This is a genomic window from Neisseria sp. P0001.S007 (assembly GCF_051963655.1).
Lineage (GTDB): Bacteria > Pseudomonadota > Gammaproteobacteria > Burkholderiales > Neisseriaceae > Neisseria > Neisseria subflava_A.
Genome location: NZ_JBQCUB010000003.1, coordinates 56,967 through 113,965, shown reverse-complemented (window position 1 = coordinate 113,965; position 56,999 = coordinate 56,967). Strand labels below are relative to the sequence as shown.

At 49.4% G+C, this 56,999-nt stretch carries 55 protein-coding genes and 4 tRNA genes (2 of these 59 cut by a window edge); 15 read left to right on the top strand and 44 right to left on the bottom strand.

Annotated elements, in window-relative coordinates; all coding sequences use genetic code 11:
- The 14 genes from ACTHRE_RS04635 to ACTHRE_RS04570 all read right to left on the bottom strand — a co-directional run.
- Positions 1–944, bottom strand: partial view of a polysaccharide biosynthesis protein gene (locus ACTHRE_RS04635; protein WP_107792221.1) — the beginning only. The gene continues 958 nt to the left of window position 1, outside the view; 944 of the gene's 1,902 nt are visible here — the first part of the coding sequence; it begins with the start codon at positions 942–944; its stop codon lies beyond the left edge, outside the window.
- Between the two features lie 108 nt (positions 945–1,052).
- Entirely contained in the window at positions 1,053–2,228 is a 1,176-nt protein-coding gene (locus ACTHRE_RS04630) for a DegT/DnrJ/EryC1/StrS family aminotransferase (RefSeq protein ID WP_070460472.1), read from the bottom strand.
- Positions 2,221–3,000, bottom strand: a complete 780-nt coding sequence (locus ACTHRE_RS04625) for a methionyl-tRNA formyltransferase (protein WP_070713705.1) — start codon at positions 2,998–3,000, stop codon at positions 2,221–2,223. The genes ACTHRE_RS04630 and ACTHRE_RS04625 overlap by 8 nt, the downstream gene beginning before the upstream one ends.
- A 13-nt stretch (positions 3,001–3,013) precedes the next feature.
- Entirely contained in the window at positions 3,014–3,706 is a 693-nt protein-coding gene (locus ACTHRE_RS04620) for an HAD family hydrolase (protein ID WP_377073676.1), read from the bottom strand.
- Positions 3,699–4,673 (bottom strand): ATP-grasp domain-containing protein, encoded by a 975-nt coding sequence (locus ACTHRE_RS04615; protein WP_377073675.1) that lies wholly within the window; start codon positions 4,671–4,673, stop codon positions 3,699–3,701. Before ACTHRE_RS04615 ends, ACTHRE_RS04620 begins: the two co-directional genes overlap by 8 nt.
- Positions 4,660–5,277 (bottom strand): sugar transferase, encoded by a 618-nt coding sequence (locus tag ACTHRE_RS04610; RefSeq protein WP_049333552.1) that lies wholly within the window; start codon positions 5,275–5,277, stop codon positions 4,660–4,662. The genes ACTHRE_RS04615 and ACTHRE_RS04610 overlap by 14 nt, the downstream gene beginning before the upstream one ends.
- Positions 5,270–6,442 carry a glycosyltransferase gene (locus ACTHRE_RS04605; RefSeq protein ID WP_377073674.1) on the bottom strand — a complete coding sequence of 391 codons (1,173 nt, stop codon included), beginning with the start codon at positions 6,440–6,442 and terminating at the stop codon, positions 5,270–5,272. The genes ACTHRE_RS04610 and ACTHRE_RS04605 overlap by 8 nt, the downstream gene beginning before the upstream one ends.
- Positions 6,443–6,455: 13 nt before the next feature.
- A complete protein-coding gene (locus tag ACTHRE_RS04600; protein ID WP_377073673.1) occupies positions 6,456–7,526 on the bottom strand; it encodes a glycosyltransferase family 4 protein in 1,071 nt (356 codons plus the stop codon).
- Positions 7,523–8,833: an O-antigen ligase family protein gene (locus ACTHRE_RS04595; RefSeq protein ID WP_377073672.1), complete on the bottom strand. Its 1,311-nt coding sequence runs from the start codon at positions 8,831–8,833 to the stop codon at positions 7,523–7,525. The genes ACTHRE_RS04600 and ACTHRE_RS04595 overlap by 4 nt, the downstream gene beginning before the upstream one ends.
- Before the next feature lie 42 nt (positions 8,834–8,875).
- Positions 8,876–10,303: an oligosaccharide flippase family protein gene (locus tag ACTHRE_RS04590; protein WP_377073671.1), complete on the bottom strand. Its 1,428-nt coding sequence runs from the start codon at positions 10,301–10,303 to the stop codon at positions 8,876–8,878.
- A gap of 169 nt (positions 10,304–10,472) precedes the next feature.
- Positions 10,473–11,780: a nucleotide sugar dehydrogenase gene (locus ACTHRE_RS04585; RefSeq protein ID WP_070460459.1), complete on the bottom strand. Its 1,308-nt coding sequence runs from the start codon at positions 11,778–11,780 to the stop codon at positions 10,473–10,475.
- A 573-nt stretch (positions 11,781–12,353) separates the two neighbouring features.
- Entirely contained in the window at positions 12,354–13,457 is a 1,104-nt protein-coding gene (gene ribD / locus ACTHRE_RS04580) for a bifunctional diaminohydroxyphosphoribosylaminopyrimidine deaminase/5-amino-6-(5-phosphoribosylamino)uracil reductase RibD (protein WP_377073729.1), read from the bottom strand.
- A gap of 14 nt (positions 13,458–13,471) precedes the next feature.
- Positions 13,472–13,924, bottom strand: coding sequence for a transcriptional regulator NrdR (gene nrdR, locus ACTHRE_RS04575; RefSeq protein ID WP_440344865.1), 453 nt, complete (start codon positions 13,922–13,924; stop codon positions 13,472–13,474).
- Between the two features lie 199 nt (positions 13,925–14,123).
- Positions 14,124–14,966, bottom strand: coding sequence for a class II glutamine amidotransferase (locus ACTHRE_RS04570; RefSeq protein WP_070584708.1), 843 nt, complete (start codon positions 14,964–14,966; stop codon positions 14,124–14,126).
- Positions 14,967–15,250: 284 nt separating this feature from the next.
- Between ACTHRE_RS04570 and ACTHRE_RS04565 the strand changes: the two genes are divergently transcribed.
- Together ACTHRE_RS04565 and ACTHRE_RS04560 are read left to right on the top strand one after the other, a co-directional pair.
- Entirely contained in the window at positions 15,251–15,991 is a 741-nt protein-coding gene (locus ACTHRE_RS04565) for a Slam-dependent surface lipoprotein (RefSeq protein ID WP_377073670.1), read from the top strand.
- 106 nt (positions 15,992–16,097) lie between these two features.
- On the top strand, positions 16,098–17,537 hold the full coding sequence (locus tag ACTHRE_RS04560; protein WP_070645316.1) for a surface lipoprotein assembly modifier: 1,440 nt from the start codon (positions 16,098–16,100) through the stop codon (positions 17,535–17,537).
- A 166-nt stretch (positions 17,538–17,703) separates the two neighbouring features.
- Here ACTHRE_RS04560 and ACTHRE_RS04555 read toward each other — a convergent pair whose 3' ends face one another.
- Together ACTHRE_RS04555 and ACTHRE_RS04550 are read right to left on the bottom strand one after the other, a co-directional pair.
- Positions 17,704–18,540 (bottom strand): PHP domain-containing protein, encoded by an 837-nt coding sequence (locus ACTHRE_RS04555; protein WP_070645314.1) that lies wholly within the window; start codon positions 18,538–18,540, stop codon positions 17,704–17,706.
- Positions 18,541–18,600: 60 nt separating this feature from the next.
- Positions 18,601–20,988 carry a penicillin-binding protein 1A gene (locus ACTHRE_RS04550; RefSeq protein WP_440344866.1) on the bottom strand — a complete coding sequence of 796 codons (2,388 nt, stop codon included), beginning with the start codon at positions 20,986–20,988 and terminating at the stop codon, positions 18,601–18,603.
- A 153-nt stretch (positions 20,989–21,141) separates the two neighbouring features.
- Between ACTHRE_RS04550 and pilM the strand changes: the two genes are divergently transcribed.
- The 7 genes from pilM to aroB all read left to right on the top strand — a co-directional run bounded on the left by pilM (position 21,142) and on the right by aroB (position 27,988).
- Positions 21,142–22,233, top strand: a complete 1,092-nt coding sequence (gene pilM, locus ACTHRE_RS04545; RefSeq protein ID WP_039862505.1) for a type IV pilus assembly protein PilM — start codon at positions 21,142–21,144, stop codon at positions 22,231–22,233.
- A gap of 4 nt (positions 22,234–22,237) precedes the next feature.
- A complete protein-coding gene (locus tag ACTHRE_RS04540) occupies positions 22,238–22,861 on the top strand; it encodes a PilN domain-containing protein (RefSeq protein WP_107867828.1) in 624 nt (207 codons plus the stop codon).
- Positions 22,861–23,532 carry a type 4a pilus biogenesis protein PilO gene (locus ACTHRE_RS04535; protein WP_107867827.1) on the top strand — a complete coding sequence of 224 codons (672 nt, stop codon included), beginning with the start codon at positions 22,861–22,863 and terminating at the stop codon, positions 23,530–23,532. Before ACTHRE_RS04540 ends, ACTHRE_RS04535 begins: the two co-directional genes overlap by 1 nt.
- Positions 23,533–23,547: 15 nt before the next feature.
- The gene (locus ACTHRE_RS04530; RefSeq protein WP_107867826.1) at positions 23,548–24,090 is read left to right on the top strand and encodes a pilus assembly protein PilP; all 543 of its coding nucleotides are present in this window, start codon (positions 23,548–23,550) and stop codon (positions 24,088–24,090) included.
- A gap of 20 nt (positions 24,091–24,110) precedes the next feature.
- A complete protein-coding gene (gene pilQ / locus ACTHRE_RS04525) occupies positions 24,111–26,243 on the top strand; it encodes a type IV pilus secretin PilQ (RefSeq protein WP_440344867.1) in 2,133 nt (710 codons plus the stop codon).
- 121 nt (positions 26,244–26,364) lie between these two features.
- Positions 26,365–26,886 carry a shikimate kinase gene (locus ACTHRE_RS04520; RefSeq protein ID WP_377073728.1) on the top strand — a complete coding sequence of 174 codons (522 nt, stop codon included), beginning with the start codon at positions 26,365–26,367 and terminating at the stop codon, positions 26,884–26,886.
- A gap of 22 nt (positions 26,887–26,908) precedes the next feature.
- A complete protein-coding gene (gene aroB, locus ACTHRE_RS04515) occupies positions 26,909–27,988 on the top strand; it encodes a 3-dehydroquinate synthase (RefSeq protein WP_377073665.1) in 1,080 nt (359 codons plus the stop codon).
- Between the two features lie 126 nt (positions 27,989–28,114).
- On the opposite strand, the gene ACTHRE_RS04510 is transcribed toward aroB, so the two are convergent.
- The 3 genes from ACTHRE_RS04510 to ACTHRE_RS04500 form a co-directional block, all read right to left on the bottom strand.
- Entirely contained in the window at positions 28,115–29,425 is a 1,311-nt protein-coding gene (locus ACTHRE_RS04510) for an ATP-binding protein (protein WP_377073664.1), read from the bottom strand.
- 29 nt (positions 29,426–29,454) lie between these two features.
- A complete protein-coding gene (locus ACTHRE_RS04505; RefSeq protein WP_070584727.1) occupies positions 29,455–30,132 on the bottom strand; it encodes a response regulator in 678 nt (225 codons plus the stop codon).
- A gap of 145 nt (positions 30,133–30,277) precedes the next feature.
- Positions 30,278–30,844 carry an NADPH-dependent FMN reductase gene (locus ACTHRE_RS04500; protein WP_377073663.1) on the bottom strand — a complete coding sequence of 189 codons (567 nt, stop codon included), beginning with the start codon at positions 30,842–30,844 and terminating at the stop codon, positions 30,278–30,280.
- A gap of 136 nt (positions 30,845–30,980) precedes the next feature.
- On the opposite strand from ACTHRE_RS04500, the gene ACTHRE_RS04495 reads away from it, so the two are divergent.
- Complete coding sequence (locus ACTHRE_RS04495) at positions 30,981–32,408, top strand: MFS transporter (protein WP_377073662.1); 1,428 nt, start codon at positions 30,981–30,983, stop codon at positions 32,406–32,408.
- A 70-nt stretch (positions 32,409–32,478) separates the two neighbouring features.
- Positions 32,479–33,891: a D-alanyl-D-alanine carboxypeptidase/D-alanyl-D-alanine endopeptidase gene (dacB, locus tag ACTHRE_RS04490; RefSeq protein ID WP_377073661.1), complete on the top strand. Its 1,413-nt coding sequence runs from the start codon at positions 32,479–32,481 to the stop codon at positions 33,889–33,891.
- A gap of 290 nt (positions 33,892–34,181) precedes the next feature.
- Here the strand turns inward: dacB and ACTHRE_RS04485 are convergent.
- The 16 genes from ACTHRE_RS04485 to ACTHRE_RS04410 all read right to left on the bottom strand — a co-directional run bounded on the left by ACTHRE_RS04485 (position 34,182) and on the right by ACTHRE_RS04410 (position 45,911).
- Positions 34,182–34,258: transfer RNA gene (locus tag ACTHRE_RS04485), tRNA-Asp, on the bottom strand.
- Positions 34,259–34,290: 32 nt separating this feature from the next.
- Positions 34,291–34,366: transfer RNA gene (locus ACTHRE_RS04480), tRNA-Val, on the bottom strand.
- 39 nt (positions 34,367–34,405) lie between these two features.
- Positions 34,406–34,482 (bottom strand) — tRNA-Asp (locus ACTHRE_RS04475).
- 33 nt (positions 34,483–34,515) lie between these two features.
- Positions 34,516–34,591, bottom strand: a tRNA-Val gene (locus tag ACTHRE_RS04470).
- Positions 34,592–34,660: 69 nt separating this feature from the next.
- Positions 34,661–36,643: a monovalent cation:proton antiporter family protein gene (locus tag ACTHRE_RS04465; RefSeq protein WP_003684484.1), complete on the bottom strand. Its 1,983-nt coding sequence runs from the start codon at positions 36,641–36,643 to the stop codon at positions 34,661–34,663.
- Positions 36,644–36,911: 268 nt separating this feature from the next.
- Entirely contained in the window at positions 36,912–37,658 is a 747-nt protein-coding gene (gene fabG, locus ACTHRE_RS04460; RefSeq protein ID WP_101755799.1) for a 3-oxoacyl-ACP reductase FabG, read from the bottom strand.
- Positions 37,659–37,702: 44 nt separating this feature from the next.
- Positions 37,703–38,740, bottom strand: coding sequence for a glycosyltransferase family 8 protein (locus tag ACTHRE_RS04455; RefSeq protein WP_101755800.1), 1,038 nt, complete (start codon positions 38,738–38,740; stop codon positions 37,703–37,705).
- The gene (locus tag ACTHRE_RS04450; RefSeq protein WP_101755940.1) at positions 38,733–39,803 is read right to left on the bottom strand and encodes a hypothetical protein; all 1,071 of its coding nucleotides are present in this window, start codon (positions 39,801–39,803) and stop codon (positions 38,733–38,735) included. Before ACTHRE_RS04450 ends, ACTHRE_RS04455 begins: the two co-directional genes overlap by 8 nt.
- Positions 39,804–39,858: 55 nt before the next feature.
- Positions 39,859–40,860 (bottom strand): hypothetical protein, encoded by a 1,002-nt coding sequence (locus tag ACTHRE_RS04445; RefSeq protein ID WP_107697149.1) that lies wholly within the window; start codon positions 40,858–40,860, stop codon positions 39,859–39,861.
- 74 nt (positions 40,861–40,934) lie between these two features.
- Positions 40,935–41,861 carry an ACP S-malonyltransferase gene (gene fabD / locus ACTHRE_RS04440; RefSeq protein WP_440344868.1) on the bottom strand — a complete coding sequence of 309 codons (927 nt, stop codon included), beginning with the start codon at positions 41,859–41,861 and terminating at the stop codon, positions 40,935–40,937.
- Positions 41,862–41,870: 9 nt separating this feature from the next.
- Positions 41,871–42,218, bottom strand: coding sequence for a DUF1294 domain-containing protein (locus ACTHRE_RS04435; RefSeq protein WP_377073658.1), 348 nt, complete (start codon positions 42,216–42,218; stop codon positions 41,871–41,873).
- Positions 42,219–42,269: 51 nt separating this feature from the next.
- Complete coding sequence (locus tag ACTHRE_RS04430) at positions 42,270–43,232, bottom strand: beta-ketoacyl-ACP synthase III (RefSeq protein ID WP_377073657.1); 963 nt, start codon at positions 43,230–43,232, stop codon at positions 42,270–42,272.
- 152 nt (positions 43,233–43,384) lie between these two features.
- Positions 43,385–44,455, bottom strand: coding sequence for a phosphate acyltransferase PlsX (gene plsX / locus ACTHRE_RS04425; RefSeq protein ID WP_070646608.1), 1,071 nt, complete (start codon positions 44,453–44,455; stop codon positions 43,385–43,387).
- A 122-nt stretch (positions 44,456–44,577) separates the two neighbouring features.
- Positions 44,578–45,102, bottom strand: a complete 525-nt coding sequence (locus ACTHRE_RS04420) for a phosphoribosyltransferase (protein WP_070825891.1) — start codon at positions 45,100–45,102, stop codon at positions 44,578–44,580.
- A 92-nt stretch (positions 45,103–45,194) separates the two neighbouring features.
- Entirely contained in the window at positions 45,195–45,374 is a 180-nt protein-coding gene (gene rpmF / locus ACTHRE_RS04415) for a 50S ribosomal protein L32 (protein WP_002240035.1), read from the bottom strand.
- Between the two features lie 33 nt (positions 45,375–45,407).
- Positions 45,408–45,911: a YceD family protein gene (locus tag ACTHRE_RS04410; protein ID WP_070646609.1), complete on the bottom strand. Its 504-nt coding sequence runs from the start codon at positions 45,909–45,911 to the stop codon at positions 45,408–45,410.
- 55 nt (positions 45,912–45,966) lie between these two features.
- Between ACTHRE_RS04410 and ACTHRE_RS04405 the strand changes: the two genes are divergently transcribed.
- Entirely contained in the window at positions 45,967–46,557 is a 591-nt protein-coding gene (locus tag ACTHRE_RS04405) for a Maf family protein (RefSeq protein WP_070646680.1), read from the top strand.
- Between the two features lie 54 nt (positions 46,558–46,611).
- Entirely contained in the window at positions 46,612–47,322 is a 711-nt protein-coding gene (locus ACTHRE_RS04400; protein ID WP_377073655.1) for an SAM-dependent methyltransferase, read from the top strand.
- 91 nt (positions 47,323–47,413) lie between these two features.
- On the opposite strand, the gene yidC is transcribed toward ACTHRE_RS04400, so the two are convergent.
- The 4 genes from yidC to rpmH form a co-directional block, all read right to left on the bottom strand.
- Positions 47,414–49,060: a membrane protein insertase YidC gene (yidC, locus tag ACTHRE_RS04395; RefSeq protein WP_377073654.1), complete on the bottom strand. Its 1,647-nt coding sequence runs from the start codon at positions 49,058–49,060 to the stop codon at positions 47,414–47,416.
- Between the two features lie 118 nt (positions 49,061–49,178).
- Positions 49,179–49,400 carry a membrane protein insertion efficiency factor YidD gene (yidD, locus tag ACTHRE_RS04390; protein ID WP_377073653.1) on the bottom strand — a complete coding sequence of 74 codons (222 nt, stop codon included), beginning with the start codon at positions 49,398–49,400 and terminating at the stop codon, positions 49,179–49,181.
- Positions 49,397–49,738, bottom strand: a complete 342-nt coding sequence (gene rnpA, locus ACTHRE_RS04385) for a ribonuclease P protein component (protein ID WP_377073652.1) — start codon at positions 49,736–49,738, stop codon at positions 49,397–49,399. Before rnpA ends, yidD begins: the two co-directional genes overlap by 4 nt.
- Positions 49,739–49,740: 2 nt before the next feature.
- Positions 49,741–49,875: a 50S ribosomal protein L34 gene (rpmH, locus tag ACTHRE_RS04380; protein WP_002214728.1), complete on the bottom strand. Its 135-nt coding sequence runs from the start codon at positions 49,873–49,875 to the stop codon at positions 49,741–49,743.
- A 319-nt stretch (positions 49,876–50,194) separates the two neighbouring features.
- On the opposite strand from rpmH, the gene dnaA reads away from it, so the two are divergent.
- Both dnaA and dnaN read left to right on the top strand, forming a co-directional pair.
- Positions 50,195–51,763 carry a chromosomal replication initiator protein DnaA gene (gene dnaA, locus ACTHRE_RS04375; RefSeq protein WP_107867806.1) on the top strand — a complete coding sequence of 523 codons (1,569 nt, stop codon included), beginning with the start codon at positions 50,195–50,197 and terminating at the stop codon, positions 51,761–51,763.
- A gap of 106 nt (positions 51,764–51,869) precedes the next feature.
- On the top strand, positions 51,870–52,973 hold the full coding sequence (dnaN, locus tag ACTHRE_RS04370; protein ID WP_004520410.1) for a DNA polymerase III subunit beta: 1,104 nt from the start codon (positions 51,870–51,872) through the stop codon (positions 52,971–52,973).
- A 140-nt stretch (positions 52,974–53,113) separates the two neighbouring features.
- Here the strand turns inward: dnaN and ACTHRE_RS04365 are convergent, their stop codons facing one another.
- The 5 genes from ACTHRE_RS04365 to queD form a co-directional block, all read right to left on the bottom strand.
- Entirely contained in the window at positions 53,114–53,476 is a 363-nt protein-coding gene (locus tag ACTHRE_RS04365; RefSeq protein ID WP_070460395.1) for an ACP-like domain-containing protein, read from the bottom strand.
- Between the two features lie 297 nt (positions 53,477–53,773).
- The gene (locus ACTHRE_RS04360) at positions 53,774–55,360 is read right to left on the bottom strand and encodes an L-lactate permease (protein WP_070713597.1); all 1,587 of its coding nucleotides are present in this window, start codon (positions 55,358–55,360) and stop codon (positions 53,774–53,776) included.
- A 332-nt stretch (positions 55,361–55,692) separates the two neighbouring features.
- Complete coding sequence (locus ACTHRE_RS04355; RefSeq protein WP_070646615.1) at positions 55,693–56,328, bottom strand: 7-carboxy-7-deazaguanine synthase QueE; 636 nt, start codon at positions 56,326–56,328, stop codon at positions 55,693–55,695.
- 106 nt (positions 56,329–56,434) lie between these two features.
- On the bottom strand, positions 56,435–56,806 hold the full coding sequence (locus ACTHRE_RS04350; RefSeq protein WP_070584755.1) for a DUF1304 domain-containing protein: 372 nt from the start codon (positions 56,804–56,806) through the stop codon (positions 56,435–56,437).
- A 73-nt stretch (positions 56,807–56,879) separates the two neighbouring features.
- Positions 56,880–56,999: the 3' end of a 6-carboxytetrahydropterin synthase QueD gene (gene queD, locus ACTHRE_RS04345; protein WP_377073651.1), read on the bottom strand. It continues 303 nt past the right edge of the window; only the last 120 of its 423 coding nucleotides appear in the window; its start codon lies beyond the right edge, outside the window; its stop codon occupies positions 56,880–56,882.

The following is a 56,999-nucleotide window of genomic DNA, read 5'->3' as shown; positions in this document are numbered from 1 at the left end:
AATTCGGACAATTCAAACAACAGCAGTTTGGTCGGACGGCAGTTGAGAATCTGACGGCAAAGTTCGGAGCCGATAGAGCCGCCTGCGCCGGTCACCATCACGACTTTGTCGCTGATGTCGGCGCTCATTAATTCAGGGCGCGGTGCCACAGGTGCGCGGCCGAGCAAATCGACCACAGAGATTTTTTTCAATGAGCTGACGTTGATTTTACCGTCGACCAAATCTTTCATGCCCGGAATGGTCAGGACTTCGCATTTGTATGCTTCGAGGCGGCGGATGATGTCTTTGCGTTCTTCAGGCGTAGAACTTGGAATCGCCAGCAGAATTTTGCGGACGCCGTAGCGGCTGATCAGCATCGGGATTTCGTTGGGGTTGTAGACGGCAAGGTCATAGATGACGGTACGTTGGATTTTCGGGTTGTCATCGACAAAGGCGATGGCCGAGTATTCGTTAACCTGTTTGATGGCTTCCAGTAATTGGCGGCCGGATTGGCCTGCGCCGTAGATGATGACGGGGGTCATTTGTTTGCGGTGATGATCGGTCAGAATCGCACGCAGGATCATGCGCGAGCTGGTAACGCCAACCACCAAGACCAAGAAATAGACGATGGGCAGGGCAAGGTGTAGTTTTTGTTCAAAAATCAGGGTGGTCAGGCAGAACAAGACCGCTGAAATGATGCTGCCGAATGCGGCGGCGGTCAGGACGCGGATGCTGACAAAGCGCGTGACGGCGCGATAGAGGCCGATACGGATGAAAAGGATAATGGTCAGCACAGCGGTGCTGCCGAAAGCCAGCCAGTTGGCGATACTCAACCATTCGTCGGAATATTGCACTTTGAGGCTTTGGGCAAACCAAAACGCCACGAATATCATCAAGATATCGTGGATGACGAAGAAGGTTTTTTTAAGGTTGCGCGGCAGAGCCAGCAGGGTTTCCAAGTTCATTTTATATTTCTTGTGTCTGAGTGTTGTAATGTGGCTTGGTACGGATTGTTTGAAGCAGGCTGTTTTATTTTTTCAGACGGCCTGAAGTTGCAGGCCGTCTGAAAATGATTATGCCGTGGCTTCAGTCAATACGGCTTCGATGTTTTCTTTGCAGAACGCAATTTCTTCATCGGTCAGGGTTGGGTGCACCAAGAACATCAGGCTGGTGTCGCCCAACTCGACAGCGTTTTTCAAACGCTCTTTCGGACGCCAAGGCGTGTCATCGAAGGCTTTTTCTAAATACACCTCTGAGCAGCTGCCTTGATAGCATGGGACTTTGCGCGCGGTCAGTTCGTTGACGATGCGGTCGCGTGTCCAGCCGTCTTTCATGTGTTCAGGTTTGACGAAAACGTAGAACTTGTATTGCGCGTGTTCGATGTAGTCGGCCACTTCGACCAAACGGATGCTGGCAAATTTGCCCAAGCTTTCAGCCAGTTTGGCGGCGTGCGCTTGACGGCGGGCAGTCCATTCGGGCATACGTTTGAGCTGGATGCGGCCGATGACAGCCTGCATTTCCATCATGCGCCAGTTGGTGCCGAAGCTTTCGTGCAACCAGCGGAAACCGGGTGCGTGTTCGCGGTTGTACACGGCATCGTAGCTTTTGCCGTGGTCTTTGTACGACCACATTTTGCTCCACAGCTCTTTGTCGTTGGTGGTGACCATGCCGCCTTCGCCGCCGGTGGTCATAATTTTGTCTTGGCAGAACGACCAAGCACCGACGTGGCCGATAGAGCCGACGGATTTGCCTTTGTATTTCGCACCGTGCGCTTGGGCGCAGTCTTCGATAACCCACAAGTTATGTTCTTTTGCCAACGCCATAATGTCGTCCATTTCGGCCGGCATACCGGCAAGGTGAACCACGATGATGGCTTTGGTGTTTGGCGTCAAAGCGGCTTTGATGGTTTCGGCGCTGATGTTTTGGCTGTTCAAATCGACATCGGCGAACACAGGATTTGCACCGGCGGTCACGATGCAGGATGCGGAAGCCAAGAAAGTGCGCGAAGTGACAATCACATCATCGCCTTGGCCTATGCCCATTGCTTTGAAGGCTACGTCCAAAGCCAACGTACCGTTGGAAAGGGCGACGGCGTATTGTGTGCCGACAAAAGCAGCAAATTCTTTTTCAAATTCGCGACATTCCATACCTGTCCAGTAGTTGACTTTGTTGGACAGCAGGACTTTGGAAACGGCATCGGCTTCTTCTTGAGTAAAGCTTGGCCATGGGGAGAGTGATATATTAAGCATTTGTTTTTCCTGCGAAAAGACTGGTTGAGCCTTTGGGGGCGATTTCTTCCAGCAGTTGGCGGTTGATCAGGGTGTATTTCTGACCTTTGATTTCGACGTATGCGCCGTCGTAAGGCGGGAACCAAAACGCACGGATTTTTTTCTCCACATCGTCGCCGTCGCGGATTTGCTTCATGGCTTCCATCTCATCACGGCTGACGTAGCGGCCACCGATGTTTGGCGTAGTCGGCAATTTGGTTTTTGACTCGATGGCGCGGGTGATGATGCGTCGCGCGAAATCTTCCAATGCCTGCATGGTTTTGCGTTCGAGCGATTGGGCGGTTTCTGTTTCAGCTTCGATAGGGAAACGATCCACTTCGATGATTTCGCCGGTATCGATGGAAGCATCGACGTAGTGGGCGGTATTGCCCCATTCGTTCAGCTCGTCCATGATGGCTAGGTTGTAGCCGCCTGTGCCTTTGTATTCGGGCAACAGCGCAGGGTGGAAGTTGATCGTGCCTAAAGTCGGAATGCTCAGGAATTCATCACGCAGCTTGCGCCAGTAAAGGACAGACAAGCCCAAATCGTATTTCAGACGGCCTTCTCGCATTGCTTCCAAAGCCGTATCGAAGGTGTACAGGGGTAAGCCCAATTCCTGCGCGGCAGCCGTGGTCGGCGAGCCTTGCAGATGGCTGTCGGTCAAGACACCGACGATTTCGATATGGTCTTGTTTGGTCAAAAAACGAAGCAGGTTGGCGGAAACCTGTTTACGACCCATAAATAAGATTTTCATGGAGAAATGTCCCTTATGCATTTGCTTTTTCGGTGGCGGAAGTTGTCAGTGTAGCCAATTCTTCCAGGGTGTTTATCCAAAGGGTGGGCTGGTATTCACGACCGTATTGCTCGGGATCGGCTTGATGAATATTGTGCGGCTTAGGCATGATGCCTATGGAGAGCCAACCCAGTTTGTTGGGTGCGACAAAATCTTTTTTGATGTTGTCGCCGATGTAGATGAAACGTTTTGCAGCTGGATATTTGTTTTGCAGGAAGACAAAACGCTTATCGTCGGGTTTTTCCGATTGCATGGCTTCTGAAATCAAAACGTTGTCAAACAAATCGGTCAAACCCAAGGCCTGTATTTTCAAACGCTGTGTCAGACTGCGGCCGTCTGTAATCAGGGCGCGTGCGGCAAAAGGGCGCATCAGCTTCTGTAAAAAAGACGGTTCGACATAGGGTCGGATAACAGGCCTGTGTAGTCGATATTGCCACAAAAGTGATTGTTTCTCTAGTTCGTTTAATTTGCAATGATGACACAAATTTTCGAGCCAGTCTTTACTTTTATTGTCTGCAATTTCATTTAGTACGTCGGCATCGTATTGTGGGTAAAGCGACGTAATTGTCCCTACAACTGCCTGTATTCCGGAGCATTTGTAGTCGTACTCAGAGTAAAGCGTATCGTCAAGATCGAAGACGATGACGGATTCTTCCGGTTTAATCATGTTCTCTTACCAAAATCTTAGCATCATAACGAAGCATGATTAAATTGTTTTCCCAGTCGTCGGAGAAAGGGATGTCTTGGCCGCCGATGTATTCTTGAATCAGCCAGCCCGGATAGTTGCCGCCTGCGGCGTAAGTCAGCGGGAAACCGCCGCCGAAACGAGGGTTGATTTCCACGCCGTAGGTCGTGCTGTCGGTTTTGCTGACGAAGAATTGCGCGGTAATGCAGCCGCGTGCGCCTTCCAATACGGCCATTTTTTCAACCAGCTCTTTATACAGGGCATTGCGTCGGGTTGCGCCTTTGCTGACTTCGCCGGTGCGCACTTCCAAACGTTCACGAGGAATGGCGCATTTCAGACGGCCTTGACGGTCGTAATACATATCGACGGTAAATTCGGAAAAAGTATTCTCGATATCGATGTATTGGGTGAACATCATTTTCGGGTCTTCGGTAATGTCGACAGTCAAATCAGCCGGTGTGTTGATTTTTTTCGCACCGATGGCGCGGCTGCCGTCATAAGGCTTGGTAAAACATGGGAAAACCAGGCGGTCCCGTTCGTAAATTTCAGGCGAACGGATGCTGTATTGTGCAAACAGGCCTGAGGTCAGGCGCTTGTCGCGGCACAGGGTAATCAGTTTTGCATCGGAAATGACAATATGTATTCCTTCAGCTTCAAAACGGTCACGTGCTTCGGCCAGTTTGAGCAGCTCGGTATCGATGGTTGGCACAATCAGACCGATGTCGTGTTGTTTGGCCAACTCGAAAATGCTGTCAATGTATTCGGCTGCATCGATACGCGGCACGCTGAAAGTGCGGTCGGCAACATGGCAGGCAGAAGACATGTGGGGGTTGAGGTCAGTGGCAAAAACGCCGATACCGTCTGAAAAACGTGCGGCTTCGGTTTGAAAGTCCTGCACCAATTCGACACGGCGACCTGCCGACAGAATCAGTATATTATTTTTTTTCATCAGTTTTGTTACCCGTGAAATAAGGCATTGTGGCTTCCCCTTCGGCTGAGATGCCTTCTTTGACGAAGACTTTTTTAACTGTCAGGAACAAAATTTTGATATCCAGCCAAAAGCTAAAGTTGTCGATGTACCAAACATCGTGGGCGAATTTTTCATCCCATGAAATGGCGTTGCGGCCATTGACTTGAGCCCAACCGGTCACGCCCGGTTTCATTTCGTGGCGGCGGTTTTGAAAGTCGTTGTACAACGGCAGATAGTGCATCAGCAGCGGACGAGGGCCAACTAGACTCATCTCACCTTTTAAGACATTCCATAATTCAGGAAGTTCGTCCAAACTGGTGGCACGTAATTTTTTGCCGAAATCGGTCAGGCGTTCGCTGTCCGGCAGTGGGTTGCCGTCTTTGTCGATTGCATCGCGCATGGAGCGGAATTTAATCATTTTAAAAGGCTTGCCATCTTTGCCCGGCCGCTCTTGGATGAAGAACACGGGCGAGCCTAGGTTTTTACGGATGAGGTACACCAAAATCAAAAACACAGGCGACAGGATAATCAGTCCTGAAGCGGAGGCGACAATGTCAAACAGGCGTTTGAAAAATTTATTCATGAGCTAATCTTTCAATCAGGTTGACGATTTTTTGATAGGCAACGTCGCGCTTGAAACGGCGGACGATTTCTTCGGACTGAACAGGATCGTTTTTGCGCTTCAAAATATCTTTGGCGGCTTGAACGAAACCGTCCACATCGCCGGAACGGTAGTTCGCATGCGGCAGCAGGGTAAGGACTTTGGCAACTTCGTCGTTGACCTGGCTGTTCAGAATCGGTTTTTGCAAAGCCATATAGTCGGAGAGTTTGTTGGTAATCGATGCCATTGAATAGGACTGGATGGCGTTGATGGCAATGTCGCAGCCCTTGGCAACCGACATCATTTCGGCATAGGGAATGTAGCCGTAAAACTTGATGTCGTCGCAGGCGTATTGTTTGAGCCTGTCCAAATCAGGGCCGCCGCCCATGATGTGCAACTCGACGTTTTCGCCGGCGTCCAACAGCTTGAGAACGCCTTTGCACACGGTTTCCACATCATAGCTGTAACTGAGCGTACCCAAGTAGAAAAAGCGGGTTTTGTCGTCACCAAAATCTTTGGCAGGCGCGGCATCGAGTTTCGGAAAGTCGGCACCGATATAGACGACTTCGCCGGGTACGTTCGGATTGGCTTCTTTGGCGCGGTCGAGATAAGTCTGTGATACGGCAACCAGCGCGTCGGCGTAGCGGTAGGCTTGGTTGGCGCGTGAAGCAAAGGGCAGCAGGTTGTGTGGTACTTTTTTCAAAAAAGGTACGACCGAGGAGAAAGACTCCGGCCATACGTCCTGCACATCGACAATCAGTTTGTAGCCCAAACGCGCTTTGTGTTTGCCCAACAGCAGGTTGGTGGCAATCAGCGGATAGGCGGAAAAGACGACGTCTTGTTCGCCCGGACGGCAGTTTTCCAACCATTTTTCAAAATGTTTGACGAAGTGGTGATGGCTGGCCAAGCGTCCTAAAGACACGTTTTTGCTGTATCCGCTTTCTTCCAACAGCATGACTTTCAGACGGCCTTGTGAGGCGGCCTTGGCATCTTCGGGCCGTCTGAAAGATTTGTCGTAGTGCTTGAAGTTGCTGGTAATCAGCAACACGTTATGCGACTGCGACAACAGCTCGGCAAGATACCAGAAGCGGTTGAAATGCGGTTCGGACGGCAGTGAGCAATAAGGGGCGACGATGGTAATGTTCATGTTTCAGACAGCCTTACATTTCGTACGCAGCCATGGTGGTGCGGTAGATTTCGTCGTCGGAGCATAAGGTTTCGACGTGTTTGTGCAGGGCTTTACCCATTTGACCGCGCAACTCTGGATGCTTGATGAGTGTATCGACGGCTTCGATAAATGCTTCGTCATCGCCGAAAGGAATGCAGTAGCCGGTTTGGCCGGTAATGACCATTTCCGCAATGCCCGCCATGTTGTAGGTTACGACAGGCGTGTCGTAAAGGCCGGCTTCCAAAATATTGTTGCCGACACCTGCGCCGTGGTCGCCCACGCAATGCGGTGTGTTCACCAAAATATCGACTTCTTTGAAGTAGCCGGTCAAGTCGCGGACGCCGCCGAGGAAGGTGACTTTATCTTCAATGCCCAAACGTTTGGCTTGGGCTTTGAGGTTGTCCATTTCTTCGCCGATACCTGCAACATTGAGGCGTACAGGCATACCGCGGTCAACCATTTTCTTCAAAATATCCAACATCAGATGTACAGCGCGGACGGTGTCCAAACGGGAAAGCGTGCCCAGTTGGACATAGTCTTTGACTGTTTTTTCAGGAATGAAATCTACTTTGTGCAGGGCATTGTAGGTGTAGGTGATGCGGTTGGCAGGGAAACCGTAACGGATGAGTTTTTCACGTTCGTGTTTGCAGTTGCCGATGATGTACACGCCCAGCTTGTCGAAAAGCTTGGCAATTTTCGGATAAGTTTCCGGATCAAGGCCGCGCGCGTGGTAGAACACTTTGGTTTTCGGCGAGGCAAACTTGGCCGCAATGGCGCAGGCCGGAACGATACGTGCCATTTGGCAGTGAATCACATCGGGCTTCTCTTTTTTCAGCAGTTTCATATAGGCAAACATGCCTTTGACGTAACCCAAAAGACCACCTTGGTAAAAATCAATCGGCTGCCAACGGATGCCCAATGCTTGCGCTTCCTGAATCAAAGGGCCGTCTGAAGAGGCCAATACGATATCGTGTCCGCGTTGTTTGAGCAGGCGACCAAGGCGGAAAGTGGCGTTTTCAGTGCCACCGAGGCCAGACATGGAGGTAGTCAGGGTGATTTTCATGATATTCCCTTTGTTTTAGATGGGGTATAGCTATATGTGTAAGCGGCCTGATTTTGTAATTTGGATGCGACAAATGCGCTGTAAATGTAAATCAGCAGGCAAGGTAGCCAGATGAAGGGCATACGCAAAATGGTGGACGGAATAAAACCTGCCAACAAGAAAATGCCCAAAGTTACCCAAGCCAGTACGCGTGATTTGTTGGTTAGTGCACGGCTTGAGGCAGTGTAGAGGAAATAAAACGCTACAAATGCAATAAAACCGAGCAGGGAAATTATGCCGAAACCCAAATACAGTTCGATGATGAAACTGTGCGGATTTTCAAAACCTAGGCTGTTACTCAAGTGGCCGCCAAAATAGTCGCGAAAATTTTTTGGTCCGTAGCCGGTTAGCAACAGGGGCGGATTATTCCAAAAATAGTTGTAAATCTCCTGACGGTAGGACACAGAGTTGTCGCTGTCTAAATCGAATAGAAAAAGGTACACGCGGCTGGAAAAACGTTCAAGAAAAGGGTTGCCGTTAAGTGACAGCAAAAATTCCGCGATGACACGGGATGGAATCATCGATAATATTAACGCGAGCAGTCCTGTGGCAATAACGGTAATAAAACCATTTTTACGATAAGCTATATAAATGAGTGAAATCAAAAGGTAGCAGGCAATAGCTGTGCGTGATACGCAAACAAAAATGGCCATACCTAGTAGTAAATATAATCCCCAGCCCAGTAGTTTCTCTTTGTGTTTGCGTCCTTGCAGTTGAAAGAAAAATAGGATGGCGGGTGCGAGGCAAACCGCAGTGGCAGCAAGGTTGTTGGGGTTGAAAAACAGCCCTTTGAGCGAGCCTTCTTTAATGGCCAGTTCATCACTGGCACTGACAAACTGAATGCCGGTAATCAATTCCACAAATGGTGGAATGGCAACATAAAGGGCAAAGACCAATAAAAACTTCTGAATAACGCCCAATGGATCTTCAGCGCGCATAAGCACTTGGTAAAACAAGTAGAAAAAAACCGGCACCGCCATAAAAAACAAGATGTCCATGTATTGAGTCGGTATCAGCGATGTAATGCCCATGTGGATGGCCGGCCAAATACACATGGCGGCCAGGGCGCAGAGCATGACAAAAATTTTGCGCGGAATATGCTTGCCCTCCAAAAAGAATACGGCAAGGCCAATCAATACGAACAACAACGATAAAGGATTATCGATGCGCGGTACGCCGATTTTAAAAGACAGCGCGGGCCCCAGCATATAAGCTGTAAACATGATGTATAGGATGTAAGTGTATAAATTTAGACGTTTTATTTTCATAGTCGTTCTGTTGTTATCGTAGAGACATGAATCTCAGGTTGGCTATTTTGCCGAACGGTTTAATTTGGCTTTGATTTTTTCGGTCGCGGCAAATAGTGCGTGTTTGTATTTTAGGAACAGGAAACCCAGTCCGACTGCCCATGCCAGCGCAAACCAGATGTAGTTGTCGCGCGTACCCAGCCAAGTATAGGCAAGGCAGATTATCAGGCAGAGCGTTGAGTTGGTATAAATCTTCAGGCGCGGCAAAGGCTGCCACAGGCGTGAAGAGAATTCGGTTTTAAAGATGAAAAACAGCCAAAAAGCCGTTGCGCTGGCCATAGCCGCACCTTTTGCACCGAATTTCGGTACCAGCAGATAGAGCAGGGCGGTATTGGCGATAAAGGCAACGATGTTGATGACGGTAATCAGCCAAGTCGAGCGGACAACGTTCAAACCGATGCCGCTGACTTCGGTCAGCGTGTAAAACAGGGGGAAGAGCATACACGAGAGCAGGATAAATTGAACCTGCGTGTATTTTTCCGGCAGTATCCAAGTCACCATCGGCGAGAAAATCCCAATGAGGCAAATCATTGCGCTGATGAGGACGGTCATGGAAAGCGTGATATCGCCGATTTTGTCCAGATTGGTTTTTTCTTCTACCCATTTGAACACCAAAGGCGCCCAAATGGTGGAAAACACACTTTGGAAAATCAGGGCGACGGCACCAAAGCTGACTGCCATCGAATAAATGCCCAATTCGTCCAAACCCGAGATGTCTTTGAGGACAAAGCGGTCAATCGAAGTCAGGCCCCAATAGGCCAAGTTACCGAATGCCAGCGGCAGGCCGTAGCGCAGTCCGTCCCGATGCAGCTCGGACGACCATTTCGCATGGGAAACGGCTTGCAGGTCTTGGCGCAGCTGATATATCAACAGTACAACGGTCAGCACTTGGGCTGCGGTGTAGGTAAAAACCAGCGAAGTAGTATTGGTAGGCAAGCCGGAAGCAATCACGGCAAAAACCAACACCAAAATCAAGAATTTCGGCGCAAGCTGACTGACGGAAAAAGCCAATGCTTGCTCTTTCATCCGCAAAATCAAGGCTAAAAAACGGGTAATCAGCGTAGTGGCCAAGAAAATCAGAAAGAGAATCCCCAAATTTGCACTGGGGATGTCAAAAATGATTTCAGACGGCCATGATGCGTTTATCAGTAACACTAAAACCACAACCGCCACAGTCAGAATCAATGGCGATAAAAAAACGGATTTGAACAGCGCGGCCTTGTCTTTAACGGCGTAATAGTCGCGAATATAGGATTGGTCCAGCCCCAAGCCCAGCAACAGGATGCTCAGTCCGGCAATGGTCTGCAAGAGTACGATACGGCCGATGTCTTCCGCAGGGAAGTACCATGAGATGAGCGGCAGGGAAAGCAGGCCGAAAGCGGCGCTTCCTATCGGGCCCAATGCGTAGCCGAGGATTTTTTTCGCGTTCATATTATTTGTTTTCAGACGGCCAGAAGTTCGAGCTGAGCGTTTTTCGTAAGAGATGCGTTATTACCGTTGCCGGTTTCCCAAGGCCGTCTGAAAAAACAAATGGCCTTGGGAAACCGGCCGCCGTCCTAGTCGGGGAAACCGGAGGCAGCCGGATGCGTCTGAAGCAAGATTATGCTTTGATGACTTTAGGATTTTTCACTGGGAATTTGCCGCGTGTATCGACAATCAGCTTGGCATGTTCGGTGATCATGTCATAGTCGAATTTGTCGTGATCGGTGGTCAGAACCACGCAATCGTATTGGGCGACAGTTTCAGGAGTCAGCGCTTCGCTCTTCAGGTCGAAGTAGTGGTGGCCGGGGATGTGCGGAAACTCTGGAACGTGCGGGTCAGAGTAGGAAACCACTGCGCCCAGTTTGTGCAGGCGGTCCATAACTTCCACAGATGGGCTTTCACGCATATCGTCCACGTTTTTCTTGTAGGCGATACCCAATACCAAGATTTTGCTGTCTTTGATAGAACGGTTGTGGTCATTCAAAGCCAGGCCGACTTTTTCGATAACGTAGTCGGGCATATGGGAGTTTACTTCACCGGCCAGCTCGATGAAGCGGGTGTTTACGCCGTATTCGCGTGCTTTCCAAGTCAGGTAGAACGGGTCGATAGGGATACAGTGGCCGCCCAAACCAGGACCCGGGTAATAAGCAACGAAGCCGAAAGGTTTGGTTGCAGCGGCATTGATGACTTCGTGAATGTCGATGCCCATTTTGTCGGCAACGATTTTCATCTCATTCACCAAACCGATGTTTACGGCGCGGTGGATGTTTTCCAAAAGTTTGGTCAGCTCGGCCGCTTTGGTGGAGCTTACTGGAACAACTTTATCGATGGCAGGTTGGTACAGCGCAAGACCGACTTCCAAACAGGCAGGGGTATGGCCGCCGATGACTTTTGGAATAGTACGGGTTTCAAAGTTAGGGTTACCCGGGTCTTCACGCTCAGGAGAGTAAACCAAGAACACGTCTTGACCGACTTTCAAGCCGCCTTCTTCCATGCGTGGCAGCAATTCTTCTTCGGTAGTACCGGGGTAGGTGGTGGATTCTAAAGACAGCACTTGACCGGCGCGCAGGTAAGGTTTTACCGCATCGGTAGTGTCAATCACAAAGCTCATGTCCGGCTCACGGTATTTGTTCAGCGGAGTCGGTACGCACAAAATGACGGCTTCTACTTCGCCAATGCGGGAGAAGTCGGTCGTTGCTTCAAACAAGCTGTTGGAAGCAGCGGCAATTTTGTCGGAAGGGATATGCTCAATGTAGCTTTCGCCTTTGTTGAGCTTGTCGACTTTGTTGGTGTCAATGTCGAAACCCAAAACTTGGTAACCGATATCCACATAGCGCAACATCAGTGGTAAACCGACGTAGCCTAAGCCAACGATGCCGATTTTTGCGGTCTTATCGGCAAATTTTTGTATCGTAACGTTTTTCATGATGTCTTTCGTTTAATGAATGAGTAAATCGGGAGTGTTTTCCCGATGCCTGAGTTGTTTGCTGCAACCGCATAGCCATAGCCGGCTGCCGTATCGTGTGAAGCCTTAAAACCATACTTATAATTACATTAGACGGAATCATAAGCACTTATCTGATTCGTCTCAATCAAAAAAGTTTAACGGTCGTTCAGACGGCCTGTAAGGTATGAAAAAGGTATTTTTGAATATTGAACTTTTAGAAGTTACACTCAACTAAATGTTTTAATTTTAAATATTGCTTTGTCAAATGCATGGTTCATGAAATTAAACCACCGTTTATTTCGTTTAAAACCCTTCTAGAATAAAAACTTTTAATAAATTTTCATGGCTTAACTTATCTTAATAATTCATACTTTCGTAATTAAAAAAAGGAAAATTTGTCGACAATCAGCTTAAGGATAGTTAACACAAGTCAAAGTTTTAAGTTGGAATACGTTGTAGTCATTATAATATTTCGATGAAAAAACACATTTATTGCTATGTAAATGATAGATATATTCTATTTGCAATGGTTTAATTATTAAATTAAGGCAATTAGACGGATTTTTTTCGGAGAACCCATTTAATGTCCTGCCCGATGATTTCTACTGATTGACTTTGCCAAGGGCCGTCTGAAAGTAGGACGTCCGGATTTTCAGGAAGGGAAAAAAGAGGTTTGCCTGCGCCTAACAGTTTCGGCGCTTGGTAGAGGACGATTTCATCCACCAAGTCATTCTTCAGGAAGGCTGAAGCAAGTGTTGAGCCGGCTTCTACCAGAACTTCGCCAAAGCCAAGTTCTGCCAGTTGCGGCATGAGTGAAAGAAGATTGATGCGGCCGTTGATGTGTTCAGACGGCCTGATGATACGGATATGTTCAAATGCACTTAGAGCCTGCAAACGTTGTTCGTCTGAGGAAAGGGTAACGATAACGGTCGGGCTTTCGGTATCGGTAACGAGGTGGCAGTCCAAAGGGATTTGCAGTCGGCTGTCCAAGACGATACGCGCAGGTTGGCGCAGGGTGGGAAAGCTGCGGACATTGAGTTTCGGGTTGTCGGCAAGTACGGTACCGATACCGGTCAAAACGGCGCAACTTTCGGCACGGAGAATTTGTACGTCTTCGCGCGCCGCTTCGCCGGTAATCCAAAAGCTGCGGCCGTCTGAAAGGGCGGTTTTGCCGTCTAAACTGGCGGCACACTTGAGGCGGACAAACGGTCTGCCGCGTTCGATACGCGACAGGAAACCGCGGTTGAGCTCGCGCGCCTGAGCTTCCAACAAACCGCTTTCTGTACGGATTCCGGCGGCTTCCAGCATAGACAAGCCTTTGCCTGCGACCAACGGATTAGGGTCGGTCATGGCGGCGACTACGCGCGTTACGCCGGAATGAACCAGCGCTTCGGCGCACGGTGGTGTACGGCCGTAATGGCTGCAAGGTTCCAGCGTGACATAGGCTGTTGCGCCTTTTGCCGCCGCTCCGGCCTGCCTTAACGCGTGAACTTCAGCGTGCGGCTCGCCTGCTTTGACGTGGAAACCTTGTCCGATGATTTGGGCGCCGTGTGCAATCACGCAACCGACGCGGGGATTGGGGGAAGTAGAAAACCGCCCAAGCTTGGCCAGCTCGAGGGCGGTTTGCATCATTTGGGTATCAAGTGCGGAAAACATGGTTTCAGACGGCCTTATTTGGCTTTGCATTCGGCGATGACTTGGGTGAATTCGGAAACGTCTTTAAAGCTTTTATAGACGGACGCGAAGCGGACATAGGCAACTTGGTCGATTTTTGCCAGCTCTTCCATCGCCATTTCGCCGACGATGCGCGAAGCGACTTCTTTTTTGCCCAAACGGTAGACGCGCTGCTCGATAAGGGCAACGGTTTCATCGATTTGTTCTTGTGTGACAGGGCGTTTGTGCAGCGCGCGCTCAAGGCTGGTTTGCAGTTTGTGCGGATTGAAGGGAACCCGTGTGCCGTTGGATTTGATGACTTGCGGCATCCGCATTTCAACGGTTTCAAAGGTGCTGAAGCGTTGTCCGCATTCCAAGCATTTGCGACGGCGACGGATGCTGTTGGTGTCTTCCAGCCATCGCGAGTCGGCTACTTGTGTATTGGGGTGTTGGCAAAACGGGCACTTCATCGGGTTTCCTTGTCATACGCTCGGCAAGGTCGCTAAGCAATTGAATTCATTGTTTGTGACCTATTATTGTAGCGGATTGCGCTATTTTCGTATAGTAAACGCTTTGACTATGGATTAAGTATAAAAAGGCCGTCTGAAAGGGCAACTTGAGCGAAGTTGAGCCTTTCAGACGGCCTTATGTTTTTCAGTCAATCAAACGTCAAACCGATACGCCGACGGCACGGGCGATTTCCAAACCTTCTTCCGCGCTCATGTAAACCGGATTGTCGGGGCGGTCGCTGAGGACAATGTCGCCGTCTTGAAACATCACCAATTCATTGACTGCCAATTGCGACCAGGTTTCATCTCGTGTCAGGGGCAGGGTAGCGATGACAGAAACTTTATCGTTCGGGGTGGTCACTTCTGAAAAATCGACCATGACATCATCGTCCAGCAAACGCGCTTTACCAAACGGGGCTTTGCGCACGATGTAGTGCAGCAAGGTGCTGGCGTGGGCAAACAGGCAGTCGCCGTTGGACATGACGAAGTTGAACAAGCCATAGCGGCGGATTTCATGAGTCAGGCCGGCAATGGCGTCAAACAAAACTTCAGGTTCGGGCTTGGTGGCAAAGCGGCTGCGCAGGCGGTTGAGGATAAAGCAGAACGCGCGTTCGGAATCGGTTGAGCCGACGGCATGGTAGTACTCTTCCTGCTCAGGAAAAAAATCAATCAAATGGCCGTTGTGTGCAAACAGCCAATATTCGCCCCACATCTCGCGCATGAAGGGATGAGTGTTCGCCAACGAGGTCTGGCCTTGTGAGGCCTTGCGGATATGGGCGATAACGTTTTCAGATTTGATCTGATAGGCGCGCACCAAGTCGGCAACAGGCGAGTTGGCGCTGGGTTTGTCGTCGTGAAACAAGCGCACGCCTTTGCCTTCGAAAAAGCCGATACCGAAGCCGTCGGCGTGGTGATCGGTAATGCCGCCACGGCGGCGGAAGCCTTCAAAAGAAAACATGATGTCTGTGGGAGTGTTGCAATTCATGCCGAGCAGTTGGCACATGGCGTTAACCTTTTTTCCGAGTATTTATAGGGTTATTATGGTGTATCGGGCAGGCAGTTTCAATATATTCTTTGCCGTTTTGGGGCAGGTGATACAGGTTGTATCGAATTAAAAATAAAGAATTTCGCTTTGTAGGGGGATTGTTAGGACATTTACTAATTCTGTGCTAACACTTCCCCTATAAAATGCTTTGCAGAACAAAAAGACCTCCTCACATAACGATATGTTCTACTCACAACGAAACATAATTTTCCCCACCATCGTTTTACCTCAAGGAGTGTTCAATGAAACTGAATCTGCAAAAAACCACCGCTGCTGTTTTGGCTGTTGTATTCAGCGCAGGCGCATTTGCTGCCAACAATTACTACAACCCATTTGATTATGGTTACCAAAACTACAAATATGGCAAAAAATGGGGCAAGCCTGCATCTGAAGCCGAAGGTGAAAAAGTGATGAAACACGCCGCTTACCGTTCAGGCGTGTACTACACCAACGTAAACCGTATGCCCGGCAATGCAGACCGCAATGGCGTGAAAACCGTACAGGTTAACGACACATACACCCGTCAAAACCTCGGCCGCTATTCGTTCAACACCATTAAGAGCGGTGACTCTGAAGTATACTACGGCGAGTGGGTCGGCAAAGAATACGCCAAAGGCTCTAACCGCGGCGTTTTCTACTCCGGCGACAAACGTGCTACCTCTATGCCTGTATCCGGTGTAGCCAACTACGCAGTTAAAGGTATCAATAACTACACCGGCAACAACCCGATGGTTGGTACTTTGCGCGCAGACTTCGGTCAACGCGTCTTGACCGGTTCTATGAAAAATAACGCTGTACAGATGGACATCCATTCCCGCATCAAGCCATCCAGCGCATCATTTGAAGGCTACGCCCGCGCCAACGGCCACTTCGGTAAAACCGAAGGCCACTTCTTCGGCAACGGTGCAAGCGCGTTGGCCGGTGTTGCCAAATTTAAGACCGACCGCAATCTGGATACGGCATACGGCGGCGTAAAACGCTAAAATCTGTCTTTAAGTAAAATAAAGCCTGCCATCCGCAGGCTTTTTTAAACACTTGCTTCCAAATTTCTCAAGGTCGTCTGAAACTTGCGACCGGAAAGCCGATCCCATGTACAAACCGTCTGCCTGCCTGATTCTGCTTCTTTCTGCTCCCGTCCTTGCCGCGCCGCGTTCTGATTTTTCAGACGACCGCACCGCGCAACGCCTGTGGCAGGATACCCGCCAAACCATGCAGGAGCAGGAACAAAAAGTGCGCGAATATCATCTCGATATTTCTGCTCCGCATACCGGGAAGACAGCCGAGAGCGACTCCGAAGCCGACCAAGGCGAGGCACTGTTTAATGCTGTCAACCGCAGCGATTGGCAAACCGTTCGCCCTCTGCTGGAGCGTTATACCCAGCAAACCGAATACGATCCCGATATCGCTTCGTTTGCCCGTGCTTCTCTTGCACGAGGCGAAGGTAAGTGGAAAGCCGCCAAACAAGAATACGAAACCCTGTTGCAACGTCATCCCGATTTTACACGCGGACGGCTTGATTACGCACGCCTGCTTTTTGAAGGCCGTCTGAACCGCGAAGCATCTTCTGAATTTGTACACCTTCAAAACGAAGACTTGCCTGAAGCCGTCAAAGAAAACATCGCCCATTTCCAAGATGCCTTGAACCAGCGTCAAAGCTGGAAAGGCAGCCTCTCCGTCGGCGCCGTCCACAATAGCAACATCAACGAAGCCAGCGGCAAAGTGTGGTGTAAAACCGAAATCGACGGCGAATGTTGGGAAGAATTTTCAGGCGACAAACCCATTTCCGCCAACGGCATCAAATACGAAGCCGCCGCCGTCCGCCGCTGGCAGGTTAAAGGACACCACGGCATTGCCGCTCGCGCGCTCGGCTATGGCCGCTTCTACCGCGACCATAAAGATTTCAACGAACACACGCTCAACCTCAGTGCAGGCTATCAGTTTGAAAACCAGCGCCACACTTTCGCCTTCGCACCACTTGTCGAATGGAATGGCAGCGGCAGCAAAACCCTCAACCGCGCCTACGGCGTGCGCAGCGAGTGGAATCTCGACAAAGGCAGCTGGACGTGGAACACCGAAGCCGAGTGGAAACACCTTTCTTATGCAGACAAAACCCGTTTGCTCGACGGCAGCCTCCTCTCCGTTTACAACACCTTGTCTTATTTCCCGCGCAACGACCTCATGCTCTACGGCGGCATAGACTGGCAACAACGCAAAACGAAAGACCCTGTGGACAGCTATCGCCAAATTTCCGCACGGCTGGGTGCGGCAAAAATGTTTGAAGCCGGTTTCGATGCCTCGATTTCTGCGACTTTCGGTATCCGCAGCCATAGGGAAGAGAATGCCATCCTCGAACAACGCCGCCGCGACAAAGAACAAACCTACCGCCTCAGCATAGGCGCGGACCGCTGGAAATTCGCCGACCTTAAGCCCGTCCTCAGCTATAAACACCGCCGTGTCAACGGTAACACCGACTGGCTATACAGCTACAAACAAAACGAAGTCGGTTTGTCACTGGTGAGGTCGTTTTAATTTGCGGTAAAGAGAAATAAAAATGAAAAGGCCGTCTGAAAGTATTTTTCAGACGGCCTGATTGATGATGGAAACGCTGATTTTAAGAATATTGAACTTTGATTCAATGGAAACAGGTTGCTTAAAAACTAGGAGCTGTATTTTCGTTTTGGAAATTTAGAAAAATTCAGACGGCCTTAAAGTGTTTCCAGACAGGGCGGCATTGTTCGGGTAGGTCGGGACAGGCGCCGAGTATGCCGCCGCTGAAGTCGTTGGGGCGGTGGAAGTCGCTGCCTGCGCTGGCGAGAAAGTCGAAACGGTCGGCAAGCAGGGCATAGTTGAGGCGGTCGTTTTTGCAGCAGTTGCCGCTGTGCACTTCAATTCCTGCGCCGCCGAGATTTTTAAATTCTTGAAAGAGGTTTCGTTTGGCGGTGGCGGATAATTCATAGCGCATCGGGTGGGCGATAATGGCCATGCCGCCCGCGCCTGTAATCGCGACTACGCAGTCTTCCAGTGTGGCCCATTCATGTCTGACGGAACAGGATTTGCCGTCGCCCAGATATTTGGTAAATGCCTGCTGTTTGTTTTTAACATGGCCTTCGCGAATGAGGAATTCGGCAATGTGGGTACGGCTGGCCATTTCTTTGTTGGCGGCCAATGCCAGCGCGCCTTCATACGAGCCTGTTATGCCTTTTTTCTCCAGTTTGGCCGCGATGGCTTCCAATCGTTTTAGACGGCCTTTGCGGACTTCGGCAAGCAGGTTTTGCAGGGCTTCGTTGTGTTCGTCAAAGTCCAAACCGACAATGTGGATGGTGCGGCCGCGCCAAGTGACGGATATTTCCACGCCGTTGACGAAGGGGAGGCCGAGGGTATCGGCTTCGGCACGTGCTTCGGCAAGTCCGCCGGTATGGTCGTGGTCGGTCAGGGCGAGCAGGGTGCAACCGTTTTGAAGGGCGAGTCGGACGACTTCGGTTGGGGAAAGCATGCCGTCTGAAACGGTTGAATGGCAGTGTAAATCAATCATGGTTTTGCTTTGAATTTTCTCAAAAAAGGCCGTCTGAACGTTTCAGACGGCCTTGATTTGTTAGAACAGAGAGTCCAGTTGTTGTCTGTTATTGTTGCCGGTATTGCTTGGCAGAACTGGGGTTTCGTCTAATTCTTCACGGGCTGGCGCATTGCCGCTCTCGGTATGGCGGCGGTTTTCATTCGGAACGGCACGATGGGCAGGACGCGGAGCAACGCCGCTGTTGTCCAAGGCCAGGTCGGAGCTGGTGGTCATGCGTTCGCGCATATACACTTCGCCGCCGTTTGTAACCACGCCTTCAGGTGCTTTCATCGGTTTGACGCTGGTGCCTTTCAGGGCGAAGCGCATGTATTCTACCCAAACCGGTACGGCGATTGTACCACCGTAACCTGCACGACCCATGCTGCGCGGTTTGTCAAAGCCGATATAGACGGCAGTCACAACGCTAGGGTTGAAGCCGACAAACCATGCGTCTTTGTTGTCGTTGGTGGTACCGGTTTTACCGGCGATGTCGGCGCGGCCGAGTGCGGCTGCACCGCGTGCGGTACCGACACGGACAACGTCTTGCATGATTTTGTACATGATGTAGGCGTTGCGCGGGTCAATGGCTTGAGGTGCGTTTTCACCGGCTACCAAAGGTTGCATTTGCGCTCTCAGACGGCCTTGGCTGTCATAGATTTTGTCGATGACGTGGGCAGATACTTTGTAACCGCCGTTGGCAAAGACACTGTAACCTTCTGCGATACGCAACGGCGTGGTTTCGCCTGTACCCAAAGCCATAGACAGGCTGGCAGGGATTTCAGACGGCTTGAAGCCGAAGCGTTGGATGTATTGTTGCGCGTAGCCAATGCCGATAGACATCAGGATGCGGATAGACACCATGTTTTTTGAAGCGGTCAAAGCCTGGCGCAGCGTGATGTAACCGGAATAGCGGCCGTCTGAATTTTTCGGGTTCCACACTTTGCCGTTTGCACCTTTGCCCGGCAGGGAAATCGGCGCATCGTTAATCATGGTGGAAGCAGTCATGCCTTTTGCCAAAGCGGCGGAATAAACGAACGGTTTGAACGTAGAGCCGGGTTGGCGCATGGCTTGAGTTGCGCGGTTGAAGGTTTTGCTGTGGTAGTCGTAGCCGCCGACCAATGCGCGGACTGCACCGGTTTTCGCATCTAAAGACACCAATGCGCCTTGCAACAAAGGCTCTTGAACAACGGTAAAGGTATCGCCGCTGCCTTTAACGCGAATGACGGAGCCGCGACGGATGCGGTCATCCCCCATTTTTTCGTTGTTGACGGCACGGGCGGCAAAGCCTAAAGCGTGGCTGTTCAGCGTCACTTTACGGCCGCTTGGCAACTGAATCTGTACACCTTTACGGGAGGCTTCCAATACAACTGCCGGAATCATTTTATCGACGGTGTAAAGCGTAGAAAGGTATTGGCTGACAGTTTCTTCTACGTTGTCGCTTTTGCTCAGGTCGATGTAGTTTTCTGCACCGCGGTAGCTGCTGCCGCGGTCAAAGTTGCGCAGAACTTTGCGCAGGGCTTCGGTAGCCACGCGCTGGTGTGCAGTGTCGACAGTGGTATATACCTTAAAGCCTTGAGTGTAGGCATCTTCGCCGTATTTCTCAAACAGCTCTTGACGTACCATTTCGGCAACGTACAGGGCGCTTTGATCGATGTTTTGTACAAAACGCTCGTAATGCAACTCTTCTTTCAAAGCCTGATCGCGTTGCTGCAGGGTGATCATGCCTTCTTCCAGCATATTGTTCAGAATATAAGTCTGACGCAGTTTGGCACGCTCAGGGTTCACAATCGGGTTGTAGGCAGAAGGGGCTTTGGGCAAGCCGGCCAGCATGGCGGCTTCGGCCAATGTTAATTCATTAACATTTTTATTGAAATAAATTTGGGCGGCGGAGGCGAAACCATAAGCACGTTGACCCAAATAGATTTGGTTGAAGTACAGCTCCAAAATCTTGTCTTTGCTCAAAGACTGTTCGATTTTGTAGGCCAGCAGGGCTTCGTTGAACTTACGGGTGAACGAACGCTCGCTGCTCAGGTAGAAGTTTTTGGCAACCTGTTGCGTAATCGTACTGGCACCGGATTGAACGCCGCCGGCCATGACGTTGCCGATTGCAGCGCGTGCCACACCCCAAACGTCCACGCCCCAGTGGTCGTAGAAGCGTTTGTCTTCGGCGGCAATCACGGCGTCTTTCAAAATTTTCGGGAAGTCGCCGATTTTGGTAAATTCACGCCGTTGTTCGCCGTAAACGCCAATGACTTGGCCGTCTGAAGAATAAATCGTCAGCGGCATTTTTGGTTTGTAGTGTTGTAAAGAGTCCAAAGACGGCAGTTTTGGATAGGTTACCAAAATTGCAATTGCAATCAGACCTACACCAAAAAGAGCCAGTCCTAATAAGAGACCCATGCAGGTCGTTATAATCTTTTTAATCATGACTAGGTAATAATTTTGCCATTAATGGCGATAAATAAAGTAAAATGGGAAACGATTTCTATCAGCCACAGTCAATACTGTGTAAAGAATAAGAAGTCCTTTACGGATAACGAAACAGTTACTCACTCCTAAATGATACAGGGAAGTCAAATCATGCGCTTATTTAAAAGCACGAAAGATACCAAAACAGGCAAGGCTTCTAGCGGATTGAACAACCGCTCTGCCATCGGCGTCGACATCAGTCAACATGCCATTAAGATGGTACAACTGACAGGCCGTAGTTTAAACCAAATTCAGCTGGAAAAATACGTTATTACCAAATTGCCTAAAAATATTGTCAAAGGCAACAAAATTCAAGACTACGATCAGCTTGCTACTTACATCCAGCATACTTACACACAATTACGCAGTTCTTGCAAAAATATTGTTGCTGCCGTGCCACAAAATTTGGCAACAGTCGAGCAAATTATTTACAACCCGCGTGATACCGATTTGGACTTGGAAGAGTTTATCGAGGCGGAAGTCGGCCAATTTGCGCCTATTGAAGAAATGAACTACGACTTTCAAGCTGAAGAAGTCGGTTCGGGTCAGCATGTTTTAGCTGTTGCCGCCAAAAAAGACGATGTCGAGCCACGCATTGAAATGTTTGAAAATGCGGGCTTGCCTTTGTCTGCTTTGGACTTGGACTTGCTGGCGCAACGCAATGCCTTCGTCTATTGGATGAATACGCATGCTCCCGAAATGGCAGAGGAAAAAGTTGCCGTGTTCGGCATTCATGCGACTCAAATGTATGCCCTGATTCTGCAAAACGGCCGTATTCTCTACAAGCAGGAAACGCCGGTCAGTACAGAGCAGCTCAATCAGCTGATTCAGCGTACTTATCAGGTAACGGAAGAAAAAGCCGCTCAAATGATGGCTTCCCAAAACAAGCCTTCCGACTACCAGTCTCAGATCGCCGACCGTTTTAATGTGCAGGTTGCACAAGAAGTTCAGCGTGTTCTGCAATTTTACTATACCACACAAGCTACTGATTCTTTTCACAATATCAAACACATACTGCTGACCGGCTTTACCGCGCAGCAGGCAGGTTTGGCAGAAAGTATTTTCTCGCAAACCAATACGCCAACAGAATATCTGCATCCGATTTCATATGTGGAACGCAGTGCAAAAGTAGAATTGCCGCAGTTTCAAATTGATGCGCCGTCACTGACTTTGGCGTTCGGATTGGCATTAAGGGGACTTTGAGAACATGATCGAATTAACCAGAATCAACCTTCTTCCATATCGGGAAGAGATTAAACAGCGCAAGCAGCAGCAATTCAAAATATTGATGCTTGGTGCTTTTGCAGTAGGTTTGGGCTTGGCGGCCGCTACCTATCTCGGTATTGACAGCGCCATCAGTAATCAAGAAGGCCGCAACAACTTCCTGCAAACCGAAATCGACAGACTCGATAGAGAATTGGGCGAAATCGATAAACTTCAGCAAGAAAAAGAAGCCTTCTTGGCTAAAAAGCTGAAAGTGGAAGAATTGCAGGAAAAACGCTATCAAGCGGCCTATATCCTTGATTCTTTGAATGCGCTTACGCCCGATAATACTTATTTGACCGCGTTGGAAGCAGAAAGCCCGACCAGCTATAAAATCAGCGGTCATGCCATCAGCGACAATAAAATCGCTGTTATGATGCGCTCCCTGCCAAGTACAGGTATTTTCTTGCAGCCTGAATTGTTGAGCATTAAAAAAGTAGATAACTACCAAGAATTTACTTTGAAATCTTCAATCAACCAAGTGAATACGCCGGCTCCTGCACCAACTGCCCAAAGTAGCGGTGAAATGGCCGAACCTGTGGCAGAACCTGCTCCGGAGGCTCAATAATGGCATCTAAAAACCTGAAACAATTGGACGTACAAAACCTGTACCTGCTCAATATGCCTTCAAAACTTTTGCTGGCAGGTTTATTGATTGTCGGTATGTTGGCTTTGGGCTATGTCGGCGTATTTAAAGATCAGATTGAAACCTTGAATACGCAGGAAGCTAAAGAGGAAGAGCTGAAGGAAACCTTTACGCGTAAAAGCATTCAGGCGGCAAGCTTGAACAATCTAAAGGCTGAATTGGCTTCAATCCGTTCTGCATTTGATGTTTTGTTGAAACAACTGCCGACCGACGCGGAAATTCCGAACCTGATTCAAGAGCTGCATCAGGCAGGTTCAACCAACGGATTACGTTTGGACAGCGTTGCACCGCTCCAACCTGAAAACGATGGTCCGATTCAAAAACTGCCGTATCAGATTTCCATTACAGGCAAATACTCACAGATCAGCCAATTTACCCGTGATGTAGGCGATTTATCGCGCATTATTACTTTAGATTCTTTGAAACTCGTGAACGCAGGCGAGGATAAAGAAGGCAAAGGTACTAAAGGCGAGTTGACATTGAGCGCGATTGCGACGACTTACAAAGCGCGTCCGGCCGAAGAGATTGCTGCTGAATTGGCTGCGCAACAGGCACAAGAAGAAGGCAAACCTGCCGAGAATGAGCAAAAATAAAAGAATAGGGAAATCATGAAAAAAATCATCTTACTCTTAAGTCTTCTTCCCTTGGCAGCCTGTACGCAAAGCTATGAAGATTTGACTCAATGGATGACGCAAACCCGTCAGGAAGCAAAATCTAAGATTATTCCGTTTGAAGAGCCGACGGTTATATTGCCTAAGCCGTATAGCCCTCCGAATTTTAAAGGCTTAAATGCGTTTGATTCACGCCGTTTGGACACTGCCCCTAAAGGCGGCAATGCGCCGGATGTGAACCGTCCGAAAGAAACATTGGAAGCCTTCAGTTTGGAAAACATGGCCTTTGTCGGAACGCTGCAAAGCGGCGGCAAGGTTTCCGGATTTATCAAGGTCAAGGACCATGTTTATACCGTTTATCCCGGAAACTACATCGGTCAGAATTACGGCAGAATCCAAAGTATTACCGAAGACAAAATTATCTTGACCGAGCAAGTTGAAGACAGCTACGGCAACTGGGTGTACCGGAAGGCCGAATTGCCATTGAGCAGTAAAGAGGCAGATTCTTCCAATAGCTCAGATAGTTCGAATTCAAATTAATTTAGGGGTCTCACTCGATTATGAAAACCAAGCACATGACAAAATTATTTGCCGGCTTCAGCGTTGCCCTCGCTGTTCAGACGGCCTTTGCAGGCAATATTACCGATATCAACGTTTCCACTTTGCCTGACAACCAAAAAATCATCAAAATCCGTTTCGACAAAGACGTCACCACACCTCATGGTTTTGTAACATCTACTCCGGCGCGTATCGCATTGGATTTTGCCAATACCAATATCCGTTTACCTCAGCCTGTTTTGGAATATGCGGACCCATTGCTGCATCAAATTACTGCGGCGCAAAACAATGACCGCGCACGCGTGGTTTTGGGTTTGAACAAAATCAGCCAATACAATACTGAGATTCGTGGCAACGAAGTTTGGGTGTTTGTAAACGAATCTACTGACCAAACCAATGCAGCCGTTGCAAATGAACGTGTGGCTACGCCATCTACCGCGCGCTCTGCTCAGACTTATCAAGCCGTTTCAGCAGCCAATATCGATTTCCGCAAAGGCGCACGCAATTCCGGCATTATTGAATTGTCCGCCCCAGGTTTCAGCGGGCAGCCGGATATTAAACAGCAGCGCGACCGCGTGGTTGTTACCTTGAAAAACCATACTTTGCCGACACAAGCGCAACGCAGTTTGGATGTGGCTGACTTCAATACGCCTGTACAAAACGTTACGCTCAAGCGTATCGGCAATTCTACCCAGCTCATTATCCGCAACAATAATGCGAATTGGGACATCAATACCAAAGCTTCTTCAGGCCGTTTTGTATTTGAAGTATCGCCTAAAGCCGCCAATACCGAATCCGGCGGCTTGAACCAAAATGCGAACAAATCGTTCAAAGGCCGTAAAATTTCTTTGGACTTCCAAGATGTAGAAGTTCGTACCATCTTGCAGATTTTGGCGAAAGAATCTGGCGTGAATATTGTTGCCAGCGATACCGTCAAAGGCACCATGACTTTGTCCCTGAAAGATGTACCTTGGGATCAGGCTTTGGATTTGGTCATGCAGGCGCGTAATTTGGATATGCGCCGTCAAGGCAACATCATCAATATTGCACCTCGCGATGAATTGTTGGCAAAAGACAAAGCTTTCTTGCAGGCTGAAAAAGAGATTGCTGAATTGGGTCCGCTGTATTCTCAAACCTTCCAGTTGAAATACAAAAACGTGGAAGAATTCCGCAAAATTCTGCGTTTGGAAGAATACGACAGCAATAATTCCAATACCCGCAACACTCTGTTGAGCAACCGAGGCAGCGCCTTAATCGATCCGGCCACCAATACGCTGATCGTGACCGACAACCGCGGCGTGATTGAGAAATTCCGCAAACTGATTGATGAATTGGACGTTCCAACCCGTCAAGTGATGGTGGAAGCGCGCATTGTGGAAGCAGAAGATACCTTCTTCCGCAACTTGGGCGTTAAATTCGGTTCCGGTGGTGCAAGTGGCCGTAATGCATGGGGCAGCAACTGGAGCAATGCGCAAACCAATTACAATACCAATGCCTCGTTTAACCGTGGCGACGTAGGCTACCGCACATGGACTTTGGATCCGAACGTCAGTCTGCCGACCGCAGCCGCAGTCAACAGCATTGCACTGGTGCGTGCGTTCTCGTCCGGCGCATTGGGTTTGGAAATCAGCGCGTCTGAAGAGCAAGGTAAGAGCAAAACCATTTCCAACCCGCGCGTGCTGACACAAGACCGCAAAGAAGCCAAAATTGAATCCGGTACGGAAATTCCTTACCAAGAGGCTTCTTCCAGCGGTGCGACTTCGATTACCTTCAAGAAAGCCGTTTTGGGCTTGACCGTAACGCCGAACATTACGCCTGACGGTCAAATCATCATGACTGTGAAGATTAATCGCGATACCCCGATCGACTGTACCGTGGATTCTCTGACAACCAAGTGTATCAACACCAAACACTTGAATACCCAAGCCATGGTTGAAGATGGCGGCACGCTGATTGTCGGCGGTATTTACGAAGAAGAAAGCACCAATGCAGTGAACAAAGTCCCTGTTTTGGGCGATATTCCTGTTGTTGGCAATCTGTTCAAATCACGCGGCAAGCGTGAAAACCGCCGTGAGCTGTTGATTTTCATCACGCCGCGCATTATGGACAATGTGGGTAACAATCTGCGTTATTGATTTTAGAATGACAAACAGGCATATCTGCAAAGGTATGCCTGTTTTCGTTTTCAGACGGCCTTTCGTTTCAGGCCGTCTGAAAAACGACGAACTTTTCCACGAAACCACCATATCGTATAAAATGACCCACATGGAAAAAATCAACGGTAATTTAATTTTAATCGGGCTGATGGGCGCGGGGAAAACCACTTTGGGCAAGCAGCTTGCCCAAATGTTTGAATGCCCGTTTTACGACAGCGACTACGAAATCTGCACTTCTTCAGGCGTATCCATTCCGACCATTTTTGAGATGGAAGGGGAGGAAGGCTTCCGCAACCGCGAAACCAATATGCTGAAGAAGCTCGCTTCCCGGCGCAACATCGTTTTATCGACCGGTGGCGGCTCCGTATTGCGCAGTGAAAACAGACAGATTTTGCGCCAAAACGGCACGGTTGTTTATCTGCATGCCAGCCCCGAAACCTTGCTGGAGCGTACCCGTTACGACAGTAACCGGCCGCTGTTGCAAGTTGCCAATCCTTTGGGCAAACTGCAAGAGCTGTATGACCAACGCGATACGCTGTACCGTCAAACCGCCCATCTTGTCATTGAATCCGACAGCTGTCACAAAACGCTCAAACGCCTGATACAGGCTTTAGGCGAATAAACACGCTTTGCAAAGGAATACTATGCGCACACTGACTGTCCAAACCCCGTCCCATCAATACCCTATCTTTATCGGACATAAACTGATTGAGCAGGCCGATATGCTACTTCAGCCCTATTTAGGCAAAAAAGCAGCCATCATTACCAACGAAACCGTTGCGCCGCTTTATCTCAAACAGCTTCAGACGGCCTTAGACAGATTGGGCGTGCCGCATTTCAGCATCATCCTTCCCGACGGCGAAGAATATAAAAACTGGCAGACGCTCAACCTGATTTACGATGGCCTGATGCAAAACCGTGCCGAACGCAAAACCACTTTAATCGCTTTGGGCGGCGGCGTGATAGGCGACATGGTCGGTTTCGCCGCAGCAACTTATCAGCGTGGCGCACCTTTTATCCAAGTGCCGACCACTTTGCTCAGCCAGGTTGATTCCTCGGTCGGCGGTAAAACCGCCATCAACCATCCGCTCGGTAAAAACATGATTGGCGCGTTCTACCAGCCGCAAGCCGTGCTGGCCGATTTGACCGACCTGCAAACGTTGCCGCAGCGCGAACTTTCCGCAGGCATGGCCGAAGTTATCAAATATGGCGCATTGGGCGATGCTGAATTTTTTGCTTGGTTGGAAGAAAATATGGCCGACCTGATGGCGCAACATCAAGAAAAAATGGCAGAAGCCGTTTACCATTGCTGCAAAATGAAGGCCGATATTGTTGCCCAAGACGAAACCGAGCAGGGCATCCGCGCATGGCTTAATCTCGGCCACACTTTCGGCCATGCCATCGAAGCCGAAATGGGCTACGGCGTATGGCTGCACGGCGAAGCCGTTGCCGCCGGTTGCGTCCTCGCTTCTCGTTTGTCGCAAATTTTGGGCAAAACCCAACAAGCCGATACCGACCGCATTGCCGCTTTAATGGAAGCCGCCTCCCTCCCGTCCGCACCGCCTGTTTTCTCATTTGAAAAATGGATTGAATACATGAGCCACGACAAAAAAGTCAGCAGCGGCATCATGCGTTTTGTCGGCTTGGAATACTTGGGCAAAGCCAATATCACCGAAATTACCGATATGGAAATCCTCCGCCAAACCTTGCAGCCGTATTTGTGAAGAATGAATGAGGTTTGCTTTAAAATATAAAAAGGCCGTCTGAAAGTCATTTTCAGACGGCCTTTGGTTTTAGAGTTTTGATTCATCGGCTTAAAGCTAGATAAATCATTTGGTTGAGTCGATTATTTAAAGCGTCTTTTTATCTAACTCGGCAATAATCAGCAAGCCGCTGTCAAAGCGTCGGCTGTCGGCCAGTTTCAGACGGCCTTGATGGCGTTTGACAATGGTGTTTGCGATGGAAAGCCCCAAGCCGGTGCCTTGTTGCTCGGTACCGAGAATGCGGTAGAAGGGGTCGATAACGCGTTGGCATTCGCTTGGGGGAATGCCGGGGCCGTCGTCTTCCACCCAGATGTTGAGGTATTCTGCGGTTTCATCAAAGCCTAAATCGATGCGGCCGCCTTTAGGGGTATAGCGGATGGCGTTGTCGGTAAAGGTTTTGATAAGGGTGTAGATTTCAGTGTCGTCGGCGTGGATTTGGCAGTCGTTTTCAACGGCAACACCGATGTCTTGACCTTTGGCCAGCGCCAGCGGCATGAGTTCCTGCAAGACGCGGCGGAACTGGTTTTGCAGGCTGATCAGGGTTTTAGGGCGTTGAGTTTCGGGTGCTTGGGCGCGTGCGAGGGAAAGGAGTTGCTCGAGCAGGTGGCGGTTGCGCTGTATGCTTTGTTGCAACAGGGCGGACTGCTCGCGCGCTTCGGCGGACAGCTGCATATTGTTGAGCCGCTCTGCCTGAAGGGAAAGGGCGGTCATGGGGCTGCGCAATTCGTGTGCGGCATCGGCGATAAAGCGTTGCTGTTGGCGGACATTTTCGTCGGTACGCTGCAACAGGTTGTTAATGGCAACGACAAAGCCTTGGATTTCGCTGGGAATGTTTTGGGTGTCCATCGGCGAGAGGTCGTTGATTTGGCGCTGTTCCAAATCGTTGGACAGGGTTTTGACGGAACGCATGGCGCGGTGGGTAATCCAGACGGTGAGCAGGATAATCAGGGGCAGGGCGAGGAGCATGGGGAGGATGCTCTGTACGGCGGCCATTTCGGCCAGCTCTTCGCGGTAGTCGCTTTCCTGCATGACGGCGATGCGGCCTTGCTTGGTGTTGCGGGTATAAACGCGGTAGTAATCGTCGTCGTCGGCCTGAATGGTGTGCAGGCCGTCTGAAATCTTCTCAGGCAGGCTGACAATGGGGTTGGGCGTATTGGGAAATTGAACGGAAATCTTGTTGTCGTTATCGAGCGAGTGATTCTCGTCATCGGCATCGCTCGGGTCGAGATAGTTCGCGACTTGGCGCAACAGGTCGTCTTGAACCTCTTGGGTCTCGTGATAAGTATCGTAATATGAAAATATGCCTGCAAGGATGGATAGAGGCAGGAGCATACAGATCAGGGCGAGGCTGATCTTGACTTGCAGGGATTGTTTGATGGTGTGGATAAGGCGTTGCATGGTTTGTGTGTTGGTGTTGTTGTGGTTTTTCAGACAGCCTGGTTGTTTTGTGCAACCAGCCAGCCGACCCCGCGGACGTTTTGAATCGCTTCTTTGCCGAGTTTTTTGCGTAAGGCGTGAATCAGGAAGTCAACGGCGTTGCTTTCGACTTCTTCACCCCAGCCGTAAATTTTGTCTTCCAAATCACTGCGTGACAGAATCATGCCCGGACGCAGCAGCAGGGCTTGGAGGACGGCAAATTCTTTGTTGCTGAGCATGATGGCCTGTTCCTGCCCGACCACTTCCGCCTGATGGGTGGAAGGATTGAGTGTGATGATGCCGTTGGTCAGCAGCGTTTGCGCCTGTCCGCCGTGTCGGCGCAATACGGCGCGCATACGGGCTTGCAGTTCCGCCATGTCGAAGGGTTTGACGATGTAGTCGTCTGCGCCGCCGTCTAGGCCGTTGAGCCGGCTGTGCAAATCGTCGCGCGCGGTCACGATTAAGACGGGAATGGTACAGCCGCCGTTGCGGATTTGCGCCAATACGTCCAAACCGTCTTTGCCGGGCAAACCCAAATCCAAGAGCAGCAAATCGTATGCTTGCGCCGCCACTGCTGCGGCAACTTCCGAACCGCGGCTGACCCAATCGACAGCGTAGCCGGTGTCTTTCAGGTTGGCACTGACGGCTTGGGCAATCATGGCATCGTCTTCAACCAATAATACGCGCATGGAAGTTCTCCGGAGGATGGGTGGATAGTGATTATACCTGCACTCAATTAGTAAAAATTTAGGAAGGGTTGAAAAACTGATTTTTTGCAAAAGGTGAGGCCGTCTGAAATTCGTTTTTCAGACGGCCTGTATGCTTCAATTCCGATTATTTAGGGTTTTTCTCAATCAAGGCAACCAATTGGTCGATATAGCCTTGAACAAAGCCGCGCGCGGATTCGATGAGCTGGCCGTTGTCGTCAAACAGGGTAGGCGAGTTGCCGAGGAACACTTCCGGTTGGCCGGTCAATGGCATATCGAAATACGAAAGGGCAAGGCGCAGATTTTTTTGCGCGCTATAACCGCCCATTTTGCCGACGGAATGGCTGATGATGCCGGCAGGTGTTTTTTTCCAGGCAACATCGGCATTGGGTTTGGAACCGATGTCGATGGCGTTTTTCAGGCAGGCGGGGATGGTACGGTTGTTTTCGGAAGTCACGAACAATACGCCGGCAGAGGCTTTGATGGTTTCACGGAACTCGGTATAGCTGGATGGAGTGGGGAAGTCGGTAACGGTAGGATCGTCGTAGTCGAAGTTGTATAAAGGCAAATGGCCGATTTCGACGATTTGCGCTTCGTAGCCTTCGGGGAACATGGAAATGACGTTTTGTGCAACTTTTCGTGCGAACGAGCCTTTACGCAGGCTGCCGACCAAGATGCTGACTTTCTTTGACATGTTTTTCTCCTGTTTAATAATAAAAATGAAAACAATTCTAAATTTTAGTATTATCTGGGGAAGCGGTCAAGGTTTCAGACGGCCTGTCAAAATGGTTTATGCTAAAATAACGGTTTCGCTGATATTTCAAATTATTATGCACGCTTCTGATTCGCAAGAGGACGCAACGGCACACGAATACTATGCCGACAATCCCGACTTTCCAGCTAAAACCATTGTCGCCACCTTATTCATCGGCGCATTTTTCGGCTATCTCAACGACACGCTGCTGAATGTCGCGCTTACGCCGATTATGAAAGATTTTGGTGTCGATAAGACCACGGTTCAATGGCTGACAACGGGCTTTTTGCTGGTCATGGGGGCATTTACGCCGATTACGGCCGGCGTGATTCAATGGTTTGAAACGCGCAAAATGGTGCTGTTTACGCAGGCAACGTTTTTAGCAGGATCGCTGATTTGCGTGTTTGCACCTACTTTCGGAATTTTGGTTGTGGGGCGTATGGTGCAGGCGGTGTCTGCCGCGTTTTTTGTCCCGCTTCTGTTTAACGGCGTGTTGTCGATTTTCCCGCCCAACAAACGAGGAACGGCGATGGGCGTGATTACCATGATGTTTACCGCCGCGCCTGCAATGGGGCCGACGCTGTCGGGCATCATCATCGACCATACGCATTGGCGTGTGCTGTTCGGCTTTACCGCGCCGTTTATGTTGGCGGCGATGGTGCTGGTGGGCAAATATTTGACGGTCAATTTGAGTAACATCAGCCGTCCGAAAATTGATATGTTGTCGGCAGTTTTGTCGATTGCGGGCTTCGGCGGGCTGGTTTATGCGAGCAGTAATTTTGCCCATATGCCGCTGGTGGAATTTATCCTGCTCTTTGCCGCTTCCGTTGTGCTGGTGGGTTGGTTTGCGCACCGTCAGTTCCGTTTGGCTACGCCGTTGTTGAACCTTCGTGCGTTTGAATACAAACAGTTCAGATATTGCGTTGTGATTTTGGCCGGTGCGATATTCCTGTTCTTGGGCTTGGAGCTGATGGTGCCGATGTACACGCAGCAAGTGCTGATGCTGACCGGTACGGCAACCGGCCTGATACTGATGCCTGCGAGTATTGCCCAAGCAGTTGCCGCGCCTTTGTTCGGCAAATTGTTGGACAAAAAGGGCGGACGTTTTGTCGTCTTGCCTGCAACAGTGATGCTGGTGGTGTCGCTGGCGGTATTGTGGCTGTTTTTACGGATTGATACACAAGTGGTGATGTTGACAGCGATGTTTACGTTGTTGGCGCTTTCCGTGTCTGCTTGTGTAACCGGCGAAACCCATGGTCTGAACGCGTTGCCGAAAACGCTCAATCCGCACGGTGCGGCGATTCTGACCACCATCAACCCGATTGCCGGTGCCATCGGCGCGGCGTTTTTCGTCGGTGCGACCAATATCGGCGAGAAACTTTCCAGCGCAGATATGCCGCAACAGGCAATGCTGGACGGTATCCATTTGGCGATGGGTTGCGCTTTGGGTGTTGGTGTTGTGGTCGTCATGTTTGCTTTGCGTTTGAAAGCGCATCAGAAATAAATAAAAGGCCGTCTGAAACGTGCAGACGGCCTAAGTACCTTGTAAGAATTTATAAGATTTTTGTAACACAATGAAGTTGAAAAGTATTTTATCAATCAGCCTGATGATGGCGGTTTGTCCGTCATGGGCTTTGGATTTCGGGCGTATTCCTGAAAATGAGATTTCTGTTTATGTGCAGGAATTGGACAGCGGCAAAGTGATTGCCGAACACCGTGCCGATGAATTGCGCAATCCTGCTTCGACCATGAAGCTGGTAACGGCGTTTACCGCGTTTCGTATGCTGGGCGGCGATTATCGTTGGAAAACGGAGTTTAAAACCAACGGCTCAATCAAAGGCGATACGTTGAAAGGCAACGTGTATTGGGTGGGGAGCGGCGATCCTGTGTTTGATCAGCATGGTTTGGTGCAAATGCAGCAACAGATGCGCGATAAGGGCATACGCCATATTGACGGACATCTGATACTCGACCGCAGCCTGTGGGGCGATGTGAAGAATCCGGATGATTTTGCTTCCGATTCTGCCGAAAGCTTTATGACGCCGCCCGATCCTAATATGTTGGCGTATAAAACCGTTGAACTTCGTGCTGAAAAAGAAGAAGACGGAAGCTTGGTCATCCGTACCAATCCGCCGCTGCCGAATTTGAACATTCAAAACAAATTGACGCTTGAAGATAAGGAAGGGAAGTGCAGCGTTTTAAAGAACCACATGAAAACTTCCTATAAAAACAATACGCTGACCGTATTGGGCAAGCTGCCGGAAAGCTGCTTGGGCAAAGAGCTGTATCTGAATATGTATAGCATGAAAGAATTTGTCGGCAAAAGTTTTGTCAACCAATGGCGCCAACAAGACGGCACGATTTCAGACGGCCTGACGACAGGTGCTGCGCTTCATGACGCGCATGTGTTGGCGAGTCATCAATCCAAACCGCTTGCCGATATCCTCACCGATATGAACAAGCATTCCAATAATCTGATTGCCCGTTCGGTTTTCCTTAAATTTGCCGGACATATATCTGATTACAAGCAGGCGCAGGCCAAGGCCGCGTCTATCGTAAAAAGCGAGTTGGCGGTTGCCGGTATCAATACGGAAGGGCTGGTGTTGGAAAACGGCTCAGGCCTGTCCCGCGTAGAACGGCTCAATGCGCGAATGATGGCGCAAATGTTGGAAAAAGCCTACTTCAGCCCGTTTAAAAACGAGTTTATCAGTACGCTGCCGATTGCCGGTAAAGACGGCACGCTTAAAACACGCTTGAAACAGCCCGGTGAAAACTTACGCCTTAAAACCGGTACGCTTAAAGATGTCCGTGCATTGGCAGGATATTGGTTGGGTGAAAAGCCGTTGCTGGTTGTCGTCATTATCAATAGCCAAAAATCAACCGATTATTTACGCGACTTGGATAAGCTGGTGTCTAAAATTGTTCAGCCAGGTGGCGAACATTGGATTGATGCTAAGGCCTCTTGCATGATTAGGTATCAGGCTTGATAAGCTAAAAAGGGCCGTCTGAAAATGTATTGACGTTTTCAGATGGCCTTTGTGTAAGAGGGGAAGGCAAGTATTTATGTCTATTTTGAATAGATGATATAGGGATTTGATGAATAAGCGTTTGGTGTGAATCCGCTTGAGATGGATGGTCTTTCAGGATTTAAACCATATGTCTGCTTTATTGTGTTGTCCTGTTTATACTATTTAAATAGCTGGATTTTTTATAAAAAGACATAGGATACAGACGAAAAAATACCGGTAAAAACCGGTATTTCTTATTTTTAACTTGATGGCGCGGCGGACGGGGCTCGAACCCGCGACCCCCGGCGTGACAGGCCGGTACTCTAACCAACTGAGCTACCACCGCGCATCCATTGTCAGGGACAATGAAAAGGAAAGTGGTGGGTGATGACGGAGTCGAACCGCCGACATTCTGCTTGTAAGGCAGACGCTCTACCAACTGAGCTAATCACCCGAAAAAGGGAGATACTGAGGAATCAGTATTTCTAAATAATGGCGCGGCGGACGGGGCTCGAACCCGCGACCCCCGGCGTGACAGGCCGGTACTCTAACCAACTGAGCTACCACCGCGCATCCACTGTCATAGACAATGAAAAAGAAACTTGGTGGGTGATGACGGAGTCGAACCGCCGACATTCTGCTTGTAAGGCAGACGCTCTACCAACTGAGCTAATCACCCATGCGCAAAATTGCGAAGACGCTATTAAACCAAAAAATCCTGATGCGCGCAAGATTTATTTGTCGATAATTAGATATCTCCCTGCAAGCACCAGTTTTCAAAGGAAATAATTTCTTCCTGCTTGCCTGCGACAACCAAAATGTCGCCGTTTTCCAGAACAAAATCAGGGTCAAGGTCTTGGATTTTTCCGGTATTGCGGCGGATAAACAATAGTTTCAGATAATGCGCTGCCAATGGCAATTCACGGATGGTTTTGCCGATGGCGTGTGCCTCGCCTTGCAAGGGGAAGGCATGGCGGCAGACGGCCTTGCTGTCTTCGTCGGAGAAACTGTCATCATCACTGCCGACAAACAAGTCTTGCAAAGATGCATAGCGGCTGTGACGGATATGGGTTATGGTTTGATAAACGTGGTTGTAGGAGAGACCGTGACCCAACATGGCATAGCTTGCCAGCACCAGGCTGGTTTCTTTGGTATCGGAAACGGTTTCTTCTGCACCCATTTCGGTAAAGGTTTTGACGTAATCGTCATTCGTGGCGCGAACATAAACCGGCATGCTCGGATGCATGGACATGATGTTGCCAAGAACATGTTGGGTCTCATGCATATTGTTCAGCGTGATGACCACCATTTTGGCGCGTCCCAAGCCGGCGGCTTCCAAGACTTCGCGGCGTTTGGCATCGCCAAAGGAAACCGGCTCGCCTGCGTTGCGTGCCACTTGTACGCGGGCAATGTCCAAGTCAAGGGCAAAGTAGGGGATGCCTTCTTGCGCCAATACACGGGCAACTGATTGACCGCCGCGTCCGAAACCGATAATCAGGACGTGTTCGGATTTGCTCATGGTTTCCACCAACATGGAGTGTAAGTCCAAGGCTTTCATGTCCCAGTCGGATTTGACGAAGCGGCTGACGATGGCATCGCTGCTGCCCAAAATGAATGGTGCGGCAATCATGGAGAGCAAGACGGCTGCAGTGGCTGCTTGTTCCAATTCGGGCGAAACCATATTGATTTTGCTGGAAATAGCCAGCATCACGAAGCCGAACTCGCCGCCTTGCGCCAAATAAAGCGCACTCTTGAGGCTGTCTCCCACAGGGTTTTTCATGCGCAAAGCGATGATGAAGACGACCAGTGCTTTCAAGACCAACAGGATTGCCAACAAAATCAGGATTTGCTGCCAGTTGCCGATCAGCGCCTGAATATCGAGCTTCATACCGACGGTAATGAAGAAGAAGCCCAGCAGGATGTCGCGGAATGGACGGATGTCGTCTTCCACCTGAATACGGTATTCGGTTTCGGAAAGCAGCATACCGGCAACGAATGCGCCCAATGCCATAGACAGGCCTTCAAGCTCTGTCAGATAGGCCACGCCTAAAGTAACCAGCAAAACGTTGATCATAAAGAGTTCGGACGATTTGCGTTTGGCAACCAGTCTGAACCAGCGTGACATCACACGGCTGCCGATAACGAACAAAATGCCCAAGGTCAGCAACATTTTCAAGCCGGCCAAGCCCAGCTCTACCCACAAGTTGCCTTCGCTGCCGCCGGCAAGCGCCGGAATCAGAATCATCAGCGGTACCACGGCAATATCTTGCATCAGCAAAACGCCCATGGCCATTTGACCATGCGGCTGACCCAGCTCGGTTTTCTCCGACAGAATGCGACTGACGATGGCGGTGGACGACATGGTCAGTGCGCCTGCAGTAGCAAACGCCCAGTTAAACGGCGTGCCCATTGCCATCAAAATGCCCATAATTGAGAGCATGGTAATGATGACTTGCAAACCGCCCAAACCGAATACGAGGCGGCGCATGGCTTTGAGCTTGGGCAGGGAGAATTCGAGACCGATGCTGAACATCAAGAACACAATGCCGATTTCGCCCAAATAGTCGGTGGCGTGGCTTTGCGGAATCAGTTTGAACATACCCGGACCGGCAATAAAACCGACCAAAAGATAACCGAGCATGGAAGGAATGTTGAACTTGCGACAGCAGATAACCGTAATGACGGAAACCAACAGGACAATGACAATGGGACCGAGGGAGAATTCGTGCATAGAGTGGGCGGCCTTTCGTTAAAAGTAGCTATTGTTATATAGGCCGTCTGAAACACGTCGAAAACCGACAGCAAACCCAAATAAAAACGCACAGAATGAACTTCATTTCTGCGATTTGATTTCCCGTATCATGCTTATTTGGACTTACTGTTTCGAGCGTTATCTAACGGATTGTTAAGATTATATCAAGATAGAATGTAAAGTAGTGTTTTGATTGACAAAAAGGGCCGTCTGAAATATTCAGACGGCCTTTAAATAAACAAACGGTTTACGGCATCAACATGCCGCCGTTGACATGAAGTGTCTGACCGGTAATGTATTTTGCCTGATCAGAAGCCAAGAACAAAACTGCATCGGCAATATCTTGCGCTTCACCGAATTTGCCCAAAGAAGTTTGCGCTTCAAAGGTTTTGCGGGTTTCTTCCGGCAGGGCGCGGGTCATATCGGTGTCGATAAAGCCGGGGGCAACGCAGTTGACGGTAATGCCGCGGCTGCCGACTTCACGCGCCATAGATTTGGAGAAGCCGATTAAGCCTGCTTTTGCGGCCGCATAGTTGGTTTGGCCGGCATTGCCCATCACGCCGACAACGGATGTGATGTTGATGATGCGGCCGGTACGCTGTTTCATCATGCCGCGCAATACCGCTTTGGAGGCGCGGAACACAGATTTGAGGTTAACCTGCATGATGTCGTCCCATTCTTCCTCTTTCATGCGCATCAGGAGGTTGTCGCGGGTAATGCCGGCGTTATTGACCAGAATATCCAGTTTGCCGAATTCTTTTTCGATGTTGGCAATCAAGTTTTCGATGGTTTCAGGTTCGGCAGAATTCAATGCACGGCCTTCGCCACCCCATTGTGCCAAGCGTTCGCTGATTGCAGCCGCACCGCTCTCACTGGTGGCTGTACCGATAACTTTTGCACCGGCCGCAGCCAAAGTATCGGCAATCGCCGCACCAATACCGCGCGATGCGCCGGTTACCAAAGCGATTTTGCCGCTTAAATCTTGTGTACTCATGTTTTATTCCTTAATTGCGATTGGAAAAATGGTTTCAGACGGCCTTATTTACCTAGGGAGGGTGCTTGATACCGTCGTTTGTTGATTCTGCGTAATAAATATTCTTTGTAGTATGCCCATGCTTGCTTTTTTTGTCCTTGTTTCCAAAGCCGTTTGGCTGCTTGTCTAAATTTCCTTTTAGGATTTGGAAAGGGCAACCAAGTTGATAGAGGTTGTTCTAGATATCCGTTATTCCATGGGGAATTCTTAAAATATTGATCATATGCGGGGTGGAAGCCTAATTGATGCCACGGTTTGATATGACCAACAAAATGGACTAAGCGGATATTGTTGGGATTGTCGATTAATTCACTGTATTTTTGATGCCAATGTATCCAGTTAAAGTTTTCTGAAAGCCAGTGTACATGACCTATACAGGCTAAATTCAAAATATCTTGGTCTGGACAGGAGAGTTTAAAATTCTGTTTTTCTACGGCTTGCATTTTTTCAGACAAAATTTTATCTATTGCCATATCATTCCATTTGTCAATATTGAATAGAATGACCCCAGAGTTGAAATAAGGCTCAGTATCTGTAAAACCAAATTGATTGAGTTGTTTTATATATGCTCTGTATAAGATTGCATCAGGTACGGCGGCAATCAAAGAATTTGAAATGTCGATTTCAAATAAATCATCAATGTTGCCCAAGCACAGTACATCAGTATCTAAATAAAGCGCAGTATGAGCAATACCTTTTAATAAGCAAGGGATACTCATACGGTAATACATAGCGATAGTAAAATAATGGGTAGTCTGCAGGGTAGAAAAGTATTCTGTATTTAAATGGTAAACGCTTATTGCGTAGTTTTGATTTGATGTTTCAATTTGATCGAAAATATTAAAATCATAACCTTCTGAACCACTAACTAACAAATGAAAATGTATTCGACTGGTATTGTTTTGCAGTACAGAAAGTAACGCAGTGCCGATGTGTTTGATATAGTTTTGATCGGCTGCATAAACAATATGTTTCGGCTGTTCAATGAATTCTCGTTTGCGGATATGAACAGTTTCTAATACTAATTTTTCTCTTTCAAACATTTAAATTCCCCACAACTTCTCTATTGATTTCAGGTAATCCGATAGGGATATTCGGTTCAATATCAAATGCGCAGCTGATCCAGTTGCTGAAGCTGTATTTGTGCTTCAAGCCTGGGGCAAGCGGTACATACGGCAAGGTCAGGAAGGCTTTGAGTTCTTCAAGGTTGCTTCCGTCCCAGTAGAACATATTGTTCGGGTGATAAAAATCGTAATGTGCGATGGTCGGATTGGTCGTAATCAGTTTTTTGTCCAATCCAATCGCTTCGAAAATCCGCAAAGAGAGACCGTAGTGCTTGCGGTTGAGGAAATCCACCAATACGGAGGATTTGGCCGCTTCTTCTAAGTTTTGACGATAGGAGAGGGCGTTTTCAAAGGAGAAGAACTCGACTTCGGGAATGCCCAAAGCTGCTTTTTCTTCTTCGATTTTCTTGCTGGCCAAGCGGAAATCTATTTCTAAACCGATTGAACGTGCAGCTTCGCAAAATGCGCGGATGTCGTTGTTACGGTCGGCGGCGTACGAGCCGATAAACAAGATTTTGTTTTGCGGGTTTTCAGACGGCCTGAAGCTGTCAAAGTAGAAGCTGGTGGTTGGAAAGAGTTTTTCGGTGTATTCAGGGTGTTTGCCTTGGTCAAACGGATCGAAAAAGTAAAACTTGTCGAAAAATTCGATGTTGTCGAAGTCTTCTTTTAAGAAGGTCAGGGCTTCCCAGTTGTAATACACCATTAATTTTGAATGCGCTCTGAGCTTGGCGATGAAGTCTTTCGGATAGGCGCCCAGCCAAATCATGAAGCAATAATCCGCTTGTTCGGGATGTTCGCTTAACAGGGTATTGAGGCGTTCTTCTACGGCGCGGAACATGGTCCGTTTTTTGAAGTCTTTTTGCCCAAGAATATTTCGATACCAAATTTTTTTCAGCCGTTGAAATACATTTTTGTATTTGAACTCTTTTTCTTCATAGGTCAGGGACAGCACTTCAAATCCGCATTTCTCCAAGTTCTCAATAATGAGTTCGTGGATTTTGAAGAGTTCCGGCATGGCGAGAATGACTTTTTTCTTACTCATAATGTATTTAATGTAATATTTTGTCAGGCAGGGGTATCTGCCGTGGGCAATAAGGTTAATCAATGCCGATCAGGCGGTTTAGCCATTGTGTAAACGAATAATAGGCTTTGATTTCAGGGGCAGGTTGCTGATACGGACGTGCCAAAAATTCAGGCAATGCGTCTAAATTACCGCCGTCCCATACGAACACGCGGTCCGGGTGGTATAGGTCGGTTTCCAAGATATGTTTGTTGGTGGTAATCAGTTTTTTATCGAAACGCAACGCATCAAAGATACGGAATGATAAGCCGTAATGTTCGAATTGTGCAAAATCGACGACTGCACCGCAACTTTGCACTTGGCTGAGGTTTTCTTCAAAGCTGAGGATGCTGCTGCGGTCGAGATAGCGGATGCCGTTGTGTCCGAAGGCTTTTTCAGCCCTGTCGTCTTTGCAGTAGATATGAAAATCCAAGGGTAGGCTGAGGCGTTCGGTTTCTTGGATAAAGCGTTTGGTTTGTTCTTCGCGTCTGAGTTCGTAGCCGCCTAAAAAGTAGAGTTTGTTGGTGGGGGTATATTCCGCCACGGGAAAGTCAAAGTAAAAATTAGTGGTGGCTTTGAAACGGCATTGTGGATATTTTTGAATATCGTCGGGATCGAAAACCCAGCATTGGTCAAAATAATCCAAATATTCAATAATATCTGGGAAGCGTCCTACGCCATCCCATTGATAATTCACGCAAACATTGCTGTGTTCGCGGATGGTGGCGATGATTTCTTTGGGGTAAATATTGGCACGGATACAGAGCGCATAATCGGCTTTTTTACCGTTTAGCAAGGCCAATTTTTGTTGAATGTCGTCGAGGTGGCGGCTGTATTTGAGGTATTTTTTATAGTTGCCGTCTTTGGTGATGTGTTTGTGGTAGAGGTTTTTAAGTCTGCTGCCCAAGTTCGGGTAATAGGAATCTCGGTCGTCATAGCACAGATTAATGACATCAAAACCAAGAAAACGCAGATTTTTTTCGATACATTGATCCAGTCCGTACATGTAGGGAACGGCAAGAATAATGGTTTTTTTCATAATGTATTCGGATTGGAGTGGGCTGATTTTTCAGACGGCCTTGCCTGACAGGATAAGGCCGTCTGAAAACATTTTTAGTGGGCTTCGATAAATGCAGTCACTTGATCGGCATTGGTCAATGCGCTGCACGCGGCTTCTTTATTGATGCGTTTGGCGAGGCCTGCGAGGACTTTGCCGGGGCCGCATTCGGCGGATTCAGTGATGCCTTCGGAGACAAGTGCGTTGACGGTTTCTGTCCAGCGTACTGGGCTGTACAGTTGGCGTACCAAGGCATCTTTGATTTTGTCGGCATCATCGTAAGAAGCGACATCGGCGTTATGGATGACACGGATTTGCGGTTGTTTGATGGTGATGTCTTTCAGTGCTTCGGCAAGTTTTTCCGCTGCGGGCTTCATGAGGCTGCAATGTGAGGGAACGGAAACGGGCAGCGGCAGGGCGCGTTTGGCTCCGGCTTCTTTGGCAGTGGCCATGGCGCGTTCGACTGCGGCGGTGTTGCCGGCGATCACGACTTGGCCCGGTGAGTTGAAGTTGACGGCTTCAACGACTTCGCCTTGTGCGGCTTCGGTACAAATGGCTTTGACTTGTTCGTCTTCCAAACCCAAAATAGCGGCCATTGCGCCTACGCCTTGCGGTACGGCAGATTGCATGAGTTCGGCGCGCAGACGAACCAGTTTGACCGCGTCTGCAAAATCCAATGCGCCGGCAGCGACGAGGGCGGTGTATTCGCCGAGACTGTGGCCTGCAACGACTGAAGGGATTTTACCGCCGGCTTCCAAATAGGCGCGGTAGGTGGCAATGCCGGCAGCCAGCATGATGGGCTGGGTGTTGACGGTTTGTCCGATTAATTCGGCATCTTCGCCGTTAATCATTGCCCACAGGTCTTGACCCAATACGGCGGAAGCTTCGTCAAATGTGGCTTTAACGATGGCTTGCTCGGCAAAGCCGTTCATCATGCCTAGGCTTTGTGAGCCTTGTCCGGGGAAGAAGAATGCGAAAGACATGGTAATTCCTTATTGGTTTGAATGTTTGAGGGTGTCTGCCAGCAGAAGGAGGGTGGCGACAGTATTGGTTGCGGCACTCAGCCGGAAGGTGCGGACAAATCCGGGTTTGCTGGTTTTATGCCGGAATATGAGGCTGCCGCAATAACCGCCCGGCCAGCCGCCAAGCAGGTTGAGCAGGTGCAATTTTGCTTCGGGTATGCGCCTGCCGTGCTTGCGTGCGCGCTGTTTGTCTTGGTAGTAAAGCAGGAAAACGTATGCACTTAGCGTGAGATAGGCAATTGCCAGTTTGGGCAATATTACAGCCGTTATGCTTAAAAACAGGCTGCTGATGCAGAGTGCAAACGTTAGGGATTTCATGGGTTTGAGCAGAATAGGCCGTCTGAAAGAGGTGTTCAGACGGCCCAATCGTTAGTATTTCACTAAAACCGCACCCCAGGCAAAACCACCACCGATGCCTTCGAGCAAGAGGTTTTGTCCGCGTTTGATTTGGCCGTTTTTAATGCCGACATCCAGTGCCAACGGAATGGAGGCTGCGGAAGTGTTGCCGTGGTCTTGGACGGTTAAGATCACTTTGTCCATGCTCAAGCCCAAGTGTTTGGCGGTAGAGTCGATAATGCGCTTGTTGGCTTGGTGCGGCACAATCCAATCGATTTGATCGGCGGTGTATCCGGCTTCTTCGATAACGTCATCGGCGATTTTGGACAGCATTTTGACGGCAAACTTGAATACGCCGGGGCCGTCCATGCTGATGTAGGGCGAACCGCAAACCTGGCCGTTGGCGATTTGCCCGGGGACGTTCAAAAGGTTGAGGTAGTTGCCGTCGGCTTTGAGTTTGCCGTGGATGATGCCCGGTTCGTCAGATGCGCTTAAGACAACCGCGCCTGCGCCGTCACCAAAGAGGACGCAGGTGGTGCGGTCGTTCCAATCGACGATGCGGCTGAAGGTTTCCGCGCCGATGACCAAAGCGTTTTTTGCCATGCCGCTTTTGATGTAGGCATTGGCAGTGGTCAGGGCATACATAAAACCGGCACACACGGCTTGTACGTCAAAGGCAGGGCAGCCGTTGGCAATACCCAATTTTTGCTGCACGATGGTTGCCGTAGAAGGGAATTGCATATCGGGAGTGGCTGTGGCGACGATAATCAGATCGATATCGTTAGCCTGCAAATCGGCATCTGCCAAGGCGCGGCGCGCTGACTCGGCGGCCAAGTCGCTGGTTTTTTCGCTGTCGTCTGCAATATGGCGAAATTTGATACCTGTACGCGTGGTAATCCACTCGTCGGAAGTGTCCACTTTTTTGGCAAGGTCGTCATTGCTGACGCGGTTGGCAGGAAGGTAGCTGCCTGTACCGGAAATTTTGGCATATTGCATGAGAACGGCCTTTTTAGAGAGTTGATTCAGATAGTCGGGTATTGTAAGCGAAAATGGGAAAATTCCCAATATTAAGAATGAAGTCAGTGATTAAAGATAAAAACAGGCCGTCTGAACATTGTGAAGTTTCAGACGGCCTGTATATATCAGCCTTAAGCTTCCGTTGTTAGAGCAGCGGTTTCTTCCAGTTCGGCTGCTGCTTTGGCGGCTTCCAAAGCAGCCAACTGGGTGGCTACGCCTTGTTCGATTTGTGCAAGTCCGGCGGATTTGGCTTCGTGGTAGGCTTCTTCCAAAGCATAACGGAAGCCGACTTCGTCGGTTCCGCCGTGGCTCTTAATCACAATACCGCGTAAACCAAGCAGAATAGCGCCGTTAAATTTGCGCGGATCCAATTTGCCTTTCAGACCTTTGAGTGCGGGCAGGGCGGCAATAGCGGCAAGTTTGTTGAGCAGGGTGCTTTGGAATTCACGGCGGATGGCGCCGCTCATGAATTTAACCGCGCCTTCGATGGTTTTGAGCATAACGTTGCCAACAAATCCGTCTGCAACAACAACATCGGCTTCGCCATACAAAACGCTGTTGCTTTCGATATTACCGATGAAGTTGAGTTTGCTGCTGCTCAACAGTTTAAAGGTTTGTTTGACGGCATCCGTACCCTTGATGTCTTCTGTGCCGACGTTCAAAAGGGCGACGCGCGGGCTGCCTTTTTCAGGGTGCAGCGCATGTACCAGCTCGCTGCCGATGATGGCAAATTGAACCAGTTGTTCGGGCGTACAGTCAACGTTGGCGCCCAAATCCAAAGCCAGGGTAACGTGTTCGCTGTCGGAAGGCAGGAATTTGGCGATGGCAGGGCGCTCAATACCGGGAATGGTCTTGAGGACGAATCGGGCGGTCGCCATCAGTGCGCCGGTATTGCCTGCCGATACGGCGGCTTGCGCATTGCCTTCTTTGACTTGGTTGATGGCGATGCGCATGGATGATTCTTTTTTATTTTTCAGCGCAGATTGCGGCGCTTCATCCATTTCGACGACTTGCGCTGCATGGCAGACGGTAATACGGTCCATAGGCGCGCCTGCCGAGCTTAATGCTTGGCGGACTGCTGCTTCACCTCCGACCATAATCAGATGTACGTCGGATTGCTGTTTCAGGAAATCCACTGCACCGGGGACGGTAACCGCAAGGCCTGCATCTCCGCCCATGGCATCTACGGCCAGTGTAATCATGTTGTTCTCCGGTTTGTGTGTTTCAGACGGTCTCAAACAATCGGACAAGCACACTCATCTGATTTTCAGGAGATTGAATTGAAAATCAGATGAAAAGGCTTGTTGCGACGGTCGTACCAGATTTATTGGTTTTGCGCGGCCAATTTGTTGTGTTCGTCAATGTCTAGCGCGTCCCAAGGATAGTTGATCCACCAGTCTTCAACGGTGATGCCGCTGAAATAAGGGACGCCTTCAGGAATTTTACCGACTTTGGCTTTGATTTTTTCATGCAATACTGCCACGCCGACAGTGCCGAAATCTTCTTTCAGCAATTCGTTCAGGCAGAATTCCATGGTAACGCGGCTGTCGTCCACTTCGTCAACGACCAGTACGTTTTTGCCTTTCAGTACATCGGGAACGGGATCAAGCCATTGGACTTTTTTCACTTCCTCGGTCACTTGACCTTCGTGATCGTTGTCGTAGTAGGCTGTGGTAACGGCGTAAATCGGGATTTCCAAGAAGCAGCGCAACATGCGGGCAGGGATAAAACCGCCGCCGCCAATGGCAATCATGGCATCGTATTTTGTGCCGGAGTTTTGGATTTTTTCCGCTAATCCTTTGATTACGCGGTGGATGTCGTCGTAGGTGTACCAGATTTTACGTTTCATGGTGTGCTTCCGAGGAGGAAAATACAGGGTGCAATGCAAAAAAGCCAGTCATTGCATGGCAATATTCTGGCTTTTTCAGTCAGACGAACAGATTATTCGCCTTTAGCTTTTACCACTTTACGGCCACGGTACATACCGTTTGGAGAGATGTGGTGTGGACGATGTACTTCGCCGGTTGCGCTGTCAACAGACAGAGAAGGCGCAGTCAGAGCGTCGTGTGAACGGTGCATACCGCGTTTAGAAGGGGATTTTTTGTTTTGTTGAACGGCCATTTCAAGCTCCTAGATAAATAAACTGTGTCCTAATTAACTGCTTTTCAAACCTGCTAAAACAGCGAAGGGGTTTGGTTTGTCCCGATTGACTTCGTCCAGTATTCCATTGTTGCCGCAGTCTTCGTGTCGAGGGGAGAAAGGGAGCGACATCAGGATTTGGTCTTCAACCAGAGTCCGCACGTCAAGCTCTTTTTCGAGCAGCATGCCTTCCAATTCTTCATCGGCAAGCATGGCTTCGTCCAAACTCTCTTCATCGGCAAACAGGACGATACGGCTGGTTTCATCGAGTAGAAACGGCATGGGCGTAATGCAACGCTGGCAAATCAGGGGCATGTCGGCTTTGACGTTTAAATCGAGAAACAGACGTTGCAGCCGGTCGCGACCGCCTTGCAGCGTAAACGACACGCGTGTCTGTTTGTCGGCCGGATAATCGTGCGAACTGACTCGTTCATCCAATTCTTCGAGCAGGAAGCTGCCTTGCAGATTCTGCCCTTCGGCGGCGAAAACTTCTGGGTCAATCAAATTAGGGTATGACATAAACGGAGTATGATATAATTTCGGCAGTCTAACGTCAATGTTTTTAAGTAAAAATATGGAAGTAAAACTGCCTTTGGTTTTAGGGTCGAGTTCGGTTTTCCGCTGCGGACAGCTTCGCCGTTTAGGTATCGATTTTCAGACGGCATCGCCTGATTTTGATGAAACGCCTATTGAGGGCGAGCATGCAGGCGAGACGGCGCTGCGTTTGGCGGAAGGCAAAGCCCGTTCATTGGCGGCAACTTTTCCTGCCGCGCTGATTATCGGCGCAGACCAAGTCGCATGGTGCGAAGGACGGCAGTTGGGCAAGCCGATGAACGTCGCAAATGCACAACAGATGCTGGCGGACTTAAGCGGAAAACGGATTGAATTTTACAGCGCAATTGTGCTTTTGAATACTGCTACGGGCAAGGTTCAGCATCATGTCGATCATACGGTGGTTGCCATGCGCCAGTTGACGCAGGAACAAATCAGCCGATATTTGGAACGTGAGCCGGATGCGGTTTATTGTGCCGGTGCGGCGAAGAGCGAGGGTTTGGGCGCCGCTTTGTTGGAGCGGATTGAAAGTACGGATCCGAATGCTTTAATCGGCCTTCCGATTTTCCGTCTGATTGATTTTTTGAAAAACGAAGGTGTGGAAGTTTTATAGTTTGAGGCCGTCTGAATGTGTTCAGACGGCCTGAGATTTTTTGGAGTTGCAAGAATGAAACCGATTTTGTATTTGATTCCTACCCCTTTGGGTGCGCCTGATACGCCATGCCTGTTGCCGCATGAACAACAGGCGATTGTCGGGCTGACGGATTTTGTCGTGGAAGCGGAAAAAACAGCGCGCGCGCATTTGAAACATTTGGGCGTGACTACGCCTATCCGCGAGCTGAATCTGCAAACGCTGAATGAACACACGGATTTGAAGACTTTGCCGGAATTGCTGAAACCTTTGCAAGAAGGGCGCAGTATGGGCATTGTCAGCGAGGCGGGTTGCCCGGCTGTTGCCGATCCAGGCGCGAATTTGGTGGCGTTGGCGCATAAACACGGTTTTGAAGTACGGCCTTTGGTCGGCCCGTCCAGCTTGTTGCTGGCGCTGATGGCTTCGGGTGCGAATGGGCAAAACTTTGCGTTTAAGGGGTATCTGCCGTCTGAAAAAAATGAGCGCATTCAGCGTTTGAAGGCTTTGGAGCAACGTTCGCGCCAGCAGAATGAAACGCAGCTGTTTATCGAAACGCCGTATCGCAACGATGCGTTGTTGGCTGATGCGGTGGAAAACCTGCATCCTGAAACGCGCTTATGTGTGGCTACGGACTTGACCTTGCCGACACAGGAAATCATTAGCCAGACGATTGCGCAGTGGAGGAAAAGAAAAGAAATGCCGAATTTGAAAAAACGTCCGACGATTTTTGTGTTGCATTCCGCTTAAAACTGGATTGGGTTCAATCTCAAACTGTATTTGAGGAAATAAAAAAAGGCCGTCTGAACAACAGACGGCCTTTGTATTGCCTATACCTTTATCAAGAAACGACTTCGCCTTGGGCGCGTTGTTTTTCGATGCTGCGGTTGATGTGCCATTGTTGGGCGATGGTCAAGAGGTTGTTGACTACCCAGTACAGAACCAAGCCGGCAGGGAAGAAGAAGAACATGATGGAGAAAACCAAAGGCATGATTTTCATCATTTTCGCCTGCATAGGGTCGGTTGACGGCGGATTCAGATAAGTTTGTGCAAACATGGTTGCCGCCATAATAAAAGGCAGGATGTAGAAAGGATCCGGACGGCTCAAGTCGGTAATCCAACCCAACCAAGGCGCTTGGCGCAATTCTACGGAGGCGAACAATGCCCAGTATAGGCCGATGAAGACGGGGATTTGCAACAGCATAGGCAGACAGCCGCCCAGCGGATTGATTTTCTCGTCTTTGTAAAGCTGCATCATGGCTTGTTGTTGCGCCATGCGGTCATCGCCGTATTTCTCTTTGATGGCTTGCAATTTAGGTGCGGCAGCACGCATTTTTGCCATAGAGCGGTAAGAGGCGTTGGTCAATGGATACAGTACGGCTTTGACGATAATGGTCAAAACGACGATTGCCCAGCCCCAGTTGCCGATGATGTTGTGCAGTTGGTTCAGAAGCCAGAAGAGCGGCGATGCGAACCAGTGTACTTTGCCGTAGTCTTTTGCCAGTTGCAGTTTGTCGGCGATATTGGCAATAACGGAAGTGGTTTGCGGACCGGCATACAGATTGATGGCGGTTTCTGCTTTTGCACCGGCTTGTATGGCGGCTAAAGGCACGCTGACACTTGCGCTGTACAGGTTGTCGTTGCGGCGTTTGATGTCGATACGGCAGTCGCCTGCAGCGCATACGCTTTGGCCGTCTTTAGGCTGCAAAATCCAAGTGGACATGAAGTGGTGTTCAATCATGCCGAGCCAGCCGGTCTGGGTTTTGCGGATGTATTCGGCTTCGGATTTGCCGGATTTGGCATCGTCGTCCAAATCAGAGAAGCTGACTTTTTGGAAGTCGCCTTCAGGGGTGTAAACCACCGGGCCGACGTAAGAGCGGGTAAAGTAGCCTTGGCCTTCGGGTTCGCTGTGGTCGCGGACGATGCGGTAGTCTGCGCTCAGGTTGACAGGTTGGCTGTTGCTGTTGGTAATGTCAAAGCGGACGTTAACCAAGTAGCTGCCTTTGGTAAAAGTATAAACTTTGTCGATTTTCAGGCCGTTGGTTTCAGGTGCGCTCAGGCGGACTTCAACTTTGTCGCCTTCCAAACTGTATTGTTTTTGCGGAGCGGTAAAGCTGATGCCTTTTAGTATGTTGTTGCCTTGTGCGTCCAAAAGCTCGGATTGGGCAACATAGGTGTATTCCTTGCCGTCGTTAAACAGGACGAAAGGTTTGTGTTCGTCGCCGGTTGCTTTGTATTGCAAGAGGGTCAGCTGGCGCAGGTCGCCGCTTTTCTCATCGATGACGGCTTTGACCGTGTCTGTGGTAACGGTAATGGGGGTGGCTGGAGCAAGCGCGGCCTCGGCAGCGGCTTTTGCCGGAGCAGCGGCCGTTTGCTGTTGCGCGGCTTGTTGCGCCGGATTAGGTTTGGGGCTGGGGAAGAAATGTTCCCAGCCGGCAAAGATTGCCACTGAAATGGCAAAAAACGCCATTAGTCTTTTAAAATCCATAAGAGATTCCTGGAATTGACGGATAGGTAATCGAGATGAAAACTGCTTCAGACGGCATTATATAGAAACCGACGGGAAATTAAAGGAAATCGTGTTCTTTAAATGGTTGACAGCAGCATTATGGAACAGGGTCATGTCCGTGTCCGCCGAAAGGATGGCATCGTGCGATGCGTTTGATTGCCAGCCATCCGCCTTTGAATGCGCCGTATTTTTTGACGGCTTCGACTGCGTATTGTGAACAGGTCGGGGTATAGCGGCAGCGCGGCGGAATGATGGGGCTGATGCAGTATTGGTAAAAGCGGATGAGTGCAAGGAGGAGCTTGGAAAGCAGGGTGTTCATCGGCGTTTTTTCATCAGCTGGGCAAGTTGGTCTCGGGCTTCCGGAGCAGTTTCCTGATTAAACGCCTGACGCACGCGCACAACAAAATCATGCGGCGGCAGTTGGTGTTGATTCAGCCTGAACCAGTCGCGGATGACGCGCTTCATGTAATTGCGGTCATGGGCGCGTTTGGCGGTCTTTTTGCTGACGACCAAACCAAGGCGCGGATGGCCGAGCGTGTTGTCTGCGGACTGGGAGACTTGCAGCAAATCGCGGCTGCGTCGGTTTTTCAACGCAAAAACGGATGAAAAATCATCCGTTTTTAATAAGCGATACTGCTTCGAGAAGCCGTAATTCAAAATTATACAGCCAGGCGTTTGCGGCCTTTGGCGCGACGGGCAGCCAATACTGCGCGACCACCGCGGGTTTTGGAGCGAACCAAGAAGCCGTGGGTGCGTTTGCGTTTGGTAACGGAAGGTTGATAAGTGCGTTTCATGATGTTTCCTAAAAATTGGTAGATAATTAAACCGTGAATTACACTCCAATTTGCCGCTTTTGTCAATCAATATAAAAACTTTTCGTTGGCCAAAGTGTGACAACGGGTTTTATGCATTAATAGAATTTGTGGATAAAATTTTGCGGCGGTTGTGGATAAAAAAGAGCGGAATGGGTATAATCGCCCAATCTTGCTTTTCTCTGTGCGCAAGGCCGTCTGAAAGCAGCGGGAGTGTCGTAAAAATTTGATTTTTATCGAATTTCCTGTTTGCTCTGCCTTCTTGTATTTCCCAAATCTTCCATTTTCCGAGCTTAATCTCATGACGTTAGCTGAATTTTGGCCGCTGTGCCTTTGCCGCCTTCACGAAATGTTGCCTGCCGGGCAGTTTGCGCAATGGATTGCGCCTTTGACCGTGGGCGAAGAAAACGGCGTATGGGTGGTGTATGGTAAAAACCAATTTGCCTGCAATATGCTCAAAAGCCAGTTTGCCGCCAAAATTGACGCCGTGCGTGCCGAATTGGTGCCTCAGCAGGCTGCTTTTGCGTTTAAGCCGGGCGTAGGTACGCATTATGAAATGGCGGCTCAGGCTGTTGCGCCGGTACAAGTGCAAGAAGTCATTGAAGTTGAAGAATTTGTAGAGCCTGTTCAAATGTCTTTGCAAACTGCTGCGGCAGCGGAAGAAGATAGGTCGTCTAAAACAGATTCCAAGCCTGCCGCTGCCATGACGGCTGCCGAGATTTTGGCGCAACGCATGAAAAACCTGCCGCATGAGCCTCAAGTGCAAACTGCCGCTCCGGCTGAGTCTAAAGCAGTTGCCAAAGCCAAAACTGACGCGCAACACGATGCGGAAGAAGCGCGCTACGAACAGACCAATCTGTCGCGCGACTATACATTTGAAACTTTGGTGGAAGGTAAGGGCAACCGCCTTGCTGCCGCAGCCGCCCAGGCGATTGCTGAAAATCCGGGGCAGGGCTACAACCCGTTTTTCTTATACGGCAGTACCGGTTTGGGTAAAACCCACTTGGTGCAAGCCATCGGCAACGAATTGCTGAAAAACCGTCCTGATGCCAAAGTGCGTTATATGCACTCGGACGACTATATCCGCAGCTTTATGAAGGCTGTGCGCAACAACACTTACGATGTGTTCAAGCAACAATACAAACAATATGACCTGCTGATTATCGACGATATTCAGTTCATCAAAGGTAAAGACCGTACGATGGAAGAGTTCTTCTATCTGTACAACCATTTCCACAACGAGAAAAAACAGCTGATCCTGACGTGCGACGTATTGCCTGCCAAAATCGAAGGTATGGACGACCGTCTCAAGTCCCGTTTCTCATGGGGTTTGACTTTGGAACTCGAACCGCCCGAATTGGAAATGCGCGTGGCGATTTTGCAGAAAAAGGCAGAAGCGGCCGGTATCAGTATCGAAGACGAAGCCGCTCTGTTTATCGCCAATCTGATCCGCTCCAATGTGCGTGAACTGGAAGGCGCGTTCAACCGTGTCAGCGCCAGCAGCCGTTTTATGAACCGTCCTGTCATCGACATGGATTTGGCGCGTACGGCTTTGCAGGATATTATTGCCGAAAAACACAAAGTCATTACCGCCGACATCATCATCGATGCGACAGCCAAATACTACCGTATTAAAATCAGCGATATATTGGGCAAAAAACGCACGCGCAACATCGCCCGCCCGCGCCAAGTTGCCATGAGCCTGACCAAAGAGCTGACCACGCTCAGTCTGCCTTCTATTGGCGATGCCTTTGGCGGTCGCGACCACACGACTGTGATGCACGGTGTTAAAGCGGTGGCGAAACTGCGTGAAGAAGATCCCGAATTGGCGCAAGACTACGAAAAACTGCTGATTTTGATTCAGAACTGACCCAATGCAATATTCAGACGGCCTGATGTCAATGTGAGGCCGTCTGAACACAAAAAATATTTTAAAATACCCAAATCAACCGATTTCAAATTCAAAGGAATGGAACATGCTGATTTTACAAGCCGATCGCGACAGTCTGCTCAAGCCGTTGCAAGCCGTTACCGGTATTGTCGAACGTCGCCATACTCTGCCGATTTTGTCCAATGTGTTGCTGGAAAGCAAAGACGGACAAACCAAACTTTTGGCAACCGACTTGGAAATCCAAATCAATACCGCCGGCCCTGAAAGTCAGGCAGGCGATTTCCGTATTACGACCAACGCTAAAAAATTCCAAGACATTTTGCGCGCCCTGCCTGACAGTGCGCTGGTGTCACTGGATTGGGCGGACAACCGTTTGACTCTGCGCGCGGGCAAATCCCGTTTTGCCCTGCAAACCCTGCCGGCTGAAGACTTTCCGTTGATGAACGTCGGCAGCGACGTCAGCGCGACTTTCTCGCTGACTCAAGAAACCTTCAAAACCATGCTTTCGCAAGTGCAATACAGCATGGCGGTTCAAGATATCCGCTATTATCTCAACGGCTTGCTGATGCAGGTTGAAGGAAACCAACTGCGCCTTGTTGCAACCGACGGTCACCGCCTTGCTTATGCGGCCAGCCAAATTGAAGCAGAACTGCCAAAAACGGAAGTAATCCTGCCGCGCAAAACGGTATTGGAACTCTTCAAGCTGTTGAACAATCCGTCCGAGTCCATCACCGTTGAGCTTTTGGATAATCAAGTACGCTTCCAATGCAATGGCACGACCATTGTCAGCAAAGTCATCGACGGCAAGTTCCCTGACTTTAACCGAGTGATTCCTTTGGATAATGACAAGATTTTCCTTGTATCCCGTACCCAGCTTTTGGGTGCGCTCGAACGTGCGGCCATTCTTGCCAATGAAAAATTCCGCGGCGCGCGACTGTTCCTGCAGCCTGGTTTGCTGAGTGTCGTATGTAGCAACAATGAGCAGGAAGAAGCGCGCGAAGAGCTGGAAATCGCTTACCAGGGCGGAGAACTCGAAGTCGGTTTCAATATTGGCTACTTGATGGATGTGTTGCGTAACATCCACTCCGACGATATGCAGCTTGCTTTCGGCGATGCCAACCGTTCAACGCTGTTTACCGTGCCGAACAATCCGAATTTCAAATACATCGTAATGCCGATGCGTATTTAATTGGTGTGTGAACAAACAAAAAGAGCGTGTATGGTACACGCTCTTTTTTATAGGATTGAATCAAAAGGCCGTCTGAAAATTGTTTTTCAGACGGCCTTTTGATTAAACCGGGATGATTCGGTTAAATAGGAAAACTGGGATTAACGTGGACGTGGTTCGCAGTTTTTCACCAGGAATGAGCCGTTAGGGGCGTTCACGCCAACTACTTCAGAAGTAGTGTGGGTGTTTTTGTCGATGAAACCGGCAGACATTGCATAACCTTGACGGTTGGTGAAAGTAGTGCCAGTGCTGTCAGAACGTTTTTTGTTGACAACCAAAGAGGCTTTTTTGCCACCGGCGTTTACGTCAGCAGTAACTGCACGGCCGCTACGGTCAAAGCCGTACATCACGTTCAGTGATTTGCCACCGTCACAATGGTAAGAAACGAAGCCGGCAGGTGCAGCGGCAGCAGAGAAGGAAACAGTAGCCAATGCGGCTGCAGTGATAACAGAAAGTAATTTCATGATCTAAGCTCCATATGAGGGTTGTGTGTTATCTTGCAAAATGAGAAAGGGTTTCCGTTTGCAGATGAAGCGTATTTTAGGCGTTTTGTCGGTAGTGACAATTAGGTAAATTGCAAAACAGTGTTTACTTATGCTTACCCGATTGTTTATTAATAGAAAGTTGTTTGTAATTTGGTGTTGCAAAGTGGTTATACGGGTTGTTGCGGAATATATACATTAATGATTCTTTAAGAAATATAGCAAAAGAATACAAAAAAGGCCGTCTGAATATTCAGACGGCCTTTGATATGAAGCGGTTTACAAGAAGAAAATTGAAGCGATAGTCACGGCGATGACGCCATAGATGCTCATGGGGATGACAGTTTTCTTGATGATCGCGCCTTCGGCGTTGTTTACGTTTAACACGCTGCATACGGCGATGATGTTGTTGATGCAGACCATGTTACCCATTGCGCCGCCGACAGATTGCAGGGCGAGGATGAGGGTAACGGACAGGCCGGTATCAAGCGCGATTTGTTGTTGAATCGGACCAAAGGTCAAGTTGGATACAGTGTTGGAACCAGAGAAGAATGCACCGATTGCGCCCAAGTATGGGGAGAAGTACACCCAGTGTTCGCCTGCCATCGCGGCAAACTCTTTACCGATGATTTTCACCATGGAGTCATCGCCGCCAACCATCATCAGCTGAACCATAATCAGCGCGCCCATCAGGGCAAGCAGAGGTTTTTTGGTTTGGTTGAAGGTTGCAGCGTAGAAAGACCATGCATCTTTGAATTTGGTTTTGTACAGCAGGATGCAAATCCAAACGGTGAAGACAAACGGAATCCAAGCCGGAACGTAGAGGGTTTGGTAGGAAGCGTTTACGCCTTGGCCGAAGATGTTGCCGAAGGTGATGGTCAGGGAGTCGCTGACGGTGATTTTGGACAAATCAAACGGCAGTTGGAAGCTGAACCATTCTTCTTTGCTGGTCAGCAGGCCTTTGATGCCCAGCTGTTTGATACGGGTTATCACCAGCATACCGATCAGCATACCCAAAGGAGCCAGTGCTTTGGCAACTTGTGCGAAAGGTACTTTTTCTGCATTCGGGTCTTTGGCGTAATCTTTGCTCAAGCCCCAGCCGCGGTTTGCGGCGAATACGGATACCATCAGGCCGATTGCGCCGGCAACCAGAGATGGGAATTCTTCATTGACCATCGCCAATGCAACGTAAGGAAGGGTACAGGAGAATACGGCAATACCGATGAAGCCCAAGTTTTTGCGGATTTCAGCCCAAGGTACGATGAAGCTCAAGCCGATCACAGGGATGATGAAACCAGCAAAGAAGTGCATTACGCCGGTTTGCATACCGATTTCCATAATGCTCTTTTGATCCAAGCCCAAAGGAGCGAAGCCGAACCAAGTCGGGGTACCTACTGCACCGAAGGATACGGGTACGGAGTTCATGACCAAAGTGAAGATGGCTACTTTTAATGGGTTGAAGCCCAAGCTCATCAGGATTGGCGCGGCAATGGCGGCAGGTGTGCCGAAACCGGATGCGCCTTCAATCATAAAGGCGAAAGACCAGCCGATGATCATCAACTGGGCAATCGGATTCGGGCTGATGGTGGCCAGCCATTTGCGGATGACATCGATACAGCCGGTGGTTTCCATCATGCGGTTAAACATAATGGCACCGAAAATTACGGTAATCGGGGTCAGGGTAGAGACGAGGCCGGACGCGGCTGTTGCGTTGAGCAACATGGCGTCGTCGCCGAAATAAAACAGTTTGATGGCATAAATCAGCGCGGCGGTAATCGGCAACGCGACGTAGGACGGCATACTGTTTTTCTTAACCATCAGCCAGATCAGCAGCACGATGGGAAAAATACTGAGAAAGAGAGCCATGGGATTATCCTCGGGGCAACAAGCATCATAACCGTCAATCAATGGCGGTTTGATGCGATGTGTTGAGTAGTTAATGTTTTTCGAATAAGGATTGCTATTTTTTTAGATGCAACCAGTTATCAGGTAAATTGGTTTTACCAATTTATGAAAACTGTTGCACACTTTACGTAATCTTATGTAATCGGTCAAGAGGTTTGTAATAAAAAAGGCCGTCTGAAATAGGGTTTTCAGACGGCCTGAGAGCATTGCCAGTAGTGCATTTGGTCAAATATCGAATGGTATTTACATTCAATATTTTGTAAAGATTTTGTTTTTAATTGATTTCAAACGAATTATTCTATTCCTGCCCATTTATGCGTTTGTACGCTCAATTGCCAATGGACGAGTGTATCGGGTCGGCTGTTTAACACACCGATTTGGCGGATGGTGTCGTAGATATTCATCACACCTTCTTGCTCGCAAGGCGAGAGGTAGTAATGTTGGGCGAGGATTTTGCGTTCCATCTCTTGGCAAAACGCAATGACATCGCCGTCGGCAACAATGCGCACTTCATTAGCTTTCTCGATGCAACTAGATTGATATTTGGCGGCGTAGCAGGCCTTAGGGCTGGTAGCAACGTAGTCGATTTGCGGCGGCGCGGGGTTGAGGCCGTTGGTTTCGATACACAGGAAATAGCCTTCGGCTTTGAGTGCATTGAGCAGGGTATCCAAATGCGGTTGGATGGTGGGTTCGCCGCCGGTAATGATGATGTTGCGCGCCGTGTAGGTTTTCAGACGGCCTAAAATATCGGACAGGCTCATCATGCCGAATTTGAGGTAGTCGGTGTCGCACCAGCTGCACGCGAGATTGCATTTGCCCAGGCGGATGAAAATGGCGGGCATGCCTGTATTCCAGCCTTCGCCTTGCAGGCTTTCAAAGATTTCGACAATGCGGTATTGGGGATTGTTCGGAGTGATTTGAATGGTCATGAATGTCGGGTGTGCGGGTTTTAATTGTTGTGGTGAAGCGTTTTGAGAAATCGGGTGAGGCAGCCATTCTTTCTGTTAGTTCGAGTGGAAAGAACGGCTGGTGTGTTTAAGCGGCAATGACGGCTGCGGCGGCCAAAAATGCCGGCAAGCCTTGTTTGAGCAAAATGCCTTTGTTGCCGGATGAAAACGCGCCCCATGCGGCGGCGATGAGGACAAAGCCGAGGAACAGGATGGTCACGCCGTAAACCGCGTTGTCGGGTGCGGCAAAGCGCGCCCATACCAAGCCGATGGCGAGGAAACCGTTGTACAGGCCTTGGTTGGAAAACAGAGTTTGTACGCGCTTTTGTTCCATAAATTCGTAAGGCATGTTGAACAGCTCTGACGTTTTTTCGCTTGGGATTTGCGTCATTTCGAGCCAAGCGATGTAGAAGTGTTCGACAGCGACGAAGAGAACGAGGAGGGTGGAGATGATTTTCATGAAGATTCCTTTTGATGTTTAGCGGATGGGTGTGTTTGTGGAACAGGCCGTCTGAAAAATACAAAATGCCGGTTTAGTCTCCTTCATATTCCGCACACGACGTCGGCGTTTCCCATAGTTTCACGCTGCACACTTTGACACCGGCATTTTTCAGACGGCCATACATTTCTACGCTCATGTTTTCGGCGGTGGT

Bases quoted from the DNA above. Each gene is read 5' to 3' on its own strand.
- ACTHRE_RS04630 (WP_070460472.1), bottom strand. From the start codon at position 2,228: ATGCTTAATATATCACTCTCCCCATGGCCAAGCTTTACTCAAGAAGAA.
- ACTHRE_RS04625 (WP_070713705.1), bottom strand. From the start codon at position 3,000: ATGAAAATCTTATTTATGGGTCGTAAACAGGTTTCCGCCAACCTGCTT.
- ACTHRE_RS04620 (WP_377073676.1), bottom strand. From the start codon at position 3,706: ATGATTAAACCGGAAGAATCCGTCATCGTCTTCGATCTTGACGATACG.
- ACTHRE_RS04615 (WP_377073675.1), bottom strand. From the start codon at position 4,673: ATGAAAAAAAATAATATACTGATTCTGTCGGCAGGTCGCCGTGTCGAA.
- ACTHRE_RS04610 (WP_049333552.1), bottom strand. From the start codon at position 5,277: ATGAATAAATTTTTCAAACGCCTGTTTGACATTGTCGCCTCCGCTTCA.
- ACTHRE_RS04605 (WP_377073674.1), bottom strand. From the start codon at position 6,442: ATGAACATTACCATCGTCGCCCCTTATTGCTCACTGCCGTCCGAACCG.
- ACTHRE_RS04600 (WP_377073673.1), bottom strand. From the start codon at position 7,526: ATGAAAATCACCCTGACTACCTCCATGTCTGGCCTCGGTGGCACTGAA.
- ACTHRE_RS04595 (WP_377073672.1), bottom strand. From the start codon at position 8,833: ATGAAAATAAAACGTCTAAATTTATACACTTACATCCTATACATCATG.
- ACTHRE_RS04590 (WP_377073671.1), bottom strand. From the start codon at position 10,303: ATGAACGCGAAAAAAATCCTCGGCTACGCATTGGGCCCGATAGGAAGC.
- ACTHRE_RS04585 (WP_070460459.1), bottom strand. From the start codon at position 11,780: ATGAAAAACGTTACGATACAAAAATTTGCCGATAAGACCGCAAAAATC.
- ribD (WP_377073729.1), bottom strand. From the start codon at position 13,457: ATGTTTTCCGCACTTGATACCCAAATGATGCAAACCGCCCTCGAGCTG.
- nrdR (WP_440344865.1), bottom strand. From the start codon at position 13,924: ATGAAGTGCCCGTTTTGCCAACACCCCAATACACAAGTAGCCGACTCG.
- ACTHRE_RS04570 (WP_070584708.1), bottom strand. From the start codon at position 14,966: ATGTGCCAACTGCTCGGCATGAATTGCAACACTCCCACAGACATCATG.
- ACTHRE_RS04565 (WP_377073670.1), top strand. From the start codon at position 15,251: ATGAAACTGAATCTGCAAAAAACCACCGCTGCTGTTTTGGCTGTTGTA.
- ACTHRE_RS04560 (WP_070645316.1), top strand. From the start codon at position 16,098: ATGTACAAACCGTCTGCCTGCCTGATTCTGCTTCTTTCTGCTCCCGTC.
- ACTHRE_RS04555 (WP_070645314.1), bottom strand. From the start codon at position 18,540: ATGATTGATTTACACTGCCATTCAACCGTTTCAGACGGCATGCTTTCC.
- ACTHRE_RS04550 (WP_440344866.1), bottom strand. From the start codon at position 20,988: ATGATTAAAAAGATTATAACGACCTGCATGGGTCTCTTATTAGGACTG.
- pilM (WP_039862505.1), top strand. From the start codon at position 21,142: ATGCGCTTATTTAAAAGCACGAAAGATACCAAAACAGGCAAGGCTTCT.
- ACTHRE_RS04540 (WP_107867828.1), top strand. From the start codon at position 22,238: ATGATCGAATTAACCAGAATCAACCTTCTTCCATATCGGGAAGAGATT.
- ACTHRE_RS04535 (WP_107867827.1), top strand. From the start codon at position 22,861: ATGGCATCTAAAAACCTGAAACAATTGGACGTACAAAACCTGTACCTG.
- ACTHRE_RS04530 (WP_107867826.1), top strand. From the start codon at position 23,548: ATGAAAAAAATCATCTTACTCTTAAGTCTTCTTCCCTTGGCAGCCTGT.
- pilQ (WP_440344867.1), top strand. From the start codon at position 24,111: ATGAAAACCAAGCACATGACAAAATTATTTGCCGGCTTCAGCGTTGCC.
- ACTHRE_RS04520 (WP_377073728.1), top strand. From the start codon at position 26,365: ATGACCCACATGGAAAAAATCAACGGTAATTTAATTTTAATCGGGCTG.
- aroB (WP_377073665.1), top strand. From the start codon at position 26,909: ATGCGCACACTGACTGTCCAAACCCCGTCCCATCAATACCCTATCTTT.
- ACTHRE_RS04510 (WP_377073664.1), bottom strand. From the start codon at position 29,425: ATGCAACGCCTTATCCACACCATCAAACAATCCCTGCAAGTCAAGATC.
- ACTHRE_RS04505 (WP_070584727.1), bottom strand. From the start codon at position 30,132: ATGCGCGTATTATTGGTTGAAGACGATGCCATGATTGCCCAAGCCGTC.
- ACTHRE_RS04500 (WP_377073663.1), bottom strand. From the start codon at position 30,844: ATGTCAAAGAAAGTCAGCATCTTGGTCGGCAGCCTGCGTAAAGGCTCG.
- ACTHRE_RS04495 (WP_377073662.1), top strand. From the start codon at position 30,981: ATGCACGCTTCTGATTCGCAAGAGGACGCAACGGCACACGAATACTAT.
- dacB (WP_377073661.1), top strand. From the start codon at position 32,479: ATGAAGTTGAAAAGTATTTTATCAATCAGCCTGATGATGGCGGTTTGT.
- ACTHRE_RS04465 (WP_003684484.1), bottom strand. From the start codon at position 36,643: ATGCACGAATTCTCCCTCGGTCCCATTGTCATTGTCCTGTTGGTTTCC.
- fabG (WP_101755799.1), bottom strand. From the start codon at position 37,658: ATGAGTACACAAGATTTAAGCGGCAAAATCGCTTTGGTAACCGGCGCA.
- ACTHRE_RS04455 (WP_101755800.1), bottom strand. From the start codon at position 38,740: ATGTTTGAAAGAGAAAAATTAGTATTAGAAACTGTTCATATCCGCAAA.
- ACTHRE_RS04450 (WP_101755940.1), bottom strand. From the start codon at position 39,803: ATGAGTAAGAAAAAAGTCATTCTCGCCATGCCGGAACTCTTCAAAATC.
- ACTHRE_RS04445 (WP_107697149.1), bottom strand. From the start codon at position 40,860: ATGAAAAAAACCATTATTCTTGCCGTTCCCTACATGTACGGACTGGAT.
- fabD (WP_440344868.1), bottom strand. From the start codon at position 41,861: ATGTCTTTCGCATTCTTCTTCCCCGGACAAGGCTCACAAAGCCTAGGC.
- ACTHRE_RS04435 (WP_377073658.1), bottom strand. From the start codon at position 42,218: ATGAAATCCCTAACGTTTGCACTCTGCATCAGCAGCCTGTTTTTAAGC.
- ACTHRE_RS04430 (WP_377073657.1), bottom strand. From the start codon at position 43,232: ATGCAATATGCCAAAATTTCCGGTACAGGCAGCTACCTTCCTGCCAAC.
- plsX (WP_070646608.1), bottom strand. From the start codon at position 44,455: ATGATTACACTGGCCGTAGATGCCATGGGCGGAGATGCAGGCCTTGCG.
- ACTHRE_RS04420 (WP_070825891.1), bottom strand. From the start codon at position 45,102: ATGAAACGTAAAATCTGGTACACCTACGACGACATCCACCGCGTAATC.
- rpmF (WP_002240035.1), bottom strand. From the start codon at position 45,374: ATGGCCGTTCAACAAAACAAAAAATCCCCTTCTAAACGCGGTATGCAC.
- ACTHRE_RS04410 (WP_070646609.1), bottom strand. From the start codon at position 45,911: ATGTCATACCCTAATTTGATTGACCCAGAAGTTTTCGCCGCCGAAGGG.
- ACTHRE_RS04405 (WP_070646680.1), top strand. From the start codon at position 45,967: ATGGAAGTAAAACTGCCTTTGGTTTTAGGGTCGAGTTCGGTTTTCCGC.
- ACTHRE_RS04400 (WP_377073655.1), top strand. From the start codon at position 46,612: ATGAAACCGATTTTGTATTTGATTCCTACCCCTTTGGGTGCGCCTGAT.
- yidC (WP_377073654.1), bottom strand. From the start codon at position 49,060: ATGGATTTTAAAAGACTAATGGCGTTTTTTGCCATTTCAGTGGCAATC.
- yidD (WP_377073653.1), bottom strand. From the start codon at position 49,400: ATGAACACCCTGCTTTCCAAGCTCCTCCTTGCACTCATCCGCTTTTAC.
- rpmH (WP_002214728.1), bottom strand. From the start codon at position 49,875: ATGAAACGCACTTATCAACCTTCCGTTACCAAACGCAAACGCACCCAC.
- dnaA (WP_107867806.1), top strand. From the start codon at position 50,195: ATGACGTTAGCTGAATTTTGGCCGCTGTGCCTTTGCCGCCTTCACGAA.
- dnaN (WP_004520410.1), top strand. From the start codon at position 51,870: ATGCTGATTTTACAAGCCGATCGCGACAGTCTGCTCAAGCCGTTGCAA.
- ACTHRE_RS04365 (WP_070460395.1), bottom strand. From the start codon at position 53,476: ATGAAATTACTTTCTGTTATCACTGCAGCCGCATTGGCTACTGTTTCC.
- ACTHRE_RS04360 (WP_070713597.1), bottom strand. From the start codon at position 55,360: ATGGCTCTCTTTCTCAGTATTTTTCCCATCGTGCTGCTGATCTGGCTG.
- ACTHRE_RS04355 (WP_070646615.1), bottom strand. From the start codon at position 56,328: ATGACCATTCAAATCACTCCGAACAATCCCCAATACCGCATTGTCGAA.
- ACTHRE_RS04350 (WP_070584755.1), bottom strand. From the start codon at position 56,806: ATGAAAATCATCTCCACCCTCCTCGTTCTCTTCGTCGCTGTCGAACAC.